Below are 57,671 nucleotides of genomic sequence, written 5' to 3'. Positions count from 1 at the left end.
TGCTTGTGATAATCCTGCTAGAGTGCTTATTGAATACCAAGTGGGAAGAGGAAAGAAGTTAGATCTTTTGTTATTAAGACCTATAGAGCACAGTCGAAATACTCATCCAATTGGAGAAGAATTGAAATTTGCTTGTAATGAAGGAGAGGTACAGCAGAAAATGAATGAAGGAGAAGAACAGTCAGCAGGATATATGAGTCAGAGAGGGTATAAGCGTGTTACTGATGGGAATGAGATAGTTTTATCTTGTGCTGTATTCAATAATGATGCAGAACTGCCAAATACTCTTATATCTCTTCCAGAAACTCTTCAGGTATATAATCAACTGGATCATAGTTCTATACGAAGATAATTAGTGTCTACTCAGTGGCTCGTAGAAAATAGCTAAACAGCAAAGTTGTTAGGATAAAAATAAGTTAAATATAGTGTGATTTGGCTGTTTTTTTTGATCTCCTATATAGTGCAAAGCAAAAAATGGATTACTTAAGCTTTTTAAGTTGTATTTTGGCTGTATTACTAACAGATACACTTTCTCTACCATGCTCCTATTAGATACCAAAAAAGATCTATTTTTACTATAAATTTATTCTGATTTTTTATCATTTCCAAATGAATTATTATTAATTTATCAAAAAAATTAAGTTAATAACTTAAATAAAACAACCATTTCCAGCACTCAAAACCAAGGGCGGTGAGAAGAGTTTGTTTTGGGATGGGATGGTCTACCAAACGATACATACGAACTTTTTAATATAGTGATTTTGCTATACGCTAAAACTAGCCATATTAGCCCATTTCACCCACATCTACATATGAACTAGTTTGCCTAACTTTATTGCAAAGATTTCAAACTTCTATTTTTACAACCTCATTTTTACGCAACTTGTTCTCACAAATATACGATCTATTTTTATCTTTTTGAACAGAGTAAACATTTAAAATCTTTATGACGCTGAGGAGTATTGTATTTCCTGTAAATTCCAATAAAATTTTTGTATCTATTAATATAGAAAATGTTTTTCTTGAAGTTTTTTTATCCTTGGCAATTGTTAGGTTGCTGTTTAATTCTAACTTTTACATAATACCATATATGGGCCAAGAACGTCATACTACAGAGGTTGTCCAGAAACGATTTTTTGTTGGATAGCAAAGATACATGAAGTGACAGCAGGAGAAGACAACTCTCTAAAAAATATGAAAAATTATACTTGCATTAGCTTTTATTCATGCTAATTATGTACATAATATATCTATAGATTGAGGGATTATGATATTAGAATATATTTTAGGAACTAAGCAAGTTCATGCAAATGGTGGATTAGCTACTGAAGAACAGCACATGGAACGTTTTGGTCAGCAAACTCTGGAGCCTAGTCCATCATTGTTAGATCAAGAACAAACTGATGACTGGCATGAGTCCGTTGTTGAAGACAACAATACTGTTGTTGAAAGTTCTTTTATTCCAGAGAACTCAATTTTAATGAATTTAGTAAATCTGTTAACTGAGAGCGAAAAAGTTTCGATTGATGAATTTCATGACAAGATGGAAAGTATAATGAAAGAGTTTCATGAAAATAGATACGAAAGTTCTGCAAAGGTCACTCTAGAAAAGATGGAACGTTTAATAGATGAACATTTGAAAAGAAAAATAAAGCTAAATTTACGCTGTGATCACTATGAACGTAGTGTGTCGAATTTTATATTTAAAAAAATAATTGACATTGCTAATGCTAGCAGTGTTATGCGTATAACTCCTACTACTATATCACGTTATAAGGACAATGGGGAAGAGGCAATAGATGAGTGGGAAGAGGCTTTAGAACCTTTATTCAATATTGTCAATAAGCTACTATCAGCAGGTGCAAAAATAGAGTCTGATTTTTACAATGATAGAATGATAGGTGAAGCTATGTGGGGAAGTGATGAGCCTATTTTTACAGAGTGTAAAAAAATTAAGGACAAACTGAAAAGTATCGCATATGAAGGTTTAATAAATAAGAATGAACAAGTTCAAGATGATGATCTGCAAGTAGAAGTAGATAACAATCTTGTTCTTTTTAGGTGGCCAAAAAACAGTATTGTTGAAGTTGGAAAGGTTATGAATAGTAAGGTGAATGAAAACTTTAGTATAGAAAGTAGCATCCTACAGATTGGAGAGAGTATAGTAAGAGTTGAAAATATAGGAGGAAAAAGAAATTATACAGATGTCTTAGGAGATAGCATTGAAATGTCCTTTACCACTGAAGTAGGCGAGATTAGTATTCATCTGTATCCTAGTGATAGTAATATAATAAAAGTAAAGCTTGATGGAGAGAACCAGGAGAAGTTTAACAAATTAAAAGATAAATCAAGTCTAGGAGAAAGCTGCTTTTTAGGAGGAAAAAGTGTTCTACAAGCTGTTAACGATAAAGGTTTTGAAAGAAACGGTAGAATACTTATAGAGTCAGCTGAAACTATTAAACAATCAAATTTTGTAGTGAAAGAATCAGGTGTCCCATCTACTCTTATGAGGCCAATCGATAGTTTAGACCAGCTGCAAAAGATGGGAGCTTCGAAAGAAATAGTAGTGTGTTAATGAAGTCAACTAAAATTAGTAAACAAAAGAAAGGTCTTGGAGGGTAAAAAAATTGATGTATCTTCAAAGTAAGACTTTTTGAGGTATAAACTATACTCTCAAGGTGAGAAGAAATAGTAGGGGGATAAGTGTTGACTTAATAATTTAGAGATTCTTCTAGAGAAATTATTTTTCTCTCTTGATGTTTATTCTTTTATAGGTATAGCCTTTTGTGTTTGATTGAATTGACTTTTGTGATACCTACAGAATTTCCTTTATCAGACCCACCACATGATTCAGCGGGAGAAGGGCTATCAGGAACATTTATCTCTTACGCAATAACTTTGGAGTTCTGGAATCGTTTCACATGTATGTTTAAGATTATCAATATTTTTATTACATAGTTAAGTATCAGTTCCTGTAAAACTAGTTTACCTTAATTCTTTGTTTTAAAGTATTGGTTTTCTGGCACATAGTCTTTTCCATTGCCTATTGCTTTTGTAAATTAAGATTCTAAGCCGTAAAACTTCTCCAGTTGGTCACTCCATAACATTGGTACTTCTCTTAAATAAGCTAGCTTCAAATCTCTTGGCTGTCTTCCATTTACTATGTCTTCTTTAATTTTGGGAGCTAAATAATTTAATCTTAAAATTTGTTGTATACGTCTTGTACCTATATTAATTTTGGCACTCAGCTCTTTCACACTTCTATACTTTCCCTCTTCTAGTTGCCGTTTCCACAGATGGGCTCTTACCACTGCTTTGAGTAACGCATTGTTTGCTTTCCCTTCTGGTTCTACTACCGTGCATTTATTTCCTTTCTTTTTTATTGGTATAAATGTTTCCTCTGACTCAGAATGTACCTCTATTCCATCTTCTCTTATCATTACTCCCTTTATTAACTTTTTCACTACTTCTTTCTGCTTTCCAAAACTTAAATTTTCCCATTTTTCTTCGGTCTTTTCTCTCCAATTTTCATATATCTGCTCCGCTTTCCTCATCACTTCTTTTTCTACTTCTCCTGCTATTACATTTCGGTTTTCTGATTCACAACCTTTTCCCCTTAAATGATTGTTGCATACGTAATATCGATATCTCTTATTCTCCTTTTTTGCATATGTCAGTGTCATATTCACATCACAGCTCTTGCACTTAATTATTCCCCTAAGCAGTGCTTCCTCATATTTTGCTTTTCTATATGGTTGATTCCTTATCAATTCCTGCGCTTTTTGCCACTTTTCTTCTTCTATTATTGCTTCATGCTTTCCCTCATACTCTTTTTCATAATGTTTGATTTTTCCCATATATATTAGATTTGTTATTATTCTCCTTACCGTCGCTTTTTTAAAGATATCTGATTTTGTCCGGTATCCTTGACTATTTAACTCCCTTGCCAATTCTGCCATTGACTTCAGCTCCAAATATCTTTCAAATATATGCTGCACTGTTTTTGCTTCTTTTTCATTTATTATTAATTCCTTATCTTTTACATCATACCCAAGCGGTAAAGTTCCTCCCATCCATAAACCTTGTTCTTTTGATGTTGCTATTTTATTTTTTACTCTCTCTACTATCATCTCTCTTTCTAGTTGTGCTGCTCCTGATAATACTGTCTGTACGAATTTTCCCATTGGCGTATTATTGTCAAATATCTGTGTTACTGCTACAAAATTTACTCGGTGCCTTCTAAAAAATGACGTTACTTCTATGCTGTCTTTTGTTTCTCTTGATAACCTATCTAGTGTATATACTACTACACAGTCTATCTCTCCTCCTCTGACATCTTCAAATAATTCCTTTATCGCTGGTCTTTCTAAATTTTTTCCTGAATATCCTCCATCATCGTACTTTTTTGCCAATGCTACCCAGCCTTCTTTGCTCTTTATATACTTTTCACATGCTACTCGTTGCGCATCAAGACTGTTAAACTTTTGTTCTAGTCCATCCTCATTTGACTTTCTCGTATATATTGCACATCTTACTTCTTTTAGCATTTTCAACTTCCATTTTTTTCACGCATTCCAAATAATAAAGGGCCGTTGTAACTCATTCCCATTATTTTTCCGGCTACTGCTGACAATGACGTAAAAAATTCTTCTCTGTAGATTAAACCCTTATCTGTTACTATTACCGCATGCGTCTCTTCCCCTCTCTCTAATATTAGCTCTGTTCCTGCTACTGGCAGTTTATCGCTACTTATTCTTTTTCCCTTCTCTAGCCGATCTGCCAGATACTCTAGTCTTTTTCTCCCCTTTCTTGACATTTCTCCATACGCTTTTTCCTGCATTCTATAAGCTAATCTTGGTATCAGATATTTCTTTGAATGTTTAGGTGCCTCTTCCCCAAATACCTTCTTCCACATTCTCCTTAGCTCTTCTAACGTTTTTTTCTCCAAATTCATTACTTTCTTTTCTATTTCTTTCTCCATATTTTTAGCCCTTCATAAATAGCTTTTCAATTCTGTCTGTTTCTTTCTTTAATACCTCGGTTATCTTTTTGCTACTTTTAGCATAATCCATCCCTGTCATTCCAAATTTATCTGCTTGCTCTATTTCAGCCCCTGCTTTTACTAGCTCCTCCACTATTTCTTTTTCACCTACCATACATGCAAGGTGCAGCGGTGTGCATTTACTTCCATATTCTTCCGCATTTACATTCCCTCCTGATTTTATTAATTCTCTCACGGTTTCTAGGCGTTTCTCGGTTACCGCTAGATGCAGTGCTGTATATCCTCTTGCATCTGCTGCATTCACATTCGCTCCTTTTTCGACTAATAACTTCACTGTTTTTGCGTTTATCACATAATGCAAAACTGTTCTTCCTTTTTCGTCTCTTGCATAAATATTTTTATATGAGTTCTCTAATAATTCTTTTGCTGACTTCTCTTTCTTGCCAAGCTTTAACATAATCCACCCCATCTTTTCTTTAAAAAATTTAAATCCCTTTTTTAAGCCTTCCCTCTCACTACATTTTCTATCTCATCTATCATTTCGTTCACTTGGCCCATTATCTTGCTTGCTAAATTTTTACATTCTTTCTTTATTAGCGACTTGTCTCTCTTCCTTATTTCTTCTATCTCTATTATTTTTAGCTCCGGCATATAGCTCCCATTCAACATGTCTGCTATTTCTCCCACTATCCTCTCTATTCCATAGCACGTCAGTTCTCTACTTTTTGTTATTCCTCCTTTTTCTCTCAGAAATTTACTTGCCCTTTCACTCTCTTTGCTATCACACAGACGATACTTTTCACTTTCCCAAATGTAATACATTGGTGTTGCACCATATTTATTCAGTTGATTAACCTCAGCTCCTGCTTTTACTAGCTCTTTTATTATTTCAACTCCTGCTCCTTTGCACGCAGAGTGCAGTGGCGTACATCCAGTGACATATTGAGTGGCATTTACTTCTGCTCCCGACCTTAGCAGCACTTTTACATTTTCTAAGCTTTTCGCAAATACTGCACAGTGTAGTGGCGTATAACCATTTTTATCTCTTGCATTAACCTCTGCCCCTTTTTTTATTAATAATCTCACTGTTTTGTAATCGGAGATTTCTACTGCTTGATGCAAGATCGTTTCTCCTTCTTCATTTCTTTTATTAATATCGTTACTTGATACTTTTTTAAAAAACTTACTCTTTCTAAAACTCATTTCATACCTCACAAAATTAGCTTTTCTAGCGCCAGACAAATTTCTTATATTTACCTGCTGCTATTCAAGTCATGTCCTTTTTAGCATGAGAAAGCAAGTCCTTTTCTTTTTATTTCATACATTTTAACCTATTATTAATATAATATATGAGGATCTAAATATAAGTACTTAACTTATTAGAGATATTACTTGACTATTTTTCCAACTTCTGTGCAAATGTCGATGTTCATGCCACTTCAGTACTCCTGGGTAAAACACTAAAATGTAATTTTCTAATTCGTGTATTGAATCTTCTTTTCCTGAACTTCTATCATTTTTGCAACTAACGTGATATTCCGTTAAATTAGCTTTCGCAACCTTTTGATCAGTAAGATTCTTTGCTTCATATTCATAGCTGATATTAAATCTTTCCAAAATTGGTGTGTATTCCAAGTTCCATAGCTGATCAGAAAGTTTATCATTACCAAGGAAAAGTGTGCCTCCTATCTCTTCTTGATAACAAAGAGGAAAACAGCTATTTATTTCTCCTAATTTCCAGCTATCTGACAGTACAATCTGTGCTTTCGCAAACTTAATTTCTGGTAATAAACTTTGTGGTAATGGATATAGTGCTTTTACGTTATACCACTGATGACTTCTTTCATAAATGCCTTTGTAATCCTTTGTGTGAGGCTCTGTTTCTCCAAGTACTGCTACATCTAATCGATATATGTCATTACTAAATGTTTGTTCATAATGCTCTCTTAAATAGTTGTCTACAATCTCTACTAACGGACCTCTAGAACTGAAAAAATTTATTCTTCCAAACGATAACACTGGCCCATTTTTTTCAACTTTTATACCAGAGTAGTCTGATAACAAACTTCCAAATAAACTTTCATCTAAAATAAACCTATCAACGTTATAGTGATCATTGAAAATCCTCATTAGCCGCGATCTTGCTGGTAACGATAGTTTTGCAAGTTCTACTACTGCATCTACAAAAAAGTCATTTGGAACATCTTTTATTCCTATTTGTAATTCAAAGAAGTGTTTACCAGGTGGTTCTTCGATGATTGTAATATCTTCTATATTTGCCCATTTTAGTGCTACTTTTAGTGATGCTGGAGTTCCTCTCAGTCTTTGAAATTTTACTCCTTCTATTACGGCTTTTCTTCTATCTTTTACCCAGCGCAGTATTTCTTCTAAACCATATTCTTCTATTATCCACGGCAGTATTTCATCTTTAAGACTAAACTTAAATCCTCTGATACAGCTCGGATCAACCTTATAATCTGTTGCATCAACCAGTGCTTGCTCTTGCTTTGTTGCGTTTGGGGGTAATAACATTAATTCAACTCAATCTTTAAATTTTTCAAATTTGCAGATTCATTTCCCAGAACCACAACATCCTCTCTTGGCTCGATCAATTCCACATTTTCTACACCATCTACAAATAGATTCGCTATTATCCATGATCTTGTTACACTCCACCCTAATCTTTTTGCTAATTCAAACTTCTTAATAAACTGCTTCAATATTGCAGCCAATTACTGTTACTGTATCGGTTAAAACCCTTATATCATCTCTAGTAACCTGCTTTTTTACAATTTCTAGTAGCTCTTCTGACACTATGCCAGTTTGTGTTGATAAGATTGAGATTTGTACTTTCCCTGGTATAGTTGATTCCACTAGTGCATCTTTTACTCTACTATCTGCTGACAGTGCATGATATTTATAATATTCCTTACTTCCTCCTGTTAACCAACCTGCTATTTTTGCTTTTACCCTCTTTCTAAATCTTTCATCCTCTTCTTCTTTTTCTCTCTCTACTCCATAAAACTCAGCCAAATTATCAAGATCTTCTCCTGTCGCAAATTTAAGTAAGTTACTCTTTACTGCTTCATTTATTCTTTCTCTAAGCAAAAGTTCTCGCCATGCTGCTACTTCTAATACCTTCATTGCTGGATCACTTTCCACCAATCCTGTAAAACTTGCATCTCGCTTTACTAACTCTTCCTTCATTCTCGAAAAGATTTCCTCAAAGCTCAGTGATTCAATAATATTTGGCTGCTGCATCTTTATACTACAACCCCATCGAAGCGAATCTTTCTTCCCATTGGCAGATACAATCCTTCTAGATCAAGCGTCACTTTTCCTTCTTTTACTCCTTCAACTTTTACTTTTTCTAACTTAAATCTCTTCTCAAATTTCCCCAGTGCTTCTGCAGTTGATGCGTAAATTTCCAAAGTTAAATCCCTATTTATTGGCTTATCTACTAATTCAAATAGTCTTGAGCCATAATCTCTTCTCATTATTCTACTGTTAATAGGAGTGGTCAATATATCAATTATCGATTGTTTCAGATGTTCTATTCCCTCTAATTCTTTACCTGTTTTAGCGTCCATTCCTTTCATTTTTCGACTATTTTAATTTTTTTATTTTGAAAACACACTTTGATTTTTACTTACTATTTGAAAACTACAGGATGCCACATCACCTGTTCTCGCTACACCAATACCATTTACAAATACGTTGTTTGATCCTTGCGTTAGTGTTTCCCCAATACTCAAGATATCACCCTTACGACAAGCAGGTCTACCATTAACAAATACATCTTCACTCCCGCTCACACAGACATGAATCGGCATACCTGTACAATGATCTCCTATGCAAACAACTGCTTTACTCATATATATCAATTTAAATCTACTCTTCTTGCTTTTAATTTAATACTATCTTTTGTCATTTCTATACTCGATTCCCCAGCCTTCAGTGTTATTTTGTCCACTACTTCAATCTCTAAATGATGCTTCCCTTTATCATATGTAAACTTTGTCCCATCCTGAAATTTTACACTATTTATTTCCTTTTTATTCTCTGGTGCAGCATACTTCTGTTGATATATTCCAGACAGTACTACTCCTAATGATAACTCTCCCAATGGTGACAATATTACTACCTGTTCATTTATGCTTGGTGGTAGCCAGCTTCTTTCCTCTCCTGCTCTAGAAGTTATCCATGGAAGAAAATCTGTTAAAAGTTCACCTATTTTTACTCTTACTTTTGCTTTTTCATAATCTATTTCTTTTACAACTCCTATACGAATGATATTCGCTACTTTTCTATTTAGCTCTGAAATTGCAAAACTATGGTCTAACATGCACTTCACCTATATCAATAACATGTGGCATTATGCCAGTTGACCATACTGATTTACCCGCATGCACTTCATGAGTCCACTCTACTAACCACACTAAATATGCATCAAGCTCTGGCCTAAAATCATCTCCTCCTCCTGATATAAATTCTCCTGGCGAAACATTTTCCACATTCCAAGTATTTTTATTTACTACTTTTGCAACTTCGCTAGCTAAAGATCTGACAATAATAGCTGCATTTTCTATTGTGCTATCAATCACAATTCGTGCCTCAAATCTTGCTTTCAGCGCTAATTCTTCTGTTCCTGGATCATGTCCTTTTTCAAAGCTACTAAGTTCTACAAATACCGCTGGTGCTAACAGTTCTTTCCTTATTGGTGGAATCGTAAATGTTCTTACCTTTCTTTTTCCTCTTTTTCCTACTGTTGCTGGTGCTCCGGGTAACTGCGTTGGTAGTAAACTTAATACTCCGTTTTGCTCTTCTATGGTAATATGTCTAAATCTTACTGACCTACTTGGAAACAAATTTAAATTTTCAACTCGTCCATAATTTACCGGCAATATATTCATCGCATTTGTTAGTGCCGTCATACTAAATGCTGTATTTGTAAATGGATTTTGCATTCTTTTTCCCCCTTATTAATTTAAGTTACACTCCCTTGCGGACAATGATCCCTCGTCCTTCAAGTTGCTTTATTGCTGCAGCTTTCTGCTCTTCAGTGATATTTGCTGGCCATACAACTGCATGATCTGCTAGCATTGCTATACGTGTAATGATTACTGCTTTGGCATTTTCTGTCGCATTTACATCACTTACTATTGCACCTATCGCTGTTTGTGTACCATCTGTGGCAGTTGGATTTATTATCTTAACCATGCTATCTTTATCGAGAGCCACTACTGTACCAAGCTTTAGGTTCTGCCCTTTTGCTACTGTTATTTGATCTCTTGAATACAGGCTTGATGCCTCATACTTTAATAAGTCACTCAGATTATTTTGTTCGGTTATAGTACTCATTTTGCTTTTCTCCTTTTGTTATATATTTTAAATGCCTACGACTTTTCGCTACCTGCATCATCAACTCTTCTCCTGAATTCTGTGGTATTGTACTTATTATCTCTGTCTTCTTTGTTCTTTCTGCAAGTAATTCCATTAAAACCTCCCTTGCTTGCTCAACACTTACACCCTGCTCAATAAATTCTCCTATTTTCTCTGGCATTCGTGATAAGTTACACAAACGTATTAATTCAACAACTTCAGTACGATACTTAGTTAAATTATTAGTTTTTAGGTCATTTGTAGTTTGTTCGTTCATAATAATACTCCTGTTTTGATTAATAGATGAAAGAATTGTAATTCCATCTGCAAGACCTATCTCTACTGCTTTCTCGCCAAAATATAGCCCTGCTTCTGTTGATTTGATTGCTTCTACAGAAAGGTTTCTATTGCGTGCTATTAGCTCAACCAGCATTCCATATAAACGATTCACTTCGCTTTTTAGGTTTTCTAAACTCTCAGAAGTTATTGGCTCATGTGGATTTAAATCATTTTTTCTACTTCCTGCAAATACTGTCGTATATTTTATTCCCTGTTTTTCATCAAACCCACTTTGATCTATATGACTTGCTATTACTCCAATACTGCCAACACCAGAAGTTCTGCTCACAAATACCTTCTCAGCGCTTGAAGCTATAGCATATGCAGCAGAGTATGCATCATCATTTGCTATCGCTATTATCCTCTTTTTTGCTCTTGATTCATAAATAAAGTCAGCTAGGTCAAATATACCGTTTACCTCTCCTCCGGGGCTATCTATTTCCAGTATAATTGTCTCTATGCTACTATCTGCTAATGCTTGTGTAATTTGTTCTTCTATTTGCTCATATGATGTCATTCCGAGCATTTCATCAAATGCACCAGGTTTTTTAGTTAAAATGCCATGTATCGGTATTATTCCTCTTTCACTATTTCTTACTGCATGTTTTATATTTTTAAAGATAGGCTGCTTTCCTGTTTGTAGTGACAGTAACTCAAAACTCCTTGGTTCTACCATTACACATCTGTTTAGCCATTGTTGTTTCATATCACCTCTTGATTGGCCGTAACGTCAGAATCAAAACTTAAGCCCAGTTCACTTGCACGTCTTTGATCTTCTGCTATTTCTTGGTCAATTTCTTCTACATCATAACCCATTTCTGATACTACTTCCGCTCGACTCTTGAATCCATTTCTTACTGCCATTTGCTGTGCTTGCTGATCTTTTAGCGGATCGACCCAATCAAATCCCTGTGGTATCCATTTTACTTCTTTTTTTGCTCCTTCTTTTCCCTTTGTCCATTCTTCACCTATGTCTAGCTCTCCAGAAAGTAGTGCTAACTCTAACCACCTATCCCATACAGGACGGCAAAACTGAAATACCATTATGTTATGCTGTAACATTGTACATCTCCTACGAAACTCTATTAATCCTGCTCTAATTGATGAATAATTAACACCGGTTAAATCTCCTGTTAGTTGCTCATATGTTATCCCTGTACCAATCGCTATTGCCCTGAGTTGCTGTCTTATAAACGCTTCATAACTTCCTCCAACATCTGACGGTTCTGAAAATTTTATGTCTTCTCCTGGGTCTAAAAGCTGCATTGTTCCTGGCTCTAAACCTGATAGTGCCACTCCTTGCTCATTACTTTCACTTTCTCCCATGATATTTGCTTCTGGATCGAGTCTCGTAATAAATCCAGCAAACATTGCTGCAGTTTTCTTTCTCACCAGCTCTGCATCATCATATTGATCAAGCTCATAAAGCTTCAGCAGTATATTAGAAAGCCAAGGCTCCCCTCTGATTTGCCCAGGTCTTAATGGTCTATAAATATGTAAAACATCATTTGCTGGCACTCTCACTGATTCTCCAAACATACTTTCACCAGGGTGTTCTTTAAATAGGTAGTATGCTTCTCTTTGCCCAAGCCTGTTAAACTCAATCCCGTTTCTTATTACATTACCATTTCCTAAAGTTTGATTTGTTTTATTATCTAAATGTTCAGACTCAAGTACTTGTAGTTGTAATGGTACAGAAAATCTATCTTCCAGCTTTCTCGTTCTTAAACGTACAAAACATTCTCCTCCCTCTATCATACTTCTGCACACTAGAGCTTGTAATCCATAAAAATCACTTACTCCGTTACTGTCTGCTTCATCTGTCCATTTTAGCCATAATTCTTGCACCTTCTTTCGAAATTCTCCATCTCTTGCTTTTGATTGTGGTTTTATTCCTGTTCCAATAGAGTTACTTACTATCGTATCAATTATATTTGCAGCGTAAGGATTTTTTCTCACCATATCACGTGATCTACTACGTAAAGTTTCAAGGCTTTGAGACAGCAAATTGTTTATACTTCCTAACTCTGGTTGAAAGTGAAAAAATCTTCTTCCTGATCCTGCTGCATCCCAGGCTGAGCTTTTGATTTTTGGCTTACTAAATAGTTGTTTGAATGATTTGAGTAGCATTACTTCTCTTTATCTGAAACTTTAGATAACTCAGCTTCTAATTCCTCTATCGTTGGTAAAGCTGTCTTTATATTCTCTGGTAGACTTTCAGTTATTCGATATTCTGCTAGTCCTATTGGTTTTGTCATATCTTTTAGAGTGTATTTTGCTAGTACATCATTTTTAGATTTACATAAAATCAACCCTACAGATGGTTGATCTGTCTCGTGTTTTAGCAAGTCATCTACTGCTGAAAGGTAGAAATTCATTTTACCGGCGTATTCTGGTTTAAACTTATTATCTTTCAATTCAATTACTATAAAACAACGTAATTTTAGATGGTAGAATAATAGATCGACAAAGAAGTCTTCATCACCAACATCTAAATGAAATTGTCTACCTACAAATGCAAAGCCTTCACCAAGTTCTAACAAAAACTTCTCCATATGTCCTACAAGACCTTTTTCTACTTCTCTTTCATGAGCATCCTTTCCTATACTTAAAAAATCAAAAATATATGGATCTTTTAACGTGTAATGCGCTAGATCTGATTGAGGTGAAGGTAACTTCTCTTTAAAATTAGTGATAGCCTTTCCTTGACGTTTATGTAACCCAAGTTCAATCTGCATTACCATGATGTTTCTTGACCAGCCATGTTCTATAGCTTCTTTTATGTAGAATAGCCTCGCTTCTTTGTCCCGAACTAAGTCCATCAGAAATACATTATGTCCCCATGGCAATTGGGCAACAAGTTGTTGCACAAATTCAATATCTTGATATTCCCCTGCAAACTGCCTCATATATTTTAGATTTCTTGTGCTAAAACCTTTCATTTCTGGAAACTCAGCCTTTAAGTCTCTACTTAACTGCTCAATTACTTTGGATCCCCAACCTTGGCTCTTTTGTTTTTCTAGAATCTGTGTTCCAATATAATGATAAAGTAGTAGTAGCTCTTTATTTACTGTTCTTGCTGCTTTATAACGACTAATAGCAATCTGTTCTTTCAGCTGCTCTAAAAATTCTGTATATTCTTTTGCTATAATTTTTGTCATACGGTTCCTTTCAACGATTTTCATCATTATATGATCCCCTTACTCGTTGAAAAAACAATTTTCCTCTTTGGCTTCATGCCCGCAACTTTTAACCCCGCTTTTATTCGTTGCCTGAGCTCCAATAAATCCTTTATTTGAACTTCCCCGTACCGTACAATATGGTCACCATATGCAATTGATACTACTCTCTCTCCATTTTGTAGTTTCTTTATCGCTTCTTCGACTTGAATTAAATCAACTATGTTTTTTTTTAATTTTTCATTTGTATAATTTTGCAACTTTACCCAACCATATAGATAATAAAAACCCGTTTGTCATAGAAACAGAATTCTATATCAAACAGCTACTGCAACAATTTTCGTTTAAGCTATGTGAACAAGCACTTTAAGTTTATGTGGATGCACAATATTCATTTCAATTACTGCTATGTAAATTTTTAAACATTCAAATTAATTGCCTCTTTAAGCCTTGCATTAGCAATTACTATAATTTTACGCATTAGAGCTGTTATAGCTACCATCTTCTTCTTACCACTTTCAACAAGCTTAGAATAAAAGGTGCCAAGTGCAGATTTGGACCTTGCAGCAGACATGGCAGATGTAAAGAGCTTTGAACGAACATTACTTCTACCTCCTATAATCCTTCGGTAACCAACAGTTTTACCACTTTCCCTAGGATGAGGTGCAACTCCGGCAAGACTTGCTACTTCTTTTCTACTTAAGTAACCAAGCTCTGGCATTAAACACAGAAAATCTTGTGATAACTTTTTACCTATTCCAGAAACTGTTTTAAGGATTTTTTGACGTTGTTGTAGTTCATGGCTTCCATCAATAATTTTTTGTATAGTATCATTGAGTTCGTTTATTTGACTATCGAAAAATTCAATGGTCTTCTGACAACTTTTCTTTATATGATCATTTTCAGGAGCTTCCAGTCTACACTTTTCCTGAGCTCTCATTTGCGTAATGTCATCACGACGTTGACAAAGTGCAACCAGGGTTAATTGTTCTTTTGATGTAGGTACAAATAGAGAGAGAGTTCTATGGCGTTCAAATCCATATTGAGCAAGAGCCCTCGCATCTGATTTATCAGACTTTGCTACAGTTCCGTGAGACAAGATAAAGCTTTTTACTTTACGAGTATTAGCTCGATGTACTGCAATATTCTTGTCAATAAGAAAATGTGACAAACCAAGCTCATATTTTCCTGTGTTTTCCAAAGTTACTAAAGAATTAGGTAGAATATCTGAAAACTTTTGAAATAATTGTTGCCAACCATCAGAATCATTGTCAAATTTGACAGCGTTCTTCTGTTTGTGAATTGCAACGACATTTTTAAATTTTCCGATGTCAATGCCAATAAAATTTTGATAAGATGTAACCATAATAAACCTCGATAGTTTTAGTTAATTTAAGATTGTAAACGGGTGCATATATATGTCCCAAGCAACTATTCAAACGTATCGAGAGATGGGCTAGTGTACCTTGATTTAAACGGTTGTAGTACCAATATTCTTCCGGTCGCACACGCCCATGATAGTCCTATTCCTATAGTGAGTAGGGCTATCTTTCCCTCTTATCCTCTTTTATATCACATTTTCAACTTACAATATTCTTCGTTATACATTTCACTTCTCATTCAACCATTGGCTTTGCCTTACTTTTTTAGGCTTTTTGCTTTCCATTTTTCCACTCAAACTATTCCATTTACTCTCTGGCCAACGATCGATTCCAAGCGCAATAGATGCTGCTCTCGCATAAATTCGGCAATCTAGCACTTCATTTCTTTCTCTTACCTTTTGCCACTCTTGTTTGGTGTATCCTTTTACTACCTTGCTGACTAATTGCTCTGCCGTTAGCTGTTTAAAATATTCAGGTGCATACTCGGGAAAATGACAATATCCAGGTAGAGCTTTTCCCTCTTCTTCTTTCAAAATATTAAGTAATTGAAAAAGCTCTGACTTTAATATCGATACTCCCACTGGCCAGAGCTTTATTCCTCTTTTCAGCTTTTGACCACCAACTGTTATATCTACTCTACTTGGGCTGCTAAGTGGCACTAGTGCTTTATTTACACCTTTTACTGCCATTACTCTTCCAGAGCCTTGATGACTCCTTACCCAATTATACACTTCCTGCGTTGCATACCCTGCATCAACCGCCATCATACTTATCATATATTCAAGACCATTTTCACCAATAAAATGATGATTGAGGAGCTCCGAAAGCTTTCCCCATACTTCTCCTCCTCCTGTATCTCCTTCAAATACTCGGTAGTCTATTGACCAACTTTCACGGCTTTTTCCCCATGCTACAACTTCTACTTCTAACCGATCTTTTTGGACATCTACTCCTGCTGTGAGAACCACTTCACCTTTTGGTACTGTGCCTACGGGAAAAAATTCTCTCCTGTTAAATAATTGCTTCCAATCTGGTACTTCTCCTTTATCTACCCAGGTTTCTCCAAGCGTAGTATTTATCCAAACCTTCAGTAATTGTTCGCTTTCCTTTGCATGGAGAAAGTCCTCTACTGCTTGTTGCCAACTATACCAGCCTACTGGACTATAAAGACTTGAAAGATGAAATCCTTTTTTCTCCCCTTCTTTTGCCCCTGTAGCTCTCCATTCTCCACGGTCTAGCATCTCTGTCTTTTGATGATTTTCTATCTTTTCACCACATTCTATACACATATAGTGTGCTGTATTTGGATTTTTATCTTCCCATTTTATTTGTGACCACTTTAAAATTTGGTAATAATTACAATGCGGACATGGTACAAAAAAATATCTCTTGTCTGTAGCTTCAAATTCCTTCTCAATTCTGCTTATTCCATGAATCGTTGGCGTTGATACTAAAAAAATCTTTCGCCGTGCAAATGTATTAGTACGGGCTATGCTGAGTAAAACTGGATCTCCTTCACCTCCCGAATCTCCTGGATAGGCATCTATTTCATCAAGAAAGAGATATTTTACTGGCATAGATCGGAGGCCTACACTGCTATTTGCTCCGGTTATTACTACTATTCCACCTGGAAATTCCTTACTTTGTACAGTATTCCCTGAATCTCTTGATCTTGGGTCTTTTACTTTACTTTTTAAACATGGTGTGCTTTCAATCAGTGGTGCAAATCTTCCTTTTGACCAACGCTTTCCCATTTCAACTGTTGGCTGTACTACTAGCATTGGACCTGGTGTTTGATCGATGATATAGCCTATCCAATTGTTACCAGCTTCTGTTCCCCCAATCTGCGCTCCTTTCATGAATACTACTTTTTCTGCAGGTGAAGAAGGAGTTCTTTCTGTTCTCCATTTCCCTGGCTCTGATGCTGCAGTTGGTGCTAGAACTCGATACTCATTTGCCCACTCTGATACTTTAAGCTCTGGATCTGGTTTTAAACCTTCAGAAAATGATGTGGCGTATATCATTGTCTGCATCTACTCATAACTGGTTCTATCTCGACATCATTAACAATAGAACTACACTCCTCCATCTCCATAAACATCTTTTTCTGAAATTCCTTTTCTATATATCTTTTGCTCATTTCACTTACAATTATTGCTACAGCAAGAGCAAATATCCCTGTTATTGTTGCAAAAATGATTGCACTACTTATTGTTGTTGCTGTTAACCCTATATATACCGATATTGCTACTGCACTTACTGAGGTAAAAATACAGATCACATTATTGTATTTTCTTACTTTTGCATCTCTATATTCTATACATCTATAATAAACTGGTACAGACTTGCCTATCTCATCTGGTAATTTGATACTCTTTTCTTTAAATAAAGTTTTTAGCAATTCTAAATTATTTGACTTGATTGCTGAGTGCAGAACAGGTGTATAGTTTGCTCCTTTTTTCAGTAGTAATTTTACTACATGTAAATGTCCTTTTTCTGCAGCAAGGTAAATCGGTGATAGACCTTTATTGTTTGAAATATCAATATCAATTTCTTCTTTTAAAATAGACTCTACAAGCTCAATTTCTCCTCTTTGTGCAGCTAAATGGAGCAGACTATTCTTTTCAGAACCGTATTTATTACTTATCAAAGCCTTCTTTATCTCAGGTTTAGCGTAATCAAATGGTGTTTTACCGCTATCGTCTTTTACCAGAGGGTCTATATCTTCTCGCGTTAGTAAAACTTCTATTGTTTTAAGTCTTTCAGCATAGTGTAGTGGTGTTTTATTTTCGTAGTCTTGCAAATTGACTTGAGCATTAGGCTCCCTTATTAAGCATTTGAGGATATCCAAACACAAATCTCTTTCATCGTAATTAGTATTACTTACAGCTATATGCACAGGTGACAATTTCATTGAGTTTTGTCCCATGCGTGCACTATTCACATCTGCTCCAAGCTTCAGCAGTAACTTTACTATCTCCAACTTTTTATTATTAACTGCATAGTGCATTGGTGTCTGATTTCGTGCATCAAAGACATCTATTTCAGCTTTTCCTTCTCTTATCAAAATCTTTACAACTTCTGCATGTCCTATTCCTGCTGCTAGATGTAATGGAGTATGATGCAAAGTATTTCGTACATTAACGTCAATACCTTTTCCTATCAAATACCTAACTGCATTAACTTCACCTATCATTGCAGCTAAATGAAGTAAACTATCTTGTTCTAACCCGTATTTGTTACTAATTAACGCTTTCAATATTTCTGCTTTTTTCCCTTCTTTGGCGTAATCAAGAGATGTTTTACCTTCATTATCTTCTACAAAAGGATTAATGTTCTTTTTCGTGAGTAACAGATCTACCATGCTTAATTCATCAAACTCTATAGCGCAATGCAGTGGAGTTTTTCCGTTTAACCCTCTGACATTAACATCTAATCCAGGTTGATTGATTAAACACTTTATTAACTCTAAACTTAAGTTATCAGCCATTTTGTATTCAAAATCTTTTTATATTTTAAATTTAGCGTTAGATAATTCTTCAAGTGAGTTTGTAATCTCTTCAGTTAGCGTCTCGTGAATTTTTTCAGTGTCACTTAGTGATGCAAGCAGTGCTGAAACTCTATTTGGAATATTAAGCAAATTATTACGGACAACTCTTGCTACATTAAATGCATCGCGCTTTACTTCCTCTACTGCTACAAGTTCTCCTATTTCAGCCTTAGCTTTTGCCTCAAGCAATTTACCACGTTCCATCTCATTTTTTATTCGCGTTTTAAGCAACATTGTGGAAAGATTACTTGTATTTTCGTTTTCTAGATTTTTCCTCCTCAGTGGCTGACTTGGATCTCTTATTGCCGCTACTGCTTCATTTGCTTGTTCTCGGTCGATCAAACCATCCTCCAACTTAACTATTCCTTTTTTTACTAAATAACAGACATATTGCTTTGATACTCCTATCTCTCTTGCCCATTCTATTTGTGTGATTTTTTCCACTCTTTTTGCTCCTTTTTACGAATTTTCTTCTTGAATTTCTGCAAAAGTTTTACCAGTACTGGCTAAAAGGGCATCTCTTCCGGTATATATTTGCCAACGTTTTATGGTTACATCTACAAATTTTGAATCTAGTTCTATTGTTCTGCAAATTCTTCCTGTTCTCTCACATGCAATCAGTGTACTTCCAGAGCCGCTAAATGGATCAAGTACGATATCTCCAGGTCTACTGCTATTAACTATTGCTTTCTCCATTAGCTCTACTGGCTTCATCGTTGGGTGTAGTGTATTGTGCGTTGGCTTATCATAAAACCACAGATCGCTTTGATTTCTACCTCCATGCCACTCACGTTTATTGCCATTCTTCCACCCATAGAGCATTGCTTCGTATTGTCTCTGATAATCAGATCTTCCTAGTGTAAAATGATTCTTTGCCCAAATGATGAATGTCGACCATTTTCCTCCTGCTTCCTCAAATACTTTTTGCAAAGTTGAAAACTCTGATGATGATATGCAGATGTAAATTGCACCTTTCGTATATGCCAAAATATGGGAACAGATGTCATAGAGAAAAAGCTCATACTTTTCACCTTGATTATCGTTTAATATTTTTTTATCTTGACTGCTACCATAATCAACGTTGTACGGAGGATCACACACAGTAATGTCTGCCATTTTATCATCTAACAGCGCTTTATATGATTCAACTACAGAGCTATCACCACAATAGATTCTATGATCACCTAAAATCCATAAATCCCCTGGTTTTGTTATTTCTACCCTTTTTTCATCACCAACCAAGTCAGAAAAATCTTCTTTTTCACCATCTAAATCATCAAGGAAATGTTGAACTTTTTCCAATTCAAATCCAGTCATTTTAAGGTCAAACTGCAAATCTTCTAACTCTTGAATTTCCACTCTCAAAAGATCATCATCCCACTTTGCCCAATTAGCTGATTGATTGGCCAGTAACCGAAAAGCTTTGGTTTGTGGTTCATTTAAATTATCACTGAGGACTACTGGAATACTCTCCATACCAAGTTTTCTTGCTGCTTTAAGGCGTAAATGGCCATCTACAACAGTACCATCGCTTTTTGCAACTATTGGAATACGAAAGCCAAATTCCCGTATTGAAGCACACATTCTATTTACTACGTCATCATTTTTACGTGGATTACGCTCATATTCGATGAGATCTTGAGTAGGATAATAGTGGATTGCTAAATTCATATCTCAATAATTAAAAAGTTAATATTCAAAATATCTCTGACGCTAAAGAAGGCCTGGGGTCGAACCCACCAAACCCGCCATTATGGCCGAAAGGACCCACTTTCTATGGGCTTTTTGATATGTTAAAATCTTTACTAATATTCATAACGTAAAACATTAATGCCAAAGCATCTGCTTGATTATCATCTCTAGGTGAAAAACTTTTTTCACGTATCGCTTCAATAACTTCACTCTTACTTGCATTGCCTTTGCCTGTGATAAAGCGTTTTATAGTCTTAACAGGAACGCTCTGATAGGGAATATGATTCTCTTCACACCAAGCAGACAAATGTGCCAAGAAACCTCCGTAGCAATGAGCAGCATCAGTTCCTAAGTGTCTTCTAACTTCCTCAAAATAAACTGTTTCAATACTTGGAAATTTTTCCTTCATTTCATTTAGCCAGCTACGAAAATTTAAGAAGTGCATTCCACCACCACTAAACCGACTAGTATGAAAACTCTCACTTCCACTTTGAATTACTCCGTTGTGAAGAATAGACCATCCTGTTTGTTTGCCTAGATCTAGTGTTAGGGTTGACATTTGCTATTATTAAAATTACAAGTAGCACTTACTCCAAAATATCGTCTGGTTTCTGCAAAATACACTAGAAATTCATAGGTTTTTGTAGGCCAACAACGAGAATCATGTGCTACTGCAGAAAGTTGTTTTCTTGTTATATATATTCACCAAAATTACGAAAACTGTTCACTTTTTTTTTGCAAAGGATAAAAATCGTGTTAGACTTAAAGGGAGGTTTGTTCTATAATGGTAAGATTACCGAGAATGCCGTTTAATTAAGTTTTAGAGGGTACTACGTGTGTTCTTTGGTGAATTGCTATTGTTATCTATAAAATCACATCTAGCTTTAAAACGAAGTTTTTACCTTATCTAAAAAAATACAAATCTACTCAATGTTTGTTTGCCGAGTTTCGGATTGACACTTAAAGTTTTTGTATTTGAAGCGCATCCACAAACTGCATCAATGCCCTTCTATAATATATATATACCGGATTTCTTACTACTTTTTCCGGAATTTTCTCAAAAAAAGTTAAAATAATTTTAATGCAGCTCAGAAATTACATGAGTTTTTGGTAAAAGCATACAAAACAAACTATCTAAATCAGAGATAACGCTATAATAACCTTCTAAAACATTTTAAACCATAAAATTCAGAGATTTCTTATAGTGAGAACTTTAATCTTTAATCCTCTTTAAAAAGTTATCTGAAGAAACGACTTTCACACCTCTAGCTTTTTCAAATGCCTCTCTTGCTGTGCCTGCGTTCTTACCTCCTTCCTTTGCCGCTTCTAAATTTTTATTATAGCCCTGTGCATCTTTATCTTTTATTTCATCAATTGTAGCCTGTTCTCCTAGCATATTGAAAATTAATTCAATTGGTGTCATATGGTCTCTTAGTGGTTGTTTCCTCAAGCCTTTTATTTCCTTATGATGCTTTGTTTTTACTCCAAATGTTCCCTCAGAAATTACGTCTGTCAATATTGCGTATTCCCTACCTTCAATATACTTGTTATTGTGGTCAGATATATTTCTATTACCCCATTCTTTTGTTAGTTGATTTCTGACAGCTATCGATTCTATTCTCTTTTGTATCCATTCCTGAGGGTACCCTTTTGCAGCATAATCGGCATAGATTCGTTTGAGTGCAAGTTCAGGGTTTTCATATTCTTGTAGCCTCTCATATCCGACTTTTGCAAGCCAACGTTTAAATTGTTCAACTCTTTTGGAAGGAATAGACTGCAAAATACGAAACAACCCCTCAACATTTGTACAATTAACATTCTGTTTACCACCTTTTGTTTTAATTTCAAGGGGGGTGACAAATTGTCCCCATCCTTCAGAAAGCCCTATATCTCTGCTTTTTATCTTTTTTAGATAGTCAGATGGGTTCTTACTACCTGTCAGAAAAGCTATTACTTCTGTTATTACATACCACCATTCTCCATCGTGTAATACTCTAGTAAAATTGCTATTATCAAAAGCAGTAGTTTCAATATCTCCTTCTTTTAAAGTTAAAGTATCAGTCATAAGCAACCTCTATAAGTTAAGAATAAACATAAAAACTAAAAAGACACTATTTTTAAGTCAGAAAAAATATTACTTACAATTCAATAACTTTCCAAAATCAATTATGTGTGAAAAGTAACCACTATCCATAACATCATCACTTACATCATTAACGTGGATAAGAACTGGACGACATGAAAAGCCTTTTGGACGATTTAGTGCATCTATTTTCTTTTGTACCTCTTGTATTATTGAATGACCAATTTTATCTTTTGAAAATTTGATTTCGCAAATGTAGAGAGTGTTAAACTTTGTTTGAATCATATAATCAATTTGACAGCCTGCACTATTACGCGTTTTCTTCTGAAAAAATGGATTCTCGCTTATTATTCCATCAATTCCTAAGATGTTGTGTATACTCTTTCTATTATTTAGCACCAAATTTTCAAATTGAAGCCCAATAATTGTATACCACTCTGGTAAGAACCCTATAGAATAGGTGTCACGATTAATTTTCCCTAGATCTTTTTCAATATATTTTAAATAAAACCTTAAATAATTATCTTGAAGTCTGTATCTCCTGAGTCGTGAATCAGTACCAGTTTTTATACTCCAAGTATGATCTTTTGCAATAAAACCAGCAAGCTCAAGCTCATGTAGATACTCAGAAATGCGTCCATGTCTTACGATATTTAAAGTAGCACAAATTTCTTCTTGTTCTTTAGCTCCAGTAGAAAGAGCTCTGACTATTTGCTTATAAAAAGCCGTTTTTCGCATGAATAAATCTGAGAATATTGTAAGTTGAAAATGTGATATAAAAGAGGATAAGAGGGAAAGATAGCCCTACTCACTATAGGAATAGGACTATCATGGGCGTGTGCGACCGGAAGAATATTGGTACTACAACCGTTTAAATCAAGGTACACTAGCCCATCTCTCGATACGTTTGAATAGTTGCTTGGGACATATATATGCACCCGTTTACAATCTTAAATTAACTAAAACTATCGAGGTTTATTATGGTTACATCTTATCAAAATTTTATTGGCATTGACATCGGAAAATTTAAAAATGTCGTTGCAATTCACAAACAGAAGAACGCTGTCAAATTTGACAATGATTCTGATGGTTGGCAACAATTATTTCAAAAGTTTTCAGATATTCTACCTAATTCTTTAGTAACTTTGGAAAACACAGGAAAATATGAGCTTGGTTTGTCACATTTTCTTATTGACAAGAATATTGCAGTACATCGAGCTAATACTCGTAAAGTAAAAAGCTTTATCTTGTCTCACGGAACTGTAGCAAAGTCTGATAAATCAGATGCGAGGGCTCTTGCTCAATATGGATTTGAACGCCATAGAACTCTCTCTCTATTTGTACCTACATCAAAAGAACAATTAACCCTGGTTGCACTTTGTCAACGTCGTGATGACATTACGCAAATGAGAGCTCAGGAAAAGTGTAGACTGGAAGCTCCTGAAAATGATCATATAAAGAAAAGTTGTCAGAAGACCATTGAATTTTTCGATAGTCAAATAAACGAACTCAATGATACTATACAAAAAATTATTGATGGAAGCCATGAACTACAACAACGTCAAAAAATCCTTAAAACAGTTTCTGGAATAGGTAAAAAGTTATCACAAGATTTTCTGTGTTTAATGCCAGAGCTTGGTTACTTAAGTAGAAAAGAAGTAGCAAGTCTTGCCGGAGTTGCACCTCATCCTAGGGAAAGTGGTAAAACTGTTGGTTACCGAAGGATTATAGGAGGTAGAAGTAATGTTCGTTCAAAGCTCTTTACATCTGCCATGTCTGCTGCAAGGTCCAAATCTGCACTTGGCACCTTTTATTCTAAGCTTGTTGAAAGTGGTAAGAAGAAGATGGTAGCTATAACAGCTCTAATGCGTAAAATTATAGTAATTGCTAATGCAAGGCTTAAAGAGGCAATTAATTTGAATGTTTAAAAATTTACATAGCAGTAATTGAAATGAATATTGTGCATCCACATAAACTTAAAGTGCTTGTTCACATAGCTTAAACGAAAATTGTTGCAGTAGCTGTTTGATATAGAATTCTGTTTCTATGACAAACGGGTTTTTATTATCTATATGGTTGGGTAAAGTTGCAAAATTATACAAATGAAAAATTAAAAAAAAACATAGTTGATTTGATTAAATTCTTCAACTAAAAACCCACCTTTTGTAAAACAAAGCCTTTTAATATTTTCTTCAGCGCTATGTTTAAAATTTACCTCCTCTAAATACTTTGGAATTCCGCCAGTTACTGCAAGCACCTTAAATTTTTCATATGCTGAAATATTTTTCGGCCAAAATTCATTGCAATCAGAAAGTGATAATTCTCCGAGTGTTAAAGTTAACGATATTCTCCCTACGAAACCAGTGCTGCTAAGTATATTTTTCTCGATCCAGGATGAAGCTGATCCACAAACAACGAAAATTAACTTGTTATTATTTTTTAGCTGCGTATCCCAAAAATTTTTTATTTTGCCTAAAAAGGTTGGATCTTTTGAGCCCATCCAAGAAATTTCATCAAACAGCAATAATGTTTTTCCTGATAGTAGACGTTCACCAACTGCCCATAGTAAATCGCTCCAGTCATCATACCTAGCAAAAGATGTATTAAATTGTCTAGCAACTTGTCTAGAAAATTCATTAAGTTGGTAGGACATTGTAGTATGCTTTTCTGGTGGCAAACCTATAAAGGAGTAATATTGCTCGAAGTATTTACCAAACTCTTGAATTAAACGACTTTTTCCTATACGACGCCTTCCTTTGACTACTACAAAAGATGCAGTATTTTTTTCTGTAAGCTCCAGTAGTTGTTTTAACTCAGTTTGCCTACCAATAAATGATGGAGACATAAAACACAAAATATAAATCTTTGTCTCCATTATACGAGATAAAATTAGAGACGTAAATAAATAAATTTAGATCTTTGTCTCCATCTTGAATTATTGAGAGGGTTTTGTAGCTTATGTTTATGGCAAAACTTTTTTCCTTTAGCTTCATCTACAAATTATTTATAGAGATTACCTAAAGACTCAACTTAAGAATTTTAGATAAAAGTCGTTATATCTCAATAAGACCTCCAAAACCAGCTCTTGTTTCACCTAAATTACAAAAACTTTTCACTTTTTTGAAAAAAATGTTTTACAACGAATAAAAAGCGTGATAGGGTACAATAGGTTTTTTTTTATAATAAGTAAAACTTTAAAGCAAGAAATAATTTAGAAATGCCTCATAATCGAGTTTTAAGCTACCCTACGTGAGTAACTTAGGTCTTGGTGGTATAATTGTACCCTGAGGTTGGGAGAGTAGACCGGCGGAACTTCCCCACCAGTCTCTCGCAGAACTGTGCATGAACTTCTCAGCTCACACAGCTCCCATTATTTAGCCTTTTGATCCTTGTCCTAGTTCCCAGTGGTAGAAAATATTTGGAGACCTTTTTCTCACCTTTCCTAGAAATTGGCTCGCTAGTCTTCCATGAGCTCGAAGTTTCTTATATTTTTTCCTAGCCCACTTTATTAGGTATCTCTCTATATTTCTGAGAGTTGGATGCATCTCTGATTTATAAAACCTGCCATAATACTGAAACCAGCCTCTGACTATGGGATTTACTTTCTTTGATATCTCCTCCATGGTTGTAGATGTTTGCCTGTGTATTTTCCATGATTTTATAGCTTGGTGGATCTTTTTCTTGGCTTTGTTGCTAATTGCAGGCATAAATAAGACTCTATAACCCTTAACTTTGTTCTTTGCTAACCTAGGTCTAAAAGTGTAGCCTAGAAAATCAAAGCTTTGTTTGGGAAATTCGCCCTTCCTGTAGTGGTCCTTACAGTACACTATTTGTGTCTTCTCAGGATGTAGTTTTAGCTTATACTCAGCCAATCTTTTTCCGATCATTACCTTGATAAATTCCGCCTGCTTCTGAGTTTTGCAGTGTACTATCGCGTCGTCTACATACCTCTCAAATGGCATGGTTGGATAGTTTTGTCTCATCCACATATCAAATACATGATGCATAAATATGTTCGAAATTATAGGGCTTATCGAACCTCCTTGCGGAACTCCTTTATCCCTAACTACCTTACTACCATCTGCTTGCTGAATAGGGACTTTCATCCACCGTTCAACGTACAGTATGACCCATTTGCAGTCTGTATGCTTCTTGATTGCTTCCAATGCTAACTCGTGATCCAAATTGTCGAAAAATCCAGATATATCCAGATCTACCGTCCAATCATTCTTCCAGCATCTCTTGCAAGTCGTACTTACCGCGTCCAGTGCAGATTTGTTTGGTCTATAGCCATACGAATCTTCATGAAACTTCTGGTCTACCAACGGCTCAAGATACATTGTGGCAGCTGTTTGTGCTATCCTATCTGTTACTGAAGGGATGCCTAATATTCTCTCTCCTCCTGTAGCTTTTGGTATTACAACAGCTTTTACTGGCTCTGGAAAATAACTTCCGGATGACATCCGATTCCATAATTTGTATAGATTATCTTTTAGATTTTCCTCAAACTTTGTTATCGAGACCCCATCTACACCTGCCGCTCCTTTATTTTTCGATACTTGTTTATAAGCTTTCCAAATAAGTTGCTTTGGTATATCAAAAGACTTTGTTTTATTCATTAACTCCTCCCTTTCGGTTGATAAATAATTAAAACTAAATAACTCAGCCCCTTCGCTCCATTTCCATTACAGAAACTTCTTCACTACTACGAGCTGATCCGTCCCTGTTTTTCGCATCGGTACTCTCACCCTCAGAGATCAGCTCTTTGGATTTCTCCCTTATCATCGAAACGACAGGTTCCCGCAGTTCCACACAATAGCCTGAAATAGATTCATGCCACCTCTATGCCGGACGCCACCTACCCAGTAAACAAGCTCCCGATAGGTTTATCCCAAGTGAATTCTACGCACCTGGTTTTGACATCATCGCATTAAGTTTCGACACGTGTTCAGTGGTTCACTTTCGTTCATCTCTCTATTTCACACATGACACATAATTGTGCCTTTTCCATAACGCTCACTACCTTGGCTCTTTACCAAAGCAGCTTATGGTTCTCTAATTGCGTACAAGTCAACAATAATTTTCACATAGATCAAAATAGCATATTTCCTCCATAATCCTTGATATAAATTAAAAATAGCATGCTTCCATGGTTCTCTCCGCGGTCTGATATGGCTAGTTTAATTTTAGCCAAGCCGCACTATACTTGTTAGGGCGGAAGTGGATGGCAACATGTTGTTTACGAAGTCTACGCTTCAACCATAGCTCTTGCTTATCCCTTCCATCGGCATTACTATCTTTACTTTCAATAAAATTATTGTCCTATACTCCTTTAGTGTTTATTGATAATAAAATTCTGTTTTATCAACCAACATTCTATGCATAATTACAGCTAGTTTTCTTGCTAATGCAACTACTGCTTTCTTTACACCCTTCTTTTTTGCAAGCTTTATTCCCCAGCTTTTTAATTTGAATTTTTTCTTGCTAACTGTCAGTATTGTATGCGCAGCTTCATACAACATATTTCTACATTCTACCGGTCCCATCTTTGATATGCTACCATGACGATTAACTTCTCCAGAAGCGTACTGTCTTGGCGTCAATCCCATATAGGCTCCGACTGTATCAGATGTTTCAAACCTATGTGGATTATCAATTGTAGCCTTATACGTCATTGCTACTATAATACCAACTCCTGGTACAGTAGTTAATAATTTGCAATCTTCGTCTTTCTTGCCTTTCTCTGATAATATTTTATCAAGCTTTTTTATTGATTCTTCTATTATTTCCAAACTACAAACTAATGCTTCAATTGAATCCTTACTGACTTTATCTAGATCTTTTATTGCTTCTTGCACTTTTAAAGAAAAGATTACAATCTTTGACTTCTTGCCAAGCTTTATTCCGTATATCTTCAATAGCCCTCTTATTGTTCCCATAATTTGCTCTCTGCAATACATTAACTGCCTTCTACTTCCGAGCGTTACCTTAACTTGACAAGACTCATCTGATTTTACTAATACCTCTTTATACAGCCCAGCTCTCATCATTTGTGCTATACCCCTTGCATCATTTTTATCGTTTTTATTGATTCTCGCAGACAATGCTGCTGCCATATGCCTCGCATCTACACAAATTACTGGTAATTCAAAGCTCCTTAACTCTTTGCACATCGATATTGACAATTGCCCACTTTCTATTCCTATGGATTCGTATTCTCTGCTTTGACTAAGCAGAAACTCAGCTATTGCACTGCTCTCACTTGCAACAACTTCTTCTTTAACAATTTTTCCTTTCTCATCAACGATACTTACAAAAGTTTCTTTGAATGACACATCTAATCCGCTATAATATTTCATAAGACTACTCCTACTGTAAAGGTTTAAATTATTTTTGAAGAACAGATTCATTGAACTTGTTACTTCGTGCTAAAATAATGGAGTATGTCTCTCCATCATTCAATCGCAATTACAGTATGTTGTTTGAAGCCTGCTCTTGTAAACCGGCTTCAAGGGGCCCACCCTCATCTGTTGCGTAGCTTTTGCACTCAGCTTGTTCTTTTCTGAACAGTCTTTGTGTCTCTACGGCACACTAGAATCGCTTTAAAACCCAATTACGGGTATCCGTTCAGAGGTGCGGCTTAAGAGACAATAGATAAAAGGTTTTGAAATGGATTTAACTTTTTTTTGTCTCCAAGTGAGATACAGAGAAATTATCCGCTCAAGGAATCTATTCCCTCGCTCTGACTGTGCAAAATATGAATTCTTACGATAGACAACATAACGCCGTATTTGTCGTTCAACATGATTATTCGTTAATGGAATATTCTTTGGGTCATCCAAAAATGTCCACATCATTGGCTCGGATTTTATAATACCCTTTACCGTTCGTGAAGCTCCTTTTGCTTCAAGTATATAAGATATTTTTATCATGCAGTACTGCATAAATCTTCGCAACTCTTTAGATTGCTTAGTGAACTTTGAAATACTAATTTCATTTTCTGACAAAGCATTTTTTAATGCAAATAATCCATTAGCTGCATCTTTTAAACAATTGCCAAGTCTCATTACTTCACTATTCCAGCTATGAGATAACCTCTCGAAATTTCTCAACAAGTGAGCCCAACAAATTTGTCGTTTTTCATCACTGAAGTAGTTGTAAACTGCATATCTGTCGGTAATTACACGATTTTTGTAATCACAAAATGCACTATTCTTTAAAAACCTCATTCCTCTTGTATCTGCTAACTTCATAAGACTTGCGTTATTGTTGGCAAACATCCAGCACCATCCCAACTTGCCTTTGTTGTAGTGACTGATTTCATCAATATGCAAAATTTCGCTTGCTTTCATTTCTTCCTCTATTTGTTCATAGACTTCTTTACATTTTGATGAGACCCTTGCTTCGCTGTTGGACACACTACCAACACTTATACTCATGTTAATGCTGGGGTTATAACATTTCTCATAATAGTCCGAACAGGTCATAGGAAGGCAGAATCAACAGCACGACGAAAGGATTCGAATAGAGGAATGTTTTTCCTGGCTCTGTTTTTTATAGCAAACCAATAATGCTCAATTTTGTTGAAATCTGGAGAATATGGAGGAAGATATAAAATTTCTGCACCAACTCCTTTAGCAAATCTTATTAGACTTATGAAAAGTAGCATTATCAAGGATAACAGTTTGTCCAGGTTCCAAAATCGGTGTCAGAAACTGCTCAAACCATTTATTAAAGATATCCATATTGCAGTGGCCTTTAAAGGTTAACGGAGCAATTATTTTTCTTCCACTTAAGGCTGCAACCATGCTAATTCGTTGAGTTTTCTTTCCAGATTTTAGGGCATAAAACCGCTGTCCTTTCTGGCAATACCCATAGGTTCAGTGTTATCAATGCCAGACTCATCTATATACACTAATTCTTTAGGTTCTTTTGTTGCTATAACCTTTGAAAATTGAGCTCGCTTTTCTTCATTTCTTTCTTTATATCCGTAGGTCTTTTTTTTCTTGTGAATCCTATATTTTTAAGTGCTCGATGAACTGTTTGTCTACTAATATTGCCCCAGCATCTCTGACTGAGTTTTGCCACCTTGCTCATTTGCAAATTCGGCAAATGCATTCCAGTCGGTAATTTTATGCCACGCTTCCAAGCTTTTTTGATTGAAAATCTCCCGTTTTCTCACGTCTTTTCTTCCACTCATATAAAGTTGTTTCTCCAATCTTAAATCTCTTGGCAACAGTTTCTCCACTCTCTCCTTCATCCAATGCTTCCATTACCTTTTTCCTTAAGTCATAACTATATGCTGCTGGCATGCTTACCATCACTACTATAAATCCATATCTTACCTTTTTTGGACTATTATGAGAAGTGCTATAACTTCTAAAGATGCTATCCTTTTTGGCTTGTTATCTCTAGCCGGAATTTCAACTTCTACTTTTCCAGTACAAGGAACCCTTTCTATAAATTGCCATAATTTTTCTTCTCGAGAATACCTAGATGTTTTATTTACGTTTCGGTTTCTACAAGCTCTTATCAAAACCGCTGAATTAAGACGGTAAGCAAGCTCAAAAAAATCATAAATATCTGCTTCTCTATCACATACCGTTATAGTTTCTGTTTGAGTTGAATCTATAATTTCATTTGTTTTCTTTAAACTTTCTAGCCACTTTATGCTTTCTTTATCTTCAATACTAACGTTTCTACAACGTCTTCTTTTTTCTAGCTCTTGGTCTTCTTTAGATATAGATGGTCTCGAGTAAAGCTTTTGGTCTAGTATTCCTAATGTCAAGCCTTCTGTACTAATCGCAAAAGCTGTGTGCATCATAATACCTTTACTTTGTTTTTTTGAAACAACTGCCAATCCTCTTATTTTTTCATGTCCCATATATGAAATGCAACTTGTATCCTGAATCACAAGAATCCTTTTATGAGTTTTTGTTCTTTCAACAGTTTTTGCAATATGCGATGTTAAGATATCACTTCCTTTTACATTCTCATTTTGAAAAAAACGATAAGCTGCTTTTGCTTCTGACCAACTTCCACATGCTTGATTGATTGAACTTTCAGGTAAACTTATTAAACTATCAGCAATATTTACTAATCGATCTGTCAGTCTTTTATCTCCAAGTGCAGCATCCCCCAATTCATTTCTAGCCCATTCATTACCCTTGTTTGCCATTTTTATACCCTCAATATTCACAAACTTTAATATTCTAATCCTTTATTTATAAGTCCATTTACATTTGTGGGTAATAGTAAGGGTATAGGGACATAGCATCGCATGTAGAGGAGATGTATGACCACAAAATATCTGCAGCAGAGATATCAAGTATTACCGACAAATTACTGCCGTTAATCAATGAATGGCGCAGTCGTCCACTGCAATCTGTATATCCAATAGTATTCATGGATGGCATGTTTTTCAAAGTCAAGGAGGACGGGCATTGCGTAAGTAAATGCATGTATAATATATTAGGCATAGATCAAAATGGCAGAAAAGAAGTACTAGGCTTTTATTTAGCCGAAAGTGAAGTTCTGGTTAGGAGTGTTAAATGACCTAAAAGAGAGAGGGGTAGAGGATATTCTGATTGCATGTGTTGATGGTCTAAAAAGTTTTCCTGCGGCTATAAATAGTGTATTTCCCAAAGCAGAAGTACAAATATGTATAGTGCATCAGATAAGAAATTCATTGAAATATGTATCCAGCAAAGATGTGAAAATTTTCATGAATGATTTGAAAAAAATATATCGTGCTTCAAGTAAAGAAATCGCTGAAAATTATTTGCTTGAGCTGGAAGAAAAATGGGGTGAAAAATATCCTTTGGTCATAAAATCGTGGCAAAACAATTGGGAAAATTTGTCTGGTTATTTTAAGTATTCTGGCCCTGTTAGAAGGCTAATTTATACCACCAATCCAATTGAGGGGTTGCATAGATGAATCAGGAAATTCATTAAAACCAAGGGCTCATTTACCAGTACAAATGCCTTGTATAAGTTGGTATATTGTGCTATAAAAAAAGTGGAGCAAAAGTGGATTATGGCTCTCCCTAATTGGGCTTTAACTATGTCTCAACTTGACATCTTCTTTCCCAACAGATTGAAAATTGAGTTGAACTAAAAATGCGGCTTGACACACTTTTTTGAACATTCCCGATTAAGTCTAAACTATTACAGATAAATTAATCTTTTCTTCATCATTTATTTTAACAGTTACAAGCTTATTTTTACCATTACAAAAAGCACCTCCCGGCTCTAAATTAAAACGCATCTTCATCCCCCTTATTTTTATATCTACAATGTACAGCAACTATCATAATCCCCGACCATAAGCTCTTGCATTTACTCTGAGTAATTGATTTTTATTCACCCCCTCTAGAAAGCTAGATGGATTTTCCATTGTACACTCTGACTGTTTAATAGTCTTACCTGACTCTTTAAAAACACTACTATTTCTTTCGAAATATCCATTTTCTATAGCTGTCAAAACACTTTTTCCCCCTAACAGACAACTCTGCCCTAAACTTGATTTATTCTCTAACTTGTTAAATCTTACTTCATCGACAAGCCTCACCTCTATTTTATTACTATCTTTCTCACTAGGACATAGATGAATACTGATTTCTCCTACTTCGGTAGTAAAAGACATTCTAATGCTATCTCCTGATACGTCTGTGTAATTTCTACTTCCTCCTATATTTTCAACTCTAATTATACTTTTTCCAACTTGAAGTACACCAATGTTTAGATTTAAATCTTTAGCTTTTTGATTATTGAATATCTTTGCAACTTCAATAGTACTATTTTGTGGGTAATCTATACAAAAATATCCATTATCTATTTCTAGTTCAAAGTCATGTTTATCAATTTGCTCATTTTTACTTATAATACTTTCAAGTGCTAACTCCTTCAGCTTTGAAAGGTTTGCTTTTCGCTGACCTAAGGTATCTTTATCTGAACAAATTACGTTTACTACATCTCCATGCTCTTCATCGCTAAATCTGTTTAAAGATGCACCTTCTGATATTATCTGAAATATTTTTTTCTTGTGTAAAAACTCATAAATTCGAGTAGTGTCAGCAGATAAATATAGCTTTGGGAATGTGTCAGCTATACGATCTATCAAGGACATATCAGATTTATATGGAAAAGTGAACATTATTCCTTGTTTCAGTGCTTCGTTTATAACTTTATCAAGTTCTTTTTCGCACTCCTCATAATCTTCTTCGCTACCAGAGTAACCTAAAGTGTCCAGATAATCATGGATCTGTGCGACCCGAAGTTGCGATTTTGTGATGGTTAGATTCCATCTTCCCTAGACATCAGGGATAATGTATGTCTCACATTTTAAAGAATGGCAACCTTTAGGATGCAAGCATGAGATAAAAGCAGGTAATGCTAAACCTTATAGCAAACTCCTGCAAACAGAGTTAGATATGGTTACAAGAGAAACTTATGATTGAATTGTCGTTATATTGAATATGCGAAATTAAGGTTGTTTTACGCATAGACCAAAATGGTATGAAGCATACGAGGAATTAAAGTTAGATGTCTTTGATTATAGATGTTCTCAGCTTCCGGTAAAAAGTAAGAACCTAAGTCTAACACGAAACAAAATCGTGAAACGGGATAACCATATAGGTGCTCTTATATTCATTTGAATGTAAGTAGGCAGCCAGCCATAAGCACTTACATTGGAGGGATTGTCCAAGAAGCTAATGCCCAAAGTAATATTTGGGATATGCAGACGTGGACACTATAATTTGGAGGGTAAAGTTGTGAATAGTAGTAAATATGTTATAGACCAACAATTTGTTAGGTATGAATGGAATACAATTCCTTGGCGTAAAGTTGAGAAATTTGTATTTAAGCTACAAAAGCGAATTTACCAAGCTGCAATATGTAATGATAAGAAGAAGGTACATAAACTTCAAAGATTATTACTCAATTCAATAAGTGCAAAACTACTTGCTGTCAGAAAAGTAACTCAAGATAACAGAGGGAAGAAAACTGCAGGTATTGATGGAAAAGCAAATCTTAATCATAAAGAAAGATTGCAATTAGCATATTCTTTAAATGTTAGAGAAAAAGCGAAACCATCAAAACGTGTTTGGATTCCAAAACCTGGAAAACCAATAGAATATCGCCCTCTTGGTATACTTACTATCTCAGATAGGGCAAAAGAAACACTTATGAAAATGGCACTAGAGCCAGAGTGGGAGGTAGGATTTGAACCGAACATGTATGGTTTTAGACCTGGTAGGTCATGTCATGATGCTATTGAAGCCATATTTAATTCACTGAATTGGAAAACAGCGTACTGTTTAGATGCTGATATTTCTGGATGTTTTGATAATATTAATCAAAATGCTCTGTTGGAAAAACTTAACACTACACCAACCTTTAGAAGAATTATAAAAGGATGGTTAAGAGCTGGAGTAATGGAAAACAGAAAATTTGAATCCACAAAACGTGGTACAATTCAAGGAGGGACGATCTCACCGTTACTTGCTTGTGTTGCATTAAATGGATTAGAACAATATATCAAAGAAACGTTATGGAGTGAACTTCTTCAATATAGGAAGATGAAATGTGGTGTTGCAAGCAGTAGAGAAGCAAAAAGCTCATTAAGTGTAATTTTCTACGCAGATGACTTTATCATCATACATGAGAGTAAGGAAATCATTCTGAAGGCAAAAATGATAGTTGAAGAATGGCTCAAAACCATTGGACTAGAATTGAAACCTTCAAAAACAAAGATTTCTCATACTCAAAATGGAGAAAAGCCAGGATTTAATTTTCTTGGTTTCTCAATAAGGCATTACTCTACGAAAAATAATAAGAGGGGTTATAAATTATTAGTCAAACCAAGTCGTGAATCCAGAAAACAGCATACACTCACTATAAAACATAAGATTAGAGGATTAAGAGGATCAACACAAGAAACAGTAATAAGACAGCTTAACCCAATTACTAGAGGGTGGAGCAAATATTATTCTTCGGTTGTGTCAAACAAGACCTTTAGGTTTATTGACAGTGTAATGTTTAGAAACATCTGGAAGTGGGCAGTCTACAGGCACCCAACCAAAGGAAAATACTGGATTAAAAATAAATACTTTAAAAAGTATAAAAACGATAATTGGCGATTTATGACAAATAACAAAGTTCTTCTTATTAAGCACGGAGATCATGCTATTAAAAGGCATGTCAAAGTGAAAGGAACCAAGTCTCCATATGATGGCGATTGGGTTTATTGGGGTAATCGTTTAAGGAAGATACCAGATAAACTACCAAGAGTAATAAAATTGTTGAAGTTACAACAAGGTAAATGTGGTCATTGTCAACTTTGGTTTAAAAATGATGATATCTTAGAAACACATCATATTGACCGAAACAGACGTAATAATATGAAAAAGAATTTATCCTTGTTACATGGACATTGTCACGATGAATTACATAGAAAGTGTGCATGACAAGCACCAAATTATAGAGGAGCCGTATGAGGCGAAAGTCTCACGTACGGTTCTGAAGTCGAGTGGGGAGAGGCGACTTTTCCCACTTAGATAACTATATAGAATTTTCTGGGAATAGTAAGGTAGAGGTAGCCAAAATACCGAGAAAGTTAGGAAGTAATATCTTAAAAATTGGTAATGATGCAGTTGAAGTTAAAAGTGAGAAGGGAGGTATAAGAAACTATACCGATATTTCAGATGGCAGCTCTATCATGTTAGAATTTCCTACAAGCATTGGTAAGCTAAATATTATATTGTACCAAGAGGCAGATCAGGTGCAAGTGAGAGTAGAAAATAAGGAAATGTGGGCTGAGTTACAAAAAAGAGGCGAAGAAATAGGAAAAAACTGTCTCTTTGGAGGAGTGAAACTTAAAGAAGCGGTAGAAAGAGGTAGTTTCACTAGATGTGGCATATGGAGTGAAAAGCAGAAGGAAGTAAGTGAAAAATTGTTTTCATGGGCAGACAAAGTACGTGAAAATAGTAAAGAAACTTGTAGGGCACTTTAATTTAAAGGTTCCAGAGTCTGGCTATTATATCTGGAGCCTTTGAGCTATAATAGAAAATATTATATGCAAGGTTCTTTTTGTGGAAAAAAGTCTAGATTATAAAGTGGGAGAAAAATTAAAAAGCTGGAGGTTAGAGCGAGGGTACACTCAGAAAGATTTAGCAGAGAAAATTGGTGTAAAATACTGGGTGATATTGCAATATGAGAAAGGGAATCGTAGAGTTCCAATTGAAAGGTTGTATGCTATAACTGAGGCACTATCAATCAGTATTACGGATCTTATTCCTGTATCAAAAAGCTGTCTTGAAGATGAAGAAGAAATATTAAATCTAGTAAGAGAATATAAAAAGATTAACGATCAGGAGTTACGTAAGATGTTTTGTTTGCTAACCAAATTTGTCCAAGTTAGTGAGAAAAGTAGTAGAAAATCGGAAAAAATAAAAATTGCAAAGAGTCTGGTTAAAGCAGGAGTTTCTGTTGATATTGTTGCAAAAACAATTGGTCTGTCTGCTGATGAATGTGTTGAAGAAAAAGTTGGTTCTATCTACTACCAAATAGGCAAAAAGATAAAGGAATGGAGACTAGTGAGAGAGTATACTCAAAAGGATTTAGCGGAGAAAATGAGTACAACACGTGACGAAATAAGCAACTATGAACAAGGACGCGTAGCTACTCCACTGGGAAAATTATATGAGATAGCAGAAACATTATCGATTAGTATTACAGATCTACTAACAGAGGAAGATGAAGGTAGTAAAGTGGAAAATGAGCTACCGAATTTGATTAAAGAATACAAAGAAATTGAGAGCCAAGAACTACGTCATGCACTAATAAAATCTTTGTTTGAAGGGATACGTATTTGTGAGGAGAAAGTGAGAGAGATAGAAAGGATTAAAGTTGCAAAGGATCTAGTAAAAGGGGGAATTTCTATTGATACTATTTTGCAAGCGGTAGGTTTATCTATTGATATGGTTTTAGATGGATAGCTCGTAAAAAAATTATAGCAATAAAGTTTTTTTCTTAAATGGAGGATAAATGTTTGTTTCTGCAAGCAATGTTAGTTACGGAATAGGGCAAAGAATAGAAAATTGTAGGTTAATGCGAGGGCATACTCAAATAGGATTAGTAAGTCAAATAGGTTTAACATACCAAGAAGTAAACAGCTATGAAGATGGGTATATTCCTATTCCAATTGAAGTACTATATATAATAGCAAGAGTATTATCAGTTGACGTTGTAGATTTATTACCTGAACCAGTAATAGTAAGGGAAGACAGCTATGAAGACGAGGAAATACTCTATCTAACGAAAATATACGAGAATCAAAAGTTAGGCAAAATAGTACCTTCATTAGTCAGGTTTGTTCATATTAGCGAAAAAATTAATCAAGAAGAGGCAAGGTTGGAAATAGCAAAAAATCTAGTGAAAGAAGGGGTTTCAGTTGACATAATTTCCCAAGCAACCGGCTTATCTATTTACGAGTATGATAATACAGAGAAAGAAGTCTGCACTGATTCTATATACTACAGAATAGGGCAAAGAATAAGAGAATGGAGATTGATAAAAAGGTATACTCAGAAAGATTTAGCAAACAAAGTTGGTTTAACACTCAAGGAAATACACGAGTATGAAATAGGATACACTGCCATATCATTTGACAAATTATATCAAATAGCAGAAGGATTATCAGTGAATATTAAAGTTCTGCTGCCTAAAACAAATGAAGATAGTGAACTACTTAATTTACTAAGAAAAACTGAAGAGCAAGAATTAGTGAAGAAATTTTTATCTAGGGATATGAAGAATAGCAAAGAGAAAGTTAAAAAAACAGAAAAGATCAAGGTTGCGAAAAATCTAGTGAAGGCGGGTGTTTCTACTGATGTTATTTTGCGAGCAAGTGGCCTAACTGCTGATGAGTGTGAAAATTGAATTGTGTTTAAGATACAAGTAAAAATAGTCAATATATTAACCATTCTAAATCCTTGTTTAGCTGACTCAACTGAAGCATTTTCATAAAGTTTTGCTGCTAATTTGTGTTGTTTGATAAACTTCAAATTTAATGCTTTTAAAATTGATGCTGAAAACACATATTGCTAATGCTAGCAGAGAAGCTAGTTGGCACAGCCGTCAGTACTCCCGATTACTTTTCCTGATAATGTGATAGTATTCGCAAGTATTATCATATATTACAAAAAAATCAGTTAGCATTTCTGTTTATTAAAATTATGCAATAAAGCTGCATTTTATATAACACTTCTCAAATTATTTCTACTAAATATTTATGAATATGGTTAAACAGTAGATAGAAGAAACCTTTTCTATTATTGATCTTTTGTACAGTAAAGTTATCTCATAAAATATTAAATTTGGAGTTTTATGGATCACAGACTAAGAGCTTATTTGCTTGGAGTTACCTGGTTTATACTCAGTTTACTTAGTAGTGTAGTTAATGATACTATATCAAAGTGTCTCGGTTTACACCTTCAAAGTTTTAAGATAATCTTTTTCCGTTTTTTATTTAGCACTATTACTCTTATACCTTTTATATTTTACTATGGAATAGGAGTTTGTAAAACAAGTCGAATATCTATTCAAATAACTAGAGGTGCATTGTTGTTTTGTGGAATGACCTTATGGACCTATGGGTTGACTATTTGCCCAATAGTAACTGCAACAATTATAGGTTTCTCAATACCATTATTTGTTATGCTTCTTGCAATTCCTTTTCTGGAAGAAAATATAATTTGGCAAAGATGGGTAGTAGCTGTCATTGGTTTTATTGGTATTGCTATTACTACTAAAGCTTATAGTGAGGATTTTAATCCTAAAATTCTTATTTTTATTGTATCCGCATTAATCTTCGCTATACTAGATGTACTTAATAAGAAGCTTGTAATGAAGGAGACAATAATAAGTATATTATTTTACTCAGCTCTAACAACAACAATTTTTTCCACTCCATCTTTGTTATTTTATTGGCATATGCCTTCCTTGTTGGAGTTAGTATTACTGCTGATTTTAGGAATAAGTTCAAACCTAATTCTGTTCTTCATGTTAAAAGCTTTTGCTCTTACTGATGCTACTGCACTTGCACCGTATAGATACATAGAACTAATAATTTCTGCAATAGTAGCATACGTTATATTTAATGAATTACCTGATAAAAGTGCTTTATATGGTACTTTGATATTAATACCATCAACCTTGTTCATAGCTTATTCGGAAGGTAAGGCAATTAAGAAAAATAATGTAACAACAAAAGTGTATGACTCAAATTGTTAATGATGTTTATTTTAGATGCTAAGCTACATTTTTAAGGATTAGGAGTAGTATCTGGTACAATGTAAGCGTCTGACATAAATACTAAGAATTTTTGAAATCAGGAAAAATTCCATTATATGAACCTGGATTAGCAGACATTGACCTTTTAGCTAACATTATGGCCATAATCTTGAATTTCTGCTGGATTTTCCAGTTCAGCTTCTTTAGATTTTGCTGCTAATGTGCGTTAACTTCTTTAATGTTTTTAAAATTGATGCTGATGGTTAGTACTGGCTAAATTGAACACTGGTGTGGCAACTGTTAGTAAAAATGCTAATCTCTTGCTCCCTATATTGGATTTAATTTTTTTATTTTTCTTTTCAGTTTTTTGAAGCCATTTTTGAAGTAGTATTTTTGGCTTAGCTTCTTAAAACATTTTTTTGGAGAAGAGATATCCATTGCTACAGAATTTTTTTGGCATTTCTACGTATCAAGATATAAGATCATAGAATTTGTCTATCACTTTCTGGTTATCCTCTATCATTTTACTTGCCTCTTGCTGAAGAAACTTGATATTTTTGAGTGTAATATTGTCCATCTCAGTCGATGCTACTTTCAATTGCGATTGTATTCTTATATATTTATCGTCTATTACTTGTTCTAGTTGATAATCAACGCAATCCAATCCAGAGGCAAACATCACATTCAGTAGTGGCTTGACCCACCCTATTTTACCAAATTTCCTTGAGTTAGCATACTTTATACTTCTATCTGTTCTGCCAGTACCTACCGATAGCAGTATAATCTCATCATTTGGAAATAACCTCTTAGCACTTGCATATGCACAAGCCGCTGGATTATTAGCAAACACTCCGCCATCCACTAATACTCTTTCTATCTGGTCAATTTTTAGATGTTTTGGTATGAAATAAGTAGGTGCAGCCGTTGCAGCTCTGAGTGCATCTTTCAGCTTAATATTACCTTCTTTCCAGCTTTTGAAGAAAAATGGGCAATTATTGTGAATATCGTAACTTGCAATCAGTACCTTATTTAAGGTGCTTTGTAAAGTATCATCACCAAAATATTTATCCAGTACAAATTCAATATTTTTATGTGGGTATTGTGCACAGTTAAACCAAGATAATATTGATCGCCTGAAGAATGAAGACTTGAAAATATATGACCCGTATTTTTGGTAAAGCTCGACTAAATCATTGGCTGAATATTGAGGGTTTCCTTGTTTATCTTTTTTACATAATCCTGCTACAACAATTCCACCGGTTGAGGTTCCTGCCATTAAGTCAAAGATTTCAGCTATAGTTCTTCTTGTTCTTTTTTCTATTTCTGCTAATATTATGGTTGGTATTATGCCCCTTATGCCTCCTCCGTCAACTGAAAGGATATATTTAATCATGTTTAGATATTTAATAATTTTATTAACTTGTTCTCTTTTATCAGGTTGTGTTTCTTGTCCTAGTACTACTGTATGTTTCACTCCTAGAGAAAATTGCACCAACCTAATAATTGATTCCGTGGATCATGCTAAAAAATCCGTGTTGGTTCAGGCATATTCATTTACTTCTAAATCTATTGCAAAGTCGCTAATCGAAGCTAAGGAACGTGGTGTTGATATTAAGGTTATCCTAGATGAATCACAAACTAGTTCAAAACATAGTGTAATTAACGAATTATTTGAGCACAAAATCCCGATATGGATTGACTTTAAACCTGCTATTGCTCATAGCAAGGTAATTATTATTGATAATCAAAAAGTCATAACTGGATCATTTAACTTTTCAGATGCCGCTCAGCAAAGAAATAAGGTCTTGTTTGACACAACCGAAGAATAATATTTGCTCCACCCTCTAGTAATTGGGTTAAGCTGTCTTATTACTGTTTCTTGTGTTGATCCTCTTAATCCTCTAATCTTATGTTTTATAGTGAGTGTATGCTGTTTTCTGGATTCACGACTTGGTTTGACTAATAATTTATAACCCCTCTTATTATTTTTCGTAGAGTAATGCCTTATTGAGAAACCAAGAAAATTAAATCCTGGCTTTTCTCCATTTTGAGTATGAGAAATCTTTGTTTTTGAAGGTTTCAATTCTAGTCCAATGGTTTTGAGCCATTCTTCAACTATCATTTTTGCCTTCAGAATGATTTCCTTACTCTCATGTATGATGATAAAGTCATCTGCGTAGAAAATTACACTTAATGAGCTTTTTGCTTCTCTACTGCTTGCAACACCACATTTCATCTTCCTATATTGAAGAAGTTCACTCCATAACGTTTCTTTGATATATTGTTCTAATCCATTTAATGCAACACAAGCAAGTAACGGTGAGATCGTCCCTCCTTGAATTGTACCACGTTTTGTGGATTCAAATTTTCTGTTTTCCATTACTCCAGCTCTTAACCATCCTTTTATAATTCTTCTAAAGGTTGGTGTAGTGTTAAGTTTTTCCAACAGAGCATTTTGATTAATATTATCAAAACATCCAGAAATATCAGCATCTAAACAGTACGCTGTTTTCCAATTCAGTGAATTAAATATGGCTTCAATAGCATCATGACATGACCTACCAGGTCTAAAACCATACATGTTCGGTTCAAATCCTACCTCCCACTCTGGCTCTAGTGCCATTTTCATAAGTGTTTCTTTTGCCCTATCTGAGATAGTAAGTATACCAAGAGGGCGATATTCTATTGGTTTTCCAGGTTTTGGAATCCAAACACGTTTTGATGGTTTCGCTTTTTCTCTAACATTTAAAGAATATGCTAATTGCAATCTTTCTTTATGATTAAGATTTGCTTTTCCATCAATACCTGCAGTTTTCTTCCCTCTGTTATCTTGAGTTACTTTTCTGACAGCAAGTAGTTTTGCACTTATTGAATTGAGTAATAATCTTTGAAGTTTATGTACCTTCTTCTTATCATTACATATTGCAGCTTGGTAAATTCGCTTTTGTAGCTTAAATACAAATTTCTCAACTTTACGCCAAGGAATTGTATTCCATTCATACCTAACAAATTGTTGGTCTATAACATATTTACTACTATTCACAACTTTACCCTCCAAATTATAGTGTCCACGTCTGCATATCCCAAATATTACTTTGGGCATTAGCTTCTTGGACAATCCCTCCAATGTAAGTGCTTATGGCTGGCTGCCTACTTACATTCAAATGAATATAAGAGCACCTATATGGTTATCCCGTTTCACGATTTTGTTTCGTGTTAGACTTAGGTTCTTACTTTTTACCGGAAGCTGAGAACATCTATAATCAAAGACATCTAACTTTAATTCCTCGTATGCTTCATACCATTTTGGTCTATGCGTAAAACAACCTTAATTTCGCATATTCAATATAACGACAATTCAATCATAAGTTTCTCTTGTAACCATATCTAACTCTGTTTGCAGGAGTTTGCTATAAGGTTTAGCATTACCTGCTTTTATCTCATGCTTGCATCCTAAAGGTTGCCATTCTTTAAAATGTGAGACATACATTATCCCTGATGTCTAGGGAAGATGGAATCTAACCATCACAAAATCGCAACTTCGGGTCGCACCGATGTTGTATTATCTATCTCAACATCTATTAATTCTCCTTCTTGCACAGCATTTTCGCCAGCTTCCTCTAGCTCTTCTAGTTGCTTATCTATCTGTGGCTGAACTTCTGGCTGTAGCTCATTATAGATTTCACCTATCAGTTTATTCTCCAATAAAGTATCATGAAACTCTGCACCGCTTAGCATTAATTTACGTATTAGCTTTTTACGATCAGCCTTATCAAGTTTATGAAAATGTGTACCTAATACTAGATATTCTGCAAAACTCCATTCCCCATCATTACATGCATTTAGCCTTGCTCCAGCAGCTAGCGCTTCGTCTACAGCCTTGTGCAGTTCATTTGGACTTTTTGCTCTTACCACAGCACTTTTAAGCCAGCTCAACTTTTCTGCACTTGGCTTTATTTTTTGCAAAGCTGAAGCAAATGGATTCAACCCTTCTGGATAATCTGCTTGATTACTCAAAGGTTTTGTGCCATATATGTAGTCAAGTCCTTTTCCATAGTTGATTTTGTTTTCGTGAACGTTTCTGCTAGGGAAAGGCATTGTATCTTCCGGTTTTATCTCCTTCTGATTATCAATTTTGCTCACAAACTTAGACTGCTTTATATCAACGCCTTCAAGAGCACCAAATATTTTCTTCAATAACTTGTCTTTACTAGTCATATAACCCCCATATTAAAAATACTTTTTAAGTATATAAATCTTAGTTTATACATTCTATTACTCAGTATAAATTATAATGAGTAGATTTGCAAATACTTTCTGCTATAACAATCCGTTTTCTCGAAAGCTGAAATAGCCTCCACTTGTGATGATAATATGGTCAAACAATTTTACGCTTACAGTACTACATGCTGCTGCTAAGCTCTTTGTTACTGCTTGATCTTCTTCTGAAGGTTCTAAGCTTCCTCCAGGATGGTTATGTGACATTATTATTGATGTTGCATTTTTTATTAATGCCTTTCTTGTAATCTCCTTTATGTATACTGGTGCTTTTTCCATTTCACCAATATAGGATTCTTCTCCGATTAGTTGGCGCCTTTTATTCAAGTACAGTATTTTTACACATTCCCTTTCTGAGTGTCCTATACTTACGTTCAAGTACTCTACTAGCCCTTGTAAGTCCATTATTGGCTCACTCTTGAGCTTTTCTCTCAGTACCCTTTCTAGTGTTTCCTTAACACACATAATCATTGCTACTGCAGAATCAGTTACTCCTTCTATGACTTTCAGGTCATCCATTTCTCTACCTAAAATCCTTCCTACTCCTGCATAAGTATTCACCAGATTTTTAGCAATTTCTTGAGCTTGCGGCCTTTCATGTACTGCACTTAGAAACGTTTCCATTATTTCACGATCAAGTAGTGCTTTGCCTTTGCTTTCTAATATTCTGAATTCGATTTCTTCTTTACTTTTATTCATATAATTTACCCTTCACTAACAACAAACTTTTTTTTAATATTTACTGCTGTTTTTTTATCAGCATTGGCATAAAGCCATAGCTTTCACGTGAAGTCAAATCAATTTTTCAATCTTTTTTACTTATTTTTTCATGAATGAGTGAAGATATTAATATATGGTGATTTTTTTACTTAAATTTGTTGAATTTCGTCTAAAGAGATGCCTATTGTTTTTAAAATAATATTGATAGAAATTCCTTTTTTTACTAAGTCTTTTGCAATTTTGATCTTTTCTGCTCTTTTCACTTTTTCTTCGCAAATCCGTATCCCTTCAAACAGAGATTTTATTAGTGCATTACGTAGTTCTTGGCTCTCAATTTCTTTGTATTCTTTTATCAAATCAGGCAGCTCATTTTCTATCTTATCTCCTGTTAGTTCAAGTAGGTCCATGATGTTAATTGATAACACCCCCGCTATTTCATATAATTTTCCCAGTGGAGTAGCTACGCGTCCTTGTTCATAATTGCTTATTTCGTCACGTGTTGTACTCATTTTCTCTGCTAAATCTTTTTGAGTATATTCCCTCACTAGCCTCCATTCTTTTATCTTTTTTCCTATTTGGTAGTAGATAGAACCCGTTTTTTCTTCAACACATTCATCAGCAGACAGACCAATTGTTTTTGCAACAATATCAACAGAAATTCCTGCTTTAACCAGACCCTTTGCAATTTTTATTTTTTCCGATTTTCTACTACTTTTTTCACTGACTTGGACAAATTTGGTTAGTAAACAAAATATTTTACGTAGCTCCTGATCATTAATCTTTTTATATTCTCTTACTAGATCTAATATTTCCTCTTCCTCGTCTTCAAGGCGGATTTTTTCATTTGATACAGGAATCAGATCCGTAATACTAATTGATAACACCTTTGCTATAGCGTATAACTTTTCAATCGAAATTTTTCGTGTTCCTTTTTCATATTGTAATACTATTTGATATGTTACACCAATTTTTCCCGCTAAATCTTTTTGAGTATATCCCTTTGCTAATCTACGATTTCTTACTTCCTTTCCTATTACTTTGTAATCTAAAAAATTAGAGCATTTATTCTCTTTTTTCACATTTTATACTCCATAACCAGAAGAGCTGTTACGTATACTTAATTGGTAATCTTTTTTGACAAATTGAACTCATTTCCTTTCAAATAATTTTTCTATATCACTTAGTTTCATTTCTATGTAAGTTGGTCTTCCGTGATCAGCATACGGTGTTTCTTCCATTTGTCTCATCAACTCATTCATCTCCTCCAACTTCATTTCCCTTCCAGCTCTAATTGACCCATGGCACGCAATAGTAGCTAATATCTTGTTCACTTTTTCTTCTATAGGTAGCGTATCTCCTATCTCTATTAATCTATCAACTATATTCATCACCATCTCTTTCACATTTATTGTTCCTAAAATTGCAGGTATTTCTTTAACCCTTACTTTATCTTCTGATTCTATTTCAATACCAAAACCCATTTCAAAAAGCTTATCTTTATAAGTTTCAACCATCTCCATTCCTGCTTGGTTTTTGATTTCAACTGTTTCAGGAAAAAGAAGTTTTTGTCTTTTTATGCTTGATTTTTGCTTTAAGCACTCGTATATCAATCTCTCATGAGCTGCGTGCTGATCTACTATAATTAGTTTGCCTTTAGCCTCAGCAATAATGTAAGTATTGTAGACCTGACAGCGTGCATATCCTAGAGGATGATCCTCTATCAAATCGATTTGTTCTCTTTCTAGGACCATAGATCCCCTTTGGGGTGGAGATTCTCCATACTTAAAAGTTTCTGGTAAGCTTTGCCTTCTTTCATCTGGTGCATTGAATTCTTTCATTAGACGATTTTCTAAAAGACTTGGTCTCTTCTCATAAAACTCTTTTTGATTTTTTTTCTCTTTACTATTGACTTGCTCTTGACTTTTACTAGCATCACACTCTTCAATACTTTGATCACTTGCTGCGAACGTGCCTATTCTCATCGATAATGCTTTTATTATCCCTCTTCTCACTATTTCATATATTAACCTTTTATTCTGAAATCTTACTTCTGATTTATTTGGATGCACATTTACGTCCACTTGATCATACGGTATCTCTAAGTGCAACGCTGCAAAAGGATATCTATTGCTTGGAATAAGGTCATGATACGCATAACGGATCGCACCAATAAGCAGATTATCCTTAATTGGCCTACCATTAACAAATGTATAGATCATATCAGACTTACCACGATTGACAGTTGATTTGCAGATGTGTCCTGTAAGTCTAATACCGTCTTCTTCTTCATTAATGCCCAGAGAATTATTCTGAAATTCCTTCTCTACTTCACATAGTCTACTAAATAACGAGGCCTGCTTAGCATATTTCAAAAGCTTTTTATTACCGGAAGTGAGAGTAAACCCAATACTATAGTTAATTATTGCTAAGTTATTTACAATATCAACAATGCTTTGTGTTTCTGCCCTTTCGGTTTTTAGAAATTTTAGTCTATTTGGTGTGGCAAAAAATAAGTCACGAACTTCAATATATGTACCCTTTAGCAAAGAACAAGGTGTAATCTCTCTTATTTTTTCTCCTCCCTCATACCTTATAGACCATGCTTCCTTTGCTCCACTTGCCTTAGATGATAATTTCATTCTGCTTACTGCTGCAATTGAAGGTAAAGCTTCTCCCCTAAATCCAAGATGCTTAATTTCTATTAACTCACTATCGCTTAATTTTGAAGTGGCATGCCTCATAAATGCTAGTTCTAGATCTTCCTTTTCTATTCCATTTCCATCATCTGTTACAGTGATAAGGTTACGCCCACCACTTTCTATTTTGATCTCTATCTCTGAACTTCCAGCATCTATTGCATTTTCTACTAATTCCTTTACTACACTTGCTGGCCTCTCTATTACCTCTCCCGCTGCTATACGATTTATAGTTTTTGTGTCTAAAAGAATTATTGCCATGTTTCTAATTCTCAGTCTGATCAGGATATAGCTTGAATATCAATGCAAATCAAGTTCTCTATTAAATAAGCCCTTTCATGAAGATCATTCTCTGATTAACATGTTGGAATTTAGTTGAATATTTCTTCAGAATTATGTATAATTATTAGTGCTTTTTATCTTACTTTCTCATGGCTCTTTCGAAGTTCCTTGATGCTTGCAATGATATAGCTTTTCGCCGTATCTTTGGTACTGAAAAAAATAAAGATATTCTTATTCACTTTCTTAATGATATACTAGGTCTTACCGATGACAACAAGATTAAAGATGTCTCCTTTCTCAGTCCCATTCAAGACCCTGTCATTGCCTCTCAAAAGCAAAGCATTGTTGATGTTCTCTGTGTTGATTCTACAGGGGTCAAAACCATCATTGAGATGGTGCGACCTGAAAGTCTTCGGTCATATTGTTTAAAAGGAGAGGAATTCATTCAGAAAGAAACTGAAAGGATTCTAAAACTTATTAAACCAGATGTTTTGCCGTCTGAGTCTACGCATCAGTGCGAATCGGGCAACCGGTTGGTGCCAAGCGATGCGGACAATGAACCTCCTCTTGAAAAAGAAGATGCTCAATCGTGAGAGGGGCATAAACTGCAAGCATCATGTGGTTGGAGGGCTAGGCTAGTGGTATGGTGAACGTAAGTGAAGCTTTATAAGTACCGATACGATGAAAGAGCTAAAGATGCTGATAAGCTCTGACCAAAAGGTAATGTGGATAAGTTACATTTTTCATTTCTAGATGTACGCAAATAATAACTCCACCGGTATAGAGAAGCCACCTAACCCACTGTTGTATGACTGGAGAAACAGGGTAAGCCTGTATTTTCGCCTACATGGCAAGCAAACCGCAAGGAATGCTGATGGAAGTGCAGGTAAAGGAGAATGGAGAAAGCGAATGCCATTTTGTAACGAAATGGATAGAATTTGTAACATTAATTCGCGTGAAAACGAGCAGACTTCCATTTGGTCCCTCGTGACAAGAAACTTTGTTAACCACTTAAGGTAGGAAAGCAGATGATTACAAGTAAACCTGTAAGTGCATCTACCGAAAGCTTTGAAGCATGGAAGCAATTGCCATGGAAGAAATGCCAGAAAGTTATTGTGAGGCTACAAAGACGTATTGTTAAGGCTGTCCAAGAAGGAAGATGGGGTAAGGTAAAAGCTTTACAACATCTTCTCACACGCTCTTTTAGCGGAAAAGCTTTGGCTGTTAAGAGAGTAACTGAAAACCAAGGAAAAACCACAGCAGGTGTAGATCGTCAACTATGGTCAACTTGCAATGCTAAATTTCAAGGAATAAAGCTGTTAAAACAAAGAGGATATAAACCTTCTCCGCTCAAACGAATTTATATCAGTAAATCTAATGGCAAAAGAAGGCCTCTCGGTATACCCACGATAAAAGATAGAGCGATGCAAGCATTATATCTGTTTGCTCTGGAACCGATAGCTGAAACGATCAGTGATCGTCACTCCTATGGCTTTAGACCTAAAAGATCCTGCGCGGATGCTATTGCTGCTTGTCACTTATTACTGGCAAGACGCAATCGACCACAATGGATACTAGAAGGTGATATCAAAGGGTGCTTTGACAACATTAACCATGAATGGCTTATGAAGCATATTCCTATGGAAAAGAAAATTCTTCATAGATGGTTAAAAGCTGGTTTCCTAGAATCGAAAACTCTGTATCCCACAACTGCTGGCACTCCGCAAGGAAGTATAATTTCTCCAATACTAGCTAACTTTACCTTAGATGGTCTTGAACAGTTATTAGAAAGTCGCTTTGGTAAATTAGGTAGCAAAAGAAGAGGAAAAATCAGAAGTGGAGTGAATGTAATCAGGTACGCAGACGACTTTATTATTTCAGGTTTCACACATGAAGTACTGGAAAAGGAAGTTAAGCCTTTAGTATCATCTTTTCTTCATGAGCGAGGTTTAATTCTGTCAGAAGAGAAGACAAAGATTACATCTATTACAACAGGGTTTGACTTTCTTGGTTGTAATGTACGTAGATATAATAAGAAGTTAATTATTAAACCTTCGAAAGAAAGTATTAAAAGACTTCTTAATAAAGCACGTACATTGATAAAAGCAAATATAGCGAACACTCAGGCTATAGTAATTAAGTCACTCAACTCTCTACTGAGAGGATGGGGAAATTACTATCACCATGTGTGTGCTAAAAAAGCGTTTAGAAAGATCGACAATGAAATTTGGCATAGTTTATGGAAATGGGCAAAGAAAAGACATCCTCGTAAAGGATTACGTTGGATAAAGAATCGTTACTTCAAAGTAATGGGTCAACGCCAATGGGTTTTTGCTGCACCCATATGCAAGAACAAACCAAAAGAGATACGGTATTTAAGACTGCTTAAGCTGATTGATATACCTATCAGACGACATGTTAAAATCAGAGCGGATGCAAATCCCCTTGACTTAAAATGGAAAAAGTATTTTGATGAGAGAGTGAAACGAACAAGAATGTTAGCAAGCTCCTTTTCAAGAGAAGGTTCTCTACTGTTGGTGTCACCATTAAGAATGATGTTTCCTGAGGAATCATGAAGGACAAGCCGGTTCTAGAAAAGAAGAACTTAGATAAGGGGCTCAAGCGTAGTGTGGGGAAACCTGCATGCTGCGTTTCTAAGGGAGGGGGTAGTAGTAATACTGCTTCCTTACCTGACCAAGTCGCTAAAACAAGAGGCTTTGAAAAACGTGCCCAATATTACGCTGCCAAAGCTTATTCAAGTCAAGCTGACGTAGGTGACCAGTATCATGATCTTAAAGGCGTTATCTTTATTGCCATTGCCGATTTTATCTTATTTCCTAATAAGCTAGCTTATAAGTCTGATCATATTACTTTTGATAAGATAACTTTTGAACATGATCTCAAAGACTTTAGTTTTACTTTTATAGAGTTACCTAAATTTAAGAAAAGAGAAGATCAATTAAAAAATATAATAGAAAAATGGTGTTATTTTTTTAAAAACGCCGGTGAAACAAGTGAAGAGGATCTAAAAAAAATAATAGGAAGTGATTTAATTATTGGCAGAGCTTATGATGAGCTGAACCAATATAATTGGAGTAAAGAAGAACGTCTTGCTTATGATCAAGCTAAGAAACGTACCGATGATTATTTATCTACCCTTGAAGAAAAACTTCATGAAGGCATCCAAATCGGCCATCAAAAAGGTAAAATTGAAGGTAAAATTGAAGTAGCCAAAAACTCACTCAAGGCCGGTGTCTCTATTGATGTTATCGCTGAAATCACTGGCCTTTCTCACGATGAAATTGTGCAACTAAAGGAAGAAACTTTCTAGTTCACTACCTTCTTCCAGCAACTAATTCTCTGATATTACCTGCAATTAATATTTCATCTAATCTACTTCTTGGAGATGAACCTAAATTTTGCGGCTCTTTTATATTATCCGCTTCGTTATTTTTATTGTGTAGCATTTGTGGTATTAATTGGTCCAATGTTATATTTAGCTTATCATTAAATGTAGTCATAAACTTATCAAAATTCTTCAAATTTAACTTACCAGCTTCTCTACTAGAACATGCTTTCTCTACATATGAGTTTAAAATTCCTGAAATTTCATTAAATTTACCGCCCATGATTTTTCTAGTAATCTCTTTGTGCATTCCCACAAAATCAATATTTAATCAATATTTTGCTATCCTTTGCAGCTTGTTCTACTATAACCTTTCTTATAATAGTCCGAACATGATAAGATATGTATTTATTGCTATCGTAGGACAGTAGGGTATTATGATCCGTTCGGATTATTACAAAAGAGCTATACAATTTGAGTTGTCCATATGAGTTATGCAAGAGTTCTATTCTCATAAACTGGGCAGGAAAGAAGCTGAACTTGTTTAATTTCATCAAATTTGATCTTTAGTCCATAAGCACTATTTTCTGAATCATCCTTTTTCTCAAGAACTTTTTGCTTAACAAGCTCTGCTAAAATTTTTCAGCTTCACTTTTAGTGATATTTACTTGAGTAAAGTCTTCCAGAGTAATAGAATCGTAACAAGGAAAAGTTATAGATTCAATTTTACTTGGGTCTATATGCGCTTTTCTGTTAAATGAAAGTACTCTTCTCTCTTTCAATACTTTATATTTGTCTTTGCCTATAATCTTTATAAAATCATCCTTTTTAAAAATATTCCCTTTATTTTTTTGTTGTGTAACCTATTTTGCGTTTAAAAGAACCTGTTCATTATTGAGCCCTAGAGTTTGCTTTTCTAACTCTTTTTGGTTTGTTTTTCCATTCCAGACAGTCCAACAATGAAGGATCTATTTCTTTCAATTTTTCATTACTAACTACAACACACTTAACTTCTTCACTTAGGACTTCTCCTTGAACAAGCAATATCCACAACGCTTTTCGTCAGCATTGAGCTCGGATCTTGCTTATCTTTGGATTGGTCGCTTAATTCATTCATTGTATCATTCAGCAAATTCTTAATTTTTTCTAAATTTTTATTTTCTGGATCTTTAGCTAATCTCTCTTGAACTAAATCTAATGGAGTTTTTCTATTATTATCTTGAATATTAGGATCTGCTTGTTTCTCTAGTAGTAATTGTACAAATTCTTGATCATCACCTTTAGCAGCCCAATGTAATGCTGATTCACCATTACTATTTTGGACATTAACATTAGCCCCATACTTAAGAAGTATTTTGGTTGCATTAACTTTTCCGCCTTGAACAGCCCACATTAATGGTGTATCACTTTCATTATCCTTAGCATCTATGTGTTTAGAGAAGTTTTGCGGATCTTTTTCCTTAATTATATCCAGAATAAACCTGATTAACTCTATATTATTACTGACTACTGCTAGGTGCAATACAGTACCGCAGTCATTCCTTGCAAAAATATCAGCTTTCTTGTTCAATAAAGCCTCTACTACCTCTTTGTGACCATTGTGTACTGCTAAGTGTAATGGAGTCCAATCTGTATCAGTATTAGTATTAGCACTAACTTTATTCAAAAAATCCATCTTTATCTCTTCTTTAACGTTAGCCTCTAAGCCTTCTACCTCAAATATAGGGGCTAAAGCATTAATCAAGTCATTGTAACCACTTTGCGTTAAGTGTAATAGTGTTGTACCTTTAGCATTAACCTCTATACCATCTACCTCCAATAAAGAATCAACCACGTCCTTGTGACCATTTTGTGCTGCATAGTGTAATGGTATCCAACTTTTATCGGTAGTTTTAGCATTAACCTCTATACCATCTACCTCCAATAAAGAATCAACCACATTCTTGTGACCATTTTGTGCTGCATAGTGTAGTGGTGTACATTTATTCTTATCTTTAGCATTGACCTCTATATCCTTTGCCTTTAATAAAGAATCAACCACGTCCTTGCGACCATTTTGTGCTGCTAAGTGTAATGGAGTTACGTTTTCGTCAGTAGTCTTAACATTAATCTCTATACCATCTACCTTCAATAAAGCATCAACCACGTCTCTGTGACCACTTTGTGCCGCAACGTGTAATGGTGTCCAATGTGTATCACCTTTAGCATTAACCTCTATATCAGTGACCTTAAGTAAAGCATTAACCACGTCCTTGTGACCATTTTGTGCTGCCAAGTGTAATGGCGTCCAACCTGTATCAGTAGTTCTAGCATTGACCTTTATACCCTCTGCCTTTAATAAAGAATCAACCACATTCTTGTGACCATTTTGTGCTGCTAAGTGTAATGGAGTTACGTCTTCATCAGTAGTCTTAGCATTAACATTTACCTTCAATAAAGCATCAACCACGTCCTTGTGACCATTTTGTGCTGCTAAGTGTAATGGTGTTATACCTTTATCAGTAGTTTTAGCATTAACCTCTATACCATCTACCTCCAATAAAGAATCAACCACATTCTTGTGACCACTTTGTGCTGCTACGTACAATGGTGTCATACCTTTATCAGTAGTTTTAGCGTTAACCTTTATACCATCTACCTCCAATAAAGCATCAACCACGTCCTTGTGACCAATCTGCGCTGCTACGTGTAATGGTGTTATACCTTTATCAGTAGTTTCATTAACCTCTATACCATTTACCTTTAATAAAGAATCAACCACGTCCTTGTGACCATTTTGTGCTGCTAAGTGTAATGGCGTTGCACCTTTATTAGTATTATCAGTAGTCTGAGCGTTAACCTCTATACCATTTACCTCCAATAAATCATCAACCACGTCCTTGTGACCATTTTGTGCTGCTAAGTGTAATGGTGTCCAACCTGTATCAGTAGTTTTAGCATTGACCTCTATACCATTTACCTCCAATAAATCATCAACCACGTCCTTGTGACCATTTTGTGCTGCTAAGTGTAATGGTGTCCAACCTGTATCAGTAGTTTTAGCATTGACCTCTATACCATCTACCTCCAATAAAGCATCAACCACGTCCTTGTGACCATTTTGTGCTGCCAAGTGTAATGGCGTCCAATGCATATCATTTTTAGCATTAACCTCTATACCATTTACCTTTAATAAAGCATCAACCACACCCTTGTGACCATTTTGTGCTGCTAAGTGTAATGGAACATCTTCATCAGTAGTCTTAGCATTAACTTCTATACCATCTACCTCCAATAAATCATCAACCACGTCCTTGTGACCATTTTGTGCTGCTAAGTGTAATGGTGTCCAACCTGTATCAGTATTAGCATTGACCTCTATACCATTTACCTTCAATAAAGCATCAACCACGTCCTTGTGACCATTTTGTGCTGCATAGTGTAATGATACTCTACCCATATCAGTAGGCTTATTAACATCCGCTCCTTTTTTACTCAGTAAAATATCAACTATTTCTTTATAACCATTTCCTGCTGCTAAGCATAACAAATGATTAACGTCTGGATCTTTATATTTCACAAAAGACCTTATAATTCCTTTACTGCCAAAACAAGCAGCAATATGTAGCGGTGTTTCACCTTTATTATTCTTAGTATCAATACTTAAATTTTGATCCAGAAAAAACTTAGTAACATTTATCTTATCTCCACGAGCAGCATAATGAAGTGCATTCCATCCATTAATATCCCTAGCATTAACGTCTGCTCCCTTTCTTATACAATCTTTCACTTCGTCAATATTACCTTCTTCTGCAGCAGAAAACATCTTCTTTTGAATATTTAAGATTTCAAGATTTTGTTTGTGCTGTTCTTCTAACGAAAAAGGATCATCCTCTATTACTTGACCTATTAACTTTTTACCTCCAATTGTTATATCCTTTTTTTCTACGAAGGTTCTTGCATTAGAAATAATTGACATTAGAGTATCAAATGACAATGCATTAATTAAAGGATCTCCATGTGCCAAATAGTTTCGTAACTGTTTTCCAATTAAAATAGAAGATGTTTTGTCTAAAAAATACCTATTTTCTGTTAAAAGTCTTTTTGCGTTTAAAACTTCTGTTATGTCAAGCACAAGCATCTCTACTATAGCCTGTAACTTTCGATTCACCTTATAAGAAGAAAATTTTTCAATTAATTTGCTGTTTAATTCGTTTTCATCTAGAATACTTTCAAGCTTAGATAACTTCTGACTTATTACTGAGCTACTCTTTAAATTCTCTTCTATCTCCCCCTTAAAACTTTTATTCAAATTTTCTTTCTGATTGCTTTCCATGGTTAATGACCGAGAAAATTTATTGAATAGCTGAGAAACTTTATTAATGGAGTCTTGATTTATATGATCAATCAACCCCAAAAATTCTTCATACTCACTATCTAATTTCTCTATCTCGCTTTTTCCGCTATTCCAGTTATTACTCTCATAATAACCTGCGATCAATGCTTTATCACCTTTTTTTAATTCATCTAATAGACCCTCAAATTCTTCTCGTTTTTCTTTAGCTTTTTGTCCTATTTTTCCTTTATTATTTTCTTCCTCAGTAATTAGTGCTTCAAAAATATCTGTTATTTTTGACTGAATATTTGAATCAGTGATTTTTTCACATAAATGCTTTATATTTTCTTTTCTTTCTATTAATTGGCCTAACTTTTTTGTTTTTGTTAGAGACCCTTTTAGCATCTCTTTTTCCTGTCTTTCTAGCCCTGATTTATCAATTGAACTCTCATATCCTTCTTCTTTATATCTTGCACGTATTTTTAATTTTATTTCTTTTTCTCCTTGACTTTCTTCACTAGCAAGTTCATTAAGAATTAAGAGTAATTTTTCTTTAGTAGCAGAAAATTGCTCTTGATCTTCCCTACCTTTATTTTTTAATTCTTTTATTATCTCTACTACCTTATCTTCTTGTAAGTTTAGTTTTTCTCTTAATATCTTACCAAAAATGCCATCTAACTTTGCTTGCTTTTCTTCAATAGTGGCACGCCTAGTACCTTTATTACCTTCCCTTTTTAACTTTTCATGAAATTCTTCAATTAAACTAGTACTTCCTAGCGCAAACTGATCAGTATAAAAAACGTTGTACACTAGCTCATTAACTAAACTACTGTGTGTTTTGCTATTTGCAATCCTGACCACTAAATCCGCAATTTTTTCCTGTTTATCCTGATCTCTTTTTAGAAAGTTTTTTAAATCATGTTGAACTAAGGTTTTCATTGTTTTAATATTGCCACTGCGAACCATACTTACAACTTCTTCTAGGGTGTAAAGTTTGTTTAAATACTCGACTTTAGTATTTGTTAATTTACTTTCTTCCAACTTAAGAATCTCACTAATTTTATCGAACAATTCTTTTTGATAATCTGTCTTATCTTTAATACAATTATTCAAATCTCCCATTAACTTCTTGACATTTCTATGTTCTTTTATCTTAATTTTCTCTAAGTTTATTTCATCAAATTGCACATCTTCTAGTACTTTAGCTATTTCTTTCATCTCATCTAAGCTGTTGCTATTTGCAATTTTGCTTAGAAGTGTTCTGATCGCTTCCACTTTATTTTTGTAAAAAATATCAATAATTTTCTCACTAATTTTCTTTAAATCATTTTGAACATTAGAAAGAAACTCAGAACTTCGACTTTCTGCAATTTTCATCCGACTTGCTAAAGAATAAGAGTGCGACAAGGAATCCCGTAGACTTGTAAGAATTTTACTTGTGCTTTCTGATACAGATTGAATTATCAGCTCACTCAAAGTACTAGACATATTAGGTGATGTCAAAGTACTTTTTAAATACTCCCCAGTTACCTGTAGAGCGCGTTCAATAACATGCTGTTTTATTTCTTCTTCTATATTGTCTGACAATACTATATTTATGTAGTGTTCTATTTGTTTTAATGAATAAATATCTCTCATTTGTTCATAATCATCGTATAGCCCACTAAAAGTAGGATTACAATAAATAATGTTATCTATAATATCCCTTCGTTGAGTGCTTGGTAATTTTCCGCCAAGATCTTGATCTCGTAGGGTATCTTTCTTCTCACTAAGCGTATCTTTAAATATACTCAAGTAATCCAATAGCTTTTGCTTATCCAGTATTGTCTTAAATACAAAATTGATCTCTTGATCTTTCGTATAAGAAGAAACAAAACTTGTTAAGCTAAACTCAATTTCTTCCCATGGCAGCTTATCATAGGTAAATGGTAATTGCCGTTTTAATATTCTAATATTTTTTACAATAAATGTACTGGTATATAAGAACTTTCCATCTACTTCTTTTGTACCTGAATACTCTTGTCCTAAGGAATTTATACCTTCGATTACTATATCTATTCGCTTCTTTATATTATCAAGTAAAGTTTGGCTTTCATTAACACTGCGACTGTCACTTCTTTCAGAAAAAAA

The 57,671-nt window shown here is 34.8% G+C and carries 45 protein-coding genes and 9 pseudogenes (2 of these 54 running past the window's edge); 14 read left to right on the top strand and 40 right to left on the bottom strand.

Annotation, left to right across the window (positions count from 1 at the left end):
* Positions 1 to 352, top strand: the final stretch of a protein-coding gene (locus MJ631_RS00755) for a hypothetical protein (protein WP_262986425.1). The gene continues 1,835 nt to the left of window position 1, outside the view; the window shows 352 of its 2,187 coding nt (coding positions 1,836–2,187); its start codon lies beyond the left edge, outside the window; it ends in the stop codon at positions 350 to 352.
* A 915-nt stretch (positions 353 to 1,267) separates the two neighbouring features.
* Complete coding sequence (locus MJ631_RS00750; protein WP_262986424.1) at positions 1,268 to 2,575, top strand: hypothetical protein; 1,308 nt, start codon at positions 1,268 to 1,270, stop codon at positions 2,573 to 2,575.
* A 484-nt stretch (positions 2,576 to 3,059) separates the two neighbouring features.
* On the opposite strand, the gene MJ631_RS00745 is transcribed toward MJ631_RS00750, so the two are convergent.
* The 23 genes and pseudogenes from MJ631_RS00745 to MJ631_RS00630 form a co-directional block, all read right to left on the bottom strand.
* A complete protein-coding gene (locus tag MJ631_RS00745) occupies positions 3,060 to 4,547 on the bottom strand; it encodes a recombinase family protein (protein WP_262986423.1) in 1,488 nt (495 codons plus the stop codon).
* 2 nt (positions 4,548 to 4,549) lie between these two features.
* Positions 4,550 to 4,981 carry a DUF2924 domain-containing protein gene (locus MJ631_RS00740; protein ID WP_262986422.1) on the bottom strand — a complete coding sequence of 144 codons (432 nt, stop codon included), beginning with the start codon at positions 4,979 to 4,981 and terminating at the stop codon, positions 4,550 to 4,552.
* Positions 4,982 to 4,985: 4 nt separating this feature from the next.
* Entirely contained in the window at positions 4,986 to 5,459 is a 474-nt protein-coding gene (locus MJ631_RS00735; protein ID WP_262986421.1) for an ankyrin repeat domain-containing protein, read from the bottom strand.
* Between the two features lie 41 nt (positions 5,460 to 5,500).
* On the bottom strand, positions 5,501 to 6,205 hold the full coding sequence (locus tag MJ631_RS00730) for an ankyrin repeat domain-containing protein (protein ID WP_262986420.1): 705 nt from the start codon (positions 6,203 to 6,205) through the stop codon (positions 5,501 to 5,503).
* A 168-nt stretch (positions 6,206 to 6,373) separates the two neighbouring features.
* Positions 6,374 to 7,534: a phage tail protein gene (locus MJ631_RS00725; protein WP_262986419.1), complete on the bottom strand. Its 1,161-nt coding sequence runs from the start codon at positions 7,532 to 7,534 to the stop codon at positions 6,374 to 6,376.
* A pseudogene (locus tag MJ631_RS00715) lies at positions 7,534 to 8,263 on the bottom strand (baseplate assembly protein). The gene MJ631_RS00725 and the pseudogene MJ631_RS00715 overlap by 1 nt, the downstream one beginning before the upstream one ends.
* A 2-nt stretch (positions 8,264 to 8,265) precedes the next feature.
* On the bottom strand, positions 8,266 to 8,601 hold the full coding sequence (locus MJ631_RS00710) for a GPW/gp25 family protein (protein ID WP_262986416.1): 336 nt from the start codon (positions 8,599 to 8,601) through the stop codon (positions 8,266 to 8,268).
* Positions 8,602 to 8,622: 21 nt separating this feature from the next.
* Positions 8,623 to 8,877, bottom strand: a complete 255-nt coding sequence (locus MJ631_RS00705) for a PAAR domain-containing protein (RefSeq protein WP_065095513.1) — start codon at positions 8,875 to 8,877, stop codon at positions 8,623 to 8,625.
* 5 nt (positions 8,878 to 8,882) lie between these two features.
* A complete protein-coding gene (locus tag MJ631_RS00700) occupies positions 8,883 to 9,347 on the bottom strand; it encodes a phage baseplate assembly protein V (RefSeq protein WP_141456719.1) in 465 nt (154 codons plus the stop codon).
* Positions 9,334 to 9,936 (bottom strand): major capsid protein, encoded by a 603-nt coding sequence (locus MJ631_RS00695; RefSeq protein ID WP_263858711.1) that lies wholly within the window; start codon positions 9,934 to 9,936, stop codon positions 9,334 to 9,336. The genes MJ631_RS00700 and MJ631_RS00695 overlap by 14 nt, the downstream gene beginning before the upstream one ends.
* A gap of 58 nt (positions 9,937 to 9,994) precedes the next feature.
* The gene (locus MJ631_RS00690) at positions 9,995 to 10,363 is read right to left on the bottom strand and encodes a head decoration protein (RefSeq protein ID WP_262986414.1); all 369 of its coding nucleotides are present in this window, start codon (positions 10,361 to 10,363) and stop codon (positions 9,995 to 9,997) included.
* The gene (locus tag MJ631_RS00685; protein WP_262986413.1) at positions 10,338 to 11,429 is read right to left on the bottom strand and encodes a S49 family peptidase; all 1,092 of its coding nucleotides are present in this window, start codon (positions 11,427 to 11,429) and stop codon (positions 10,338 to 10,340) included. Before MJ631_RS00685 ends, MJ631_RS00690 begins: the two co-directional genes overlap by 26 nt.
* A complete protein-coding gene (locus MJ631_RS00680) occupies positions 11,426 to 12,853 on the bottom strand; it encodes a phage portal protein (protein WP_262986412.1) in 1,428 nt (475 codons plus the stop codon). The genes MJ631_RS00685 and MJ631_RS00680 overlap by 4 nt, the downstream gene beginning before the upstream one ends.
* On the bottom strand, positions 12,853 to 13,884 hold the full coding sequence (locus MJ631_RS00675; RefSeq protein WP_012482036.1) for a PDDEXK nuclease domain-containing protein: 1,032 nt from the start codon (positions 13,882 to 13,884) through the stop codon (positions 12,853 to 12,855). Before MJ631_RS00675 ends, MJ631_RS00680 begins: the two co-directional genes overlap by 1 nt.
* Positions 13,885 to 13,910: 26 nt before the next feature.
* Complete coding sequence (locus MJ631_RS00670; RefSeq protein ID WP_262986411.1) at positions 13,911 to 14,162, bottom strand: hypothetical protein; 252 nt, start codon at positions 14,160 to 14,162, stop codon at positions 13,911 to 13,913.
* 158 nt (positions 14,163 to 14,320) lie between these two features.
* Entirely contained in the window at positions 14,321 to 15,268 is a 948-nt protein-coding gene (locus MJ631_RS00665) for an IS110 family RNA-guided transposase (protein WP_262986230.1), read from the bottom strand.
* A gap of 243 nt (positions 15,269 to 15,511) precedes the next feature.
* The gene (locus MJ631_RS00660; protein ID WP_262986410.1) at positions 15,512 to 17,308 is read right to left on the bottom strand and encodes a phage terminase large subunit family protein; all 1,797 of its coding nucleotides are present in this window, start codon (positions 17,306 to 17,308) and stop codon (positions 15,512 to 15,514) included.
* Complete coding sequence (locus MJ631_RS00655; protein WP_262986409.1) at positions 17,305 to 18,774, bottom strand: ankyrin repeat domain-containing protein; 1,470 nt, start codon at positions 18,772 to 18,774, stop codon at positions 17,305 to 17,307. Before MJ631_RS00655 ends, MJ631_RS00660 begins: the two co-directional genes overlap by 4 nt.
* Before the next feature lie 18 nt (positions 18,775 to 18,792).
* A complete protein-coding gene (locus MJ631_RS00650) occupies positions 18,793 to 19,278 on the bottom strand; it encodes a hypothetical protein (RefSeq protein ID WP_262986408.1) in 486 nt (161 codons plus the stop codon).
* Between the two features lie 15 nt (positions 19,279 to 19,293).
* Complete coding sequence (locus tag MJ631_RS00645) at positions 19,294 to 20,505, bottom strand: DNA modification methylase (RefSeq protein WP_262986407.1); 1,212 nt, start codon at positions 20,503 to 20,505, stop codon at positions 19,294 to 19,296.
* Positions 20,506 to 20,608: 103 nt separating this feature from the next.
* Entirely contained in the window at positions 20,609 to 21,085 is a 477-nt protein-coding gene (locus tag MJ631_RS00640; RefSeq protein ID WP_262986406.1) for a RuvC family protein, read from the bottom strand.
* Between the two features lie 654 nt (positions 21,086 to 21,739).
* Positions 21,740 to 22,591 carry a BRO-N domain-containing protein gene (locus MJ631_RS00635; RefSeq protein ID WP_007302946.1) on the bottom strand — a complete coding sequence of 284 codons (852 nt, stop codon included), beginning with the start codon at positions 22,589 to 22,591 and terminating at the stop codon, positions 21,740 to 21,742.
* 69 nt (positions 22,592 to 22,660) lie between these two features.
* Entirely contained in the window at positions 22,661 to 23,347 is a 687-nt protein-coding gene (locus MJ631_RS00630) for an ATP-binding protein (protein WP_262986405.1), read from the bottom strand.
* Between the two features lie 242 nt (positions 23,348 to 23,589).
* Between MJ631_RS00630 and MJ631_RS00625 the strand changes: the two genes are divergently transcribed.
* Positions 23,590 to 24,537: an IS110 family RNA-guided transposase gene (locus MJ631_RS00625; RefSeq protein WP_262986230.1), complete on the top strand. Its 948-nt coding sequence runs from the start codon at positions 23,590 to 23,592 to the stop codon at positions 24,535 to 24,537.
* A gap of 182 nt (positions 24,538 to 24,719) precedes the next feature.
* Here the strand turns inward: MJ631_RS00625 and MJ631_RS00620 are convergent, their stop codons facing one another.
* From MJ631_RS00620 to MJ631_RS00590, 7 genes and pseudogenes are all read right to left on the bottom strand, one after another.
* Positions 24,720 to 25,454: an AAA family ATPase gene (locus MJ631_RS00620; RefSeq protein WP_262986404.1), complete on the bottom strand. Its 735-nt coding sequence runs from the start codon at positions 25,452 to 25,454 to the stop codon at positions 24,720 to 24,722.
* A 529-nt stretch (positions 25,455 to 25,983) separates the two neighbouring features.
* Positions 25,984 to 27,228: a group II intron reverse transcriptase/maturase gene (gene ltrA, locus MJ631_RS00615; protein ID WP_214303348.1), complete on the bottom strand. Its 1,245-nt coding sequence runs from the start codon at positions 27,226 to 27,228 to the stop codon at positions 25,984 to 25,986.
* A gap of 43 nt (positions 27,229 to 27,271) precedes the next feature.
* Positions 27,272 to 27,394, bottom strand: coding sequence for a hypothetical protein (locus MJ631_RS00610; protein ID WP_262986403.1), 123 nt, complete (start codon positions 27,392 to 27,394; stop codon positions 27,272 to 27,274).
* A 554-nt stretch (positions 27,395 to 27,948) separates the two neighbouring features.
* Entirely contained in the window at positions 27,949 to 28,968 is a 1,020-nt protein-coding gene (locus MJ631_RS00605; RefSeq protein WP_262986354.1) for an IS110 family RNA-guided transposase, read from the bottom strand.
* Positions 28,969 to 29,249: 281 nt separating this feature from the next.
* Positions 29,250 to 30,051: pseudogene (gene tnpC / locus MJ631_RS00600) on the bottom strand (IS66 family transposase); the annotation flags it as partial.
* A gap of 41 nt (positions 30,052 to 30,092) precedes the next feature.
* A pseudogene (locus MJ631_RS00595) lies at positions 30,093 to 30,921 on the bottom strand (IS630 family transposase).
* Between the two features lie 62 nt (positions 30,922 to 30,983).
* Positions 30,984 to 31,787 (bottom strand): annotated as a pseudogene (locus MJ631_RS00590) (IS4 family transposase); the annotation flags it as partial.
* An 80-nt stretch (positions 31,788 to 31,867) separates the two neighbouring features.
* Between MJ631_RS00590 and MJ631_RS00585 the strand changes: the two are divergent.
* A pseudogene (locus MJ631_RS00585) lies at positions 31,868 to 32,726 on the top strand (IS256 family transposase); the annotation flags it as partial.
* A 192-nt stretch (positions 32,727 to 32,918) separates the two neighbouring features.
* Here MJ631_RS00585 and MJ631_RS00580 read toward each other — a convergent pair.
* The gene (locus MJ631_RS00580; RefSeq protein ID WP_262986402.1) at positions 32,919 to 33,764 is read right to left on the bottom strand and encodes a hypothetical protein; all 846 of its coding nucleotides are present in this window, start codon (positions 33,762 to 33,764) and stop codon (positions 32,919 to 32,921) included.
* 172 nt (positions 33,765 to 33,936) lie between these two features.
* Here MJ631_RS00580 and MJ631_RS00575 point away from each other — a divergent pair, with 172 nt between their 5' ends.
* From MJ631_RS00575 to MJ631_RS00550, 6 genes and pseudogenes are all read left to right on the top strand, one after another.
* Positions 33,937 to 34,068, top strand: a complete 132-nt coding sequence (locus MJ631_RS00575) for a hypothetical protein (protein ID WP_255521118.1) — start codon at positions 33,937 to 33,939, stop codon at positions 34,066 to 34,068.
* 255 nt (positions 34,069 to 34,323) lie between these two features.
* A complete protein-coding gene (locus MJ631_RS00570; RefSeq protein ID WP_214303292.1) occupies positions 34,324 to 36,078 on the top strand; it encodes a reverse transcriptase domain-containing protein in 1,755 nt (584 codons plus the stop codon).
* A gap of 92 nt (positions 36,079 to 36,170) precedes the next feature.
* Positions 36,171 to 36,623, top strand: a pseudogene (locus MJ631_RS00565) (hypothetical protein); the annotation flags it as partial.
* Positions 36,624 to 36,702: 79 nt separating this feature from the next.
* On the top strand, positions 36,703 to 37,608 hold the full coding sequence (gene wmk / locus MJ631_RS00560; protein ID WP_019236554.1) for a WO male-killing family protein Wmk: 906 nt from the start codon (positions 36,703 to 36,705) through the stop codon (positions 37,606 to 37,608).
* 49 nt (positions 37,609 to 37,657) lie between these two features.
* The gene (gene wmk, locus MJ631_RS00555) at positions 37,658 to 38,551 is read left to right on the top strand and encodes a WO male-killing family protein Wmk (protein WP_262986400.1); all 894 of its coding nucleotides are present in this window, start codon (positions 37,658 to 37,660) and stop codon (positions 38,549 to 38,551) included.
* A 447-nt stretch (positions 38,552 to 38,998) separates the two neighbouring features.
* Positions 38,999 to 39,904, top strand: coding sequence for a DMT family transporter (locus tag MJ631_RS00550; protein WP_262986399.1), 906 nt, complete (start codon positions 38,999 to 39,001; stop codon positions 39,902 to 39,904).
* Between the two features lie 469 nt (positions 39,905 to 40,373).
* Here the strand turns inward: MJ631_RS00550 and MJ631_RS00545 are convergent, their stop codons facing one another.
* Positions 40,374 to 41,297, bottom strand: coding sequence for a patatin-like phospholipase family protein (locus tag MJ631_RS00545; protein ID WP_263858695.1), 924 nt, complete (start codon positions 41,295 to 41,297; stop codon positions 40,374 to 40,376).
* Here MJ631_RS00545 and MJ631_RS00540 point away from each other — a divergent pair.
* A pseudogene (locus MJ631_RS00540) lies at positions 41,296 to 41,703 on the top strand (phospholipase D family nuclease); the annotation flags it as partial. The gene MJ631_RS00545 and the pseudogene MJ631_RS00540 overlap by 2 nt on opposite strands.
* Here the strand turns inward: MJ631_RS00540 and MJ631_RS00535 are convergent.
* From MJ631_RS00535 to mutL, 6 genes and pseudogenes are all read right to left on the bottom strand, one after another.
* Positions 41,691 to 43,007, bottom strand: coding sequence for a reverse transcriptase domain-containing protein (locus MJ631_RS00535; RefSeq protein WP_262986396.1), 1,317 nt, complete (start codon positions 43,005 to 43,007; stop codon positions 41,691 to 41,693). The pseudogene MJ631_RS00540 and the gene MJ631_RS00535 overlap by 13 nt on opposite strands.
* 255 nt (positions 43,008 to 43,262) lie before the next feature.
* Positions 43,263 to 43,394, bottom strand: coding sequence for a hypothetical protein (locus tag MJ631_RS00530; protein WP_255521118.1), 132 nt, complete (start codon positions 43,392 to 43,394; stop codon positions 43,263 to 43,265).
* A 62-nt stretch (positions 43,395 to 43,456) separates the two neighbouring features.
* Positions 43,457 to 44,122 (bottom strand): annotated as a pseudogene (locus MJ631_RS00525) (cell division protein FtsQ/DivIB); the annotation flags it as partial.
* 102 nt (positions 44,123 to 44,224) lie between these two features.
* Positions 44,225 to 44,881 carry a JAB domain-containing protein gene (locus MJ631_RS00520; RefSeq protein ID WP_262986394.1) on the bottom strand — a complete coding sequence of 219 codons (657 nt, stop codon included), beginning with the start codon at positions 44,879 to 44,881 and terminating at the stop codon, positions 44,225 to 44,227.
* 170 nt (positions 44,882 to 45,051) lie between these two features.
* A complete protein-coding gene (wmk, locus tag MJ631_RS00515; protein WP_262986393.1) occupies positions 45,052 to 45,981 on the bottom strand; it encodes a WO male-killing family protein Wmk in 930 nt (309 codons plus the stop codon).
* A 69-nt stretch (positions 45,982 to 46,050) separates the two neighbouring features.
* Complete coding sequence (gene mutL / locus MJ631_RS00510) at positions 46,051 to 47,859, bottom strand: DNA mismatch repair endonuclease MutL (protein WP_262986392.1); 1,809 nt, start codon at positions 47,857 to 47,859, stop codon at positions 46,051 to 46,053.
* 170 nt (positions 47,860 to 48,029) lie between these two features.
* Between mutL and MJ631_RS08200 the strand changes: the two are divergent.
* From MJ631_RS08200 to MJ631_RS00495, 3 genes and pseudogenes are all read left to right on the top strand, one after another.
* Positions 48,030 to 48,275 (top strand): annotated as a pseudogene (locus MJ631_RS08200) (PD-(D/E)XK nuclease family transposase); the annotation flags it as partial.
* A 633-nt stretch (positions 48,276 to 48,908) separates the two neighbouring features.
* Complete coding sequence (ltrA, locus tag MJ631_RS00500) at positions 48,909 to 50,456, top strand: group II intron reverse transcriptase/maturase (RefSeq protein WP_019236826.1); 1,548 nt, start codon at positions 48,909 to 48,911, stop codon at positions 50,454 to 50,456.
* Complete coding sequence (locus tag MJ631_RS00495; RefSeq protein ID WP_262986390.1) at positions 50,453 to 51,211, top strand: Rpn family recombination-promoting nuclease/putative transposase; 759 nt, start codon at positions 50,453 to 50,455, stop codon at positions 51,209 to 51,211. Before ltrA (MJ631_RS00500) ends, MJ631_RS00495 begins: the two co-directional genes overlap by 4 nt.
* A gap of 4 nt (positions 51,212 to 51,215) precedes the next feature.
* Here MJ631_RS00495 and MJ631_RS00490 read toward each other — a convergent pair whose 3' ends face one another.
* Together MJ631_RS00490 and MJ631_RS00485 are read right to left on the bottom strand one after the other, a co-directional pair.
* Positions 51,216 to 51,536 carry a hypothetical protein gene (locus MJ631_RS00490; RefSeq protein ID WP_262986389.1) on the bottom strand — a complete coding sequence of 107 codons (321 nt, stop codon included), beginning with the start codon at positions 51,534 to 51,536 and terminating at the stop codon, positions 51,216 to 51,218.
* A gap of 705 nt (positions 51,537 to 52,241) precedes the next feature.
* On the bottom strand, positions 52,242 to 57,671 hold the 3' portion of the coding sequence (locus MJ631_RS00485; protein ID WP_262986388.1) for an ankyrin repeat domain-containing protein. 1,755 nt of this gene lie beyond the right edge of the window; only the last 5,430 of its 7,185 coding nucleotides appear in the window; its start codon lies off the right edge, out of view — the gene reads right to left on this strand; its stop codon occupies positions 52,242 to 52,244.

This window comes from Wolbachia endosymbiont of Oryzaephilus surinamensis, from assembly GCF_025617515.1.
Classification (GTDB): domain Bacteria; phylum Pseudomonadota; class Alphaproteobacteria; order Rickettsiales; family Anaplasmataceae; genus Wolbachia.
The sequence above is the reverse complement of the archived record's forward strand: the minus strand, read 5'-3'. Positions and strand labels throughout refer to the sequence as shown.

Excerpts from the sequence above, each read along its gene's own strand:
- MJ631_RS00675 (WP_012482036.1), bottom strand. The coding sequence starts at position 13,884 with ATGACAAAAATTATAGCAAAAGAATATACAGAATTTTTAGAGCAGCTG.
- MJ631_RS00550 (WP_262986399.1), top strand. The coding sequence starts at position 38,999 with ATGGATCACAGACTAAGAGCTTATTTGCTTGGAGTTACCTGGTTTATA.
- MJ631_RS00625 (WP_262986230.1), top strand. The coding sequence starts at position 23,590 with ATGGTTACATCTTATCAAAATTTTATTGGCATTGACATCGGAAAATTT.
- MJ631_RS00725 (WP_262986419.1), bottom strand. The coding sequence starts at position 7,534 with ATGTTATTACCCCCAAACGCAACAAAGCAAGAGCAAGCACTGGTTGAT.
- MJ631_RS00740 (WP_262986422.1), bottom strand. The coding sequence starts at position 4,981 with ATGGAGAAAGAAATAGAAAAGAAAGTAATGAATTTGGAGAAAAAAACG.
- MJ631_RS00520 (WP_262986394.1), bottom strand. The coding sequence starts at position 44,881 with ATGAATAAAAGTAAAGAAGAAATCGAATTCAGAATATTAGAAAGCAAA.
- MJ631_RS00630 (WP_262986405.1), bottom strand. The coding sequence starts at position 23,347 with ATGCGAAAAACGGCTTTTTATAAGCAAATAGTCAGAGCTCTTTCTACT.
- MJ631_RS00605 (WP_262986354.1), bottom strand. The coding sequence starts at position 28,968 with ATGAAATATTATAGCGGATTAGATGTGTCATTCAAAGAAACTTTTGTA.
- MJ631_RS00535 (WP_262986396.1), bottom strand. The coding sequence starts at position 43,007 with ATGCCCAAAGTAATATTTGGGATATGCAGACGTGGACACTATAATTTG.
- MJ631_RS00660 (WP_262986410.1), bottom strand. The coding sequence starts at position 17,308 with ATGATATACGCCACATCATTTTCTGAAGGTTTAAAACCAGATCCAGAG.
- MJ631_RS00730 (WP_262986420.1), bottom strand. The coding sequence starts at position 6,205 with ATGAGTTTTAGAAAGAGTAAGTTTTTTAAAAAAGTATCAAGTAACGAT.
- ltrA (WP_214303348.1), bottom strand. The coding sequence starts at position 27,228 with ATGAATAAAACAAAGTCTTTTGATATACCAAAGCAACTTATTTGGAAA.
- MJ631_RS00545 (WP_263858695.1), bottom strand. The coding sequence starts at position 41,297 with ATGATTAAATATATCCTTTCAGTTGACGGAGGAGGCATAAGGGGCATA.
- MJ631_RS00580 (WP_262986402.1), bottom strand. The coding sequence starts at position 33,764 with ATGTTCACTTTTCCATATAAATCTGATATGTCCTTGATAGATCGTATA.
- MJ631_RS00710 (WP_262986416.1), bottom strand. The coding sequence starts at position 8,601 with ATGAAAGGAATGGACGCTAAAACAGGTAAAGAATTAGAGGGAATAGAA.
- mutL (WP_262986392.1), bottom strand. The coding sequence starts at position 47,859 with ATGGCAATAATTCTTTTAGACACAAAAACTATAAATCGTATAGCAGCG.
- MJ631_RS00570 (WP_214303292.1), top strand. The coding sequence starts at position 34,324 with ATGCCCAAAGTAATATTTGGGATATGCAGACGTGGACACTATAATTTG.
- MJ631_RS00750 (WP_262986424.1), top strand. The coding sequence starts at position 1,268 with ATGATATTAGAATATATTTTAGGAACTAAGCAAGTTCATGCAAATGGT.
- MJ631_RS00695 (WP_263858711.1), bottom strand. The coding sequence starts at position 9,936 with ATGACGGCACTAACAAATGCGATGAATATATTGCCGGTAAATTATGGA.
- MJ631_RS00610 (WP_262986403.1), bottom strand. The coding sequence starts at position 27,394 with ATGATAAGGGAGAAATCCAAAGAGCTGATCTCTGAGGGTGAGAGTACC.
- MJ631_RS00490 (WP_262986389.1), bottom strand. The coding sequence starts at position 51,536 with ATGCACAAAGAGATTACTAGAAAAATCATGGGCGGTAAATTTAATGAA.
- MJ631_RS00495 (WP_262986390.1), top strand. The coding sequence starts at position 50,453 with ATGAAGGACAAGCCGGTTCTAGAAAAGAAGAACTTAGATAAGGGGCTC.
- MJ631_RS00655 (WP_262986409.1), bottom strand. The coding sequence starts at position 18,774 with ATGGCTGATAACTTAAGTTTAGAGTTAATAAAGTGTTTAATCAATCAA.
- MJ631_RS00700 (WP_141456719.1), bottom strand. The coding sequence starts at position 9,347 with ATGTTAGACCATAGTTTTGCAATTTCAGAGCTAAATAGAAAAGTAGCG.
- MJ631_RS00680 (WP_262986412.1), bottom strand. The coding sequence starts at position 12,853 with ATGCTACTCAAATCATTCAAACAACTATTTAGTAAGCCAAAAATCAAA.
- MJ631_RS00575 (WP_255521118.1), top strand. The coding sequence starts at position 33,937 with ATGTATGTCTCACATTTTAAAGAATGGCAACCTTTAGGATGCAAGCAT.
- ltrA (WP_019236826.1), top strand. The coding sequence starts at position 48,909 with ATGATTACAAGTAAACCTGTAAGTGCATCTACCGAAAGCTTTGAAGCA.
- MJ631_RS00690 (WP_262986414.1), bottom strand. The coding sequence starts at position 10,363 with ATGAGTACTATAACCGAACAAAATAATCTGAGTGACTTATTAAAGTAT.
- MJ631_RS00735 (WP_262986421.1), bottom strand. The coding sequence starts at position 5,459 with ATGTTAAAGCTTGGCAAGAAAGAGAAGTCAGCAAAAGAATTATTAGAG.
- MJ631_RS00645 (WP_262986407.1), bottom strand. The coding sequence starts at position 20,505 with ATGAATTTAGCAATCCACTATTATCCTACTCAAGATCTCATCGAATAT.
- MJ631_RS00705 (WP_065095513.1), bottom strand. The coding sequence starts at position 8,877 with ATGAGTAAAGCAGTTGTTTGCATAGGAGATCATTGTACAGGTATGCCG.
- MJ631_RS00665 (WP_262986230.1), bottom strand. The coding sequence starts at position 15,268 with ATGGTTACATCTTATCAAAATTTTATTGGCATTGACATCGGAAAATTT.
- wmk (WP_262986400.1), top strand. The coding sequence starts at position 37,658 with ATGTTTGTTTCTGCAAGCAATGTTAGTTACGGAATAGGGCAAAGAATA.
- MJ631_RS00620 (WP_262986404.1), bottom strand. The coding sequence starts at position 25,454 with ATGTCTCCATCATTTATTGGTAGGCAAACTGAGTTAAAACAACTACTG.
- MJ631_RS00685 (WP_262986413.1), bottom strand. The coding sequence starts at position 11,429 with ATGAAACAACAATGGCTAAACAGATGTGTAATGGTAGAACCAAGGAGT.
- MJ631_RS00530 (WP_255521118.1), bottom strand. The coding sequence starts at position 43,394 with ATGTATGTCTCACATTTTAAAGAATGGCAACCTTTAGGATGCAAGCAT.
- MJ631_RS00640 (WP_262986406.1), bottom strand. The coding sequence starts at position 21,085 with ATGTCAACCCTAACACTAGATCTAGGCAAACAAACAGGATGGTCTATT.
- MJ631_RS00745 (WP_262986423.1), bottom strand. The coding sequence starts at position 4,547 with ATGCTAAAAGAAGTAAGATGTGCAATATATACGAGAAAGTCAAATGAG.
- MJ631_RS00635 (WP_007302946.1), bottom strand. The coding sequence starts at position 22,591 with ATGACTGATACTTTAACTTTAAAAGAAGGAGATATTGAAACTACTGCT.